The 49,864-nt window shown below is 35.3% G+C and carries 39 protein-coding genes; 5 read left to right on the top strand and 34 right to left on the bottom strand.

Annotated features, from left to right (window positions below):
• Window positions 1-432: 432 nt before the first annotated feature.
• The 21 genes from nagP to mraZ form a co-directional block, all read right to left on the bottom strand.
• Complete coding sequence (gene nagP, locus BM088_RS19575) at window positions 433-1,731, bottom strand: N-acetylglucosamine MFS transporter NagP (protein WP_425439325.1); 1,299 nt, start codon at window positions 1,729-1,731, stop codon at window positions 433-435.
• A gap of 278 nt (window positions 1,732-2,009) precedes the next feature.
• Window positions 2,010-4,685: a family 20 glycosylhydrolase gene (locus BM088_RS19570; protein ID WP_091988651.1), complete on the bottom strand. Its 2,676-nt coding sequence runs from the start codon at window positions 4,683-4,685 to the stop codon at window positions 2,010-2,012.
• 218 nt (window positions 4,686-4,903) lie between these two features.
• Window positions 4,904-6,988: a M13 family metallopeptidase gene (locus BM088_RS19565; protein ID WP_091988648.1), complete on the bottom strand. Its 2,085-nt coding sequence runs from the start codon at window positions 6,986-6,988 to the stop codon at window positions 4,904-4,906.
• A 100-nt stretch (window positions 6,989-7,088) separates the two neighbouring features.
• Window positions 7,089-7,481: an 8-oxo-dGTP diphosphatase MutT gene (gene mutT, locus BM088_RS19560; RefSeq protein WP_091988645.1), complete on the bottom strand. Its 393-nt coding sequence runs from the start codon at window positions 7,479-7,481 to the stop codon at window positions 7,089-7,091.
• A 69-nt stretch (window positions 7,482-7,550) separates the two neighbouring features.
• Window positions 7,551-10,256, bottom strand: a complete 2,706-nt coding sequence (gene secA, locus BM088_RS19555) for a preprotein translocase subunit SecA (protein ID WP_091988643.1) — start codon at window positions 10,254-10,256, stop codon at window positions 7,551-7,553.
• 516 nt (window positions 10,257-10,772) lie between these two features.
• Complete coding sequence (lpxC, locus tag BM088_RS19550) at window positions 10,773-11,684, bottom strand: UDP-3-O-acyl-N-acetylglucosamine deacetylase (protein ID WP_091988657.1); 912 nt, start codon at window positions 11,682-11,684, stop codon at window positions 10,773-10,775.
• Window positions 11,685-11,838: 154 nt separating this feature from the next.
• Window positions 11,839-13,056, bottom strand: coding sequence for a cell division protein FtsZ (gene ftsZ, locus BM088_RS19545; protein ID WP_091988641.1), 1,218 nt, complete (start codon window positions 13,054-13,056; stop codon window positions 11,839-11,841).
• A 24-nt stretch (window positions 13,057-13,080) separates the two neighbouring features.
• Window positions 13,081-14,313, bottom strand: coding sequence for a cell division protein FtsA (ftsA, locus tag BM088_RS19540; RefSeq protein WP_091988638.1), 1,233 nt, complete (start codon window positions 14,311-14,313; stop codon window positions 13,081-13,083).
• On the bottom strand, window positions 14,310-15,104 hold the full coding sequence (locus BM088_RS19535; RefSeq protein WP_091988635.1) for a cell division protein FtsQ/DivIB: 795 nt from the start codon (window positions 15,102-15,104) through the stop codon (window positions 14,310-14,312). The genes ftsA and BM088_RS19535 overlap by 4 nt, the downstream gene beginning before the upstream one ends.
• The gene (locus BM088_RS19530; protein WP_091988632.1) at window positions 15,105-16,031 is read right to left on the bottom strand and encodes a D-alanine--D-alanine ligase; all 927 of its coding nucleotides are present in this window, start codon (window positions 16,029-16,031) and stop codon (window positions 15,105-15,107) included.
• Window positions 16,028-17,437, bottom strand: coding sequence for a UDP-N-acetylmuramate--L-alanine ligase (gene murC, locus BM088_RS19525; protein WP_091988630.1), 1,410 nt, complete (start codon window positions 17,435-17,437; stop codon window positions 16,028-16,030). The genes BM088_RS19530 and murC overlap by 4 nt, the downstream gene beginning before the upstream one ends.
• 43 nt (window positions 17,438-17,480) lie before the next feature.
• Entirely contained in the window at window positions 17,481-18,557 is a 1,077-nt protein-coding gene (murG, locus tag BM088_RS19520; protein WP_091988627.1) for an undecaprenyldiphospho-muramoylpentapeptide beta-N-acetylglucosaminyltransferase, read from the bottom strand.
• Entirely contained in the window at window positions 18,554-19,741 is a 1,188-nt protein-coding gene (gene ftsW / locus BM088_RS19515) for a cell division protein FtsW (RefSeq protein WP_091988625.1), read from the bottom strand. Before ftsW ends, murG begins: the two co-directional genes overlap by 4 nt.
• The gene (gene murD / locus BM088_RS19510) at window positions 19,738-21,087 is read right to left on the bottom strand and encodes a UDP-N-acetylmuramoyl-L-alanine--D-glutamate ligase (RefSeq protein ID WP_091988622.1); all 1,350 of its coding nucleotides are present in this window, start codon (window positions 21,085-21,087) and stop codon (window positions 19,738-19,740) included. Before murD ends, ftsW begins: the two co-directional genes overlap by 4 nt.
• Entirely contained in the window at window positions 21,088-22,170 is a 1,083-nt protein-coding gene (mraY, locus tag BM088_RS19505) for a phospho-N-acetylmuramoyl-pentapeptide-transferase (RefSeq protein ID WP_091988619.1), read from the bottom strand.
• Window positions 22,164-23,636: a UDP-N-acetylmuramoyl-tripeptide--D-alanyl-D-alanine ligase gene (locus tag BM088_RS19500; RefSeq protein ID WP_091988616.1), complete on the bottom strand. Its 1,473-nt coding sequence runs from the start codon at window positions 23,634-23,636 to the stop codon at window positions 22,164-22,166. The genes mraY and BM088_RS19500 overlap by 7 nt, the downstream gene beginning before the upstream one ends.
• A complete protein-coding gene (locus tag BM088_RS19495) occupies window positions 23,636-25,123 on the bottom strand; it encodes a UDP-N-acetylmuramoyl-L-alanyl-D-glutamate--2,6-diaminopimelate ligase (protein WP_091988614.1) in 1,488 nt (495 codons plus the stop codon). The genes BM088_RS19500 and BM088_RS19495 overlap by 1 nt, the downstream gene beginning before the upstream one ends.
• Window positions 25,116-26,936 carry a penicillin-binding transpeptidase domain-containing protein gene (locus BM088_RS19490; RefSeq protein WP_091988611.1) on the bottom strand — a complete coding sequence of 607 codons (1,821 nt, stop codon included), beginning with the start codon at window positions 26,934-26,936 and terminating at the stop codon, window positions 25,116-25,118. Before BM088_RS19490 ends, BM088_RS19495 begins: the two co-directional genes overlap by 8 nt.
• Complete coding sequence (gene ftsL, locus BM088_RS19485) at window positions 26,933-27,274, bottom strand: cell division protein FtsL (RefSeq protein WP_091988610.1); 342 nt, start codon at window positions 27,272-27,274, stop codon at window positions 26,933-26,935. Before ftsL ends, BM088_RS19490 begins: the two co-directional genes overlap by 4 nt.
• Window positions 27,274-28,218, bottom strand: coding sequence for a 16S rRNA (cytosine(1402)-N(4))-methyltransferase RsmH (gene rsmH, locus BM088_RS19480; RefSeq protein ID WP_091988606.1), 945 nt, complete (start codon window positions 28,216-28,218; stop codon window positions 27,274-27,276). Before rsmH ends, ftsL begins: the two co-directional genes overlap by 1 nt.
• 38 nt (window positions 28,219-28,256) lie before the next feature.
• Entirely contained in the window at window positions 28,257-28,715 is a 459-nt protein-coding gene (mraZ, locus tag BM088_RS19475) for a division/cell wall cluster transcriptional repressor MraZ (protein WP_091988603.1), read from the bottom strand.
• A 342-nt stretch (window positions 28,716-29,057) separates the two neighbouring features.
• On the opposite strand from mraZ, the gene BM088_RS19470 reads away from it, so the two are divergent.
• Together BM088_RS19470 and BM088_RS19465 are read left to right on the top strand one after the other, a co-directional pair.
• Complete coding sequence (locus BM088_RS19470) at window positions 29,058-29,639, top strand: YceI family protein (protein ID WP_091988600.1); 582 nt, start codon at window positions 29,058-29,060, stop codon at window positions 29,637-29,639.
• 3 nt (window positions 29,640-29,642) lie between these two features.
• A complete protein-coding gene (locus tag BM088_RS19465) occupies window positions 29,643-30,173 on the top strand; it encodes a DUF1285 domain-containing protein (RefSeq protein WP_091988597.1) in 531 nt (176 codons plus the stop codon).
• 85 nt (window positions 30,174-30,258) lie between these two features.
• Here the strand turns inward: BM088_RS19465 and hemN are convergent, their stop codons facing one another.
• From hemN to BM088_RS19445, 4 genes are all read right to left on the bottom strand, one after another.
• Complete coding sequence (gene hemN / locus BM088_RS19460; RefSeq protein ID WP_091988595.1) at window positions 30,259-31,629, bottom strand: oxygen-independent coproporphyrinogen III oxidase; 1,371 nt, start codon at window positions 31,627-31,629, stop codon at window positions 30,259-30,261.
• Window positions 31,630-31,757: 128 nt separating this feature from the next.
• Window positions 31,758-32,258: a DUF2489 domain-containing protein gene (locus BM088_RS19455; protein ID WP_091988592.1), complete on the bottom strand. Its 501-nt coding sequence runs from the start codon at window positions 32,256-32,258 to the stop codon at window positions 31,758-31,760.
• A complete protein-coding gene (gene yihI / locus BM088_RS19450) occupies window positions 32,258-32,845 on the bottom strand; it encodes a Der GTPase-activating protein YihI (protein WP_091988590.1) in 588 nt (195 codons plus the stop codon). The genes BM088_RS19455 and yihI overlap by 1 nt, the downstream gene beginning before the upstream one ends.
• A 1,063-nt stretch (window positions 32,846-33,908) precedes the next feature.
• Window positions 33,909-34,541 carry a c-type cytochrome gene (locus BM088_RS19445; RefSeq protein WP_091988587.1) on the bottom strand — a complete coding sequence of 211 codons (633 nt, stop codon included), beginning with the start codon at window positions 34,539-34,541 and terminating at the stop codon, window positions 33,909-33,911.
• A gap of 223 nt (window positions 34,542-34,764) precedes the next feature.
• On the opposite strand from BM088_RS19445, the gene yihA reads away from it, so the two are divergent.
• On the top strand, window positions 34,765-35,421 hold the full coding sequence (yihA, locus tag BM088_RS19440) for a ribosome biogenesis GTP-binding protein YihA/YsxC (RefSeq protein WP_091988585.1): 657 nt from the start codon (window positions 34,765-34,767) through the stop codon (window positions 35,419-35,421).
• A 565-nt stretch (window positions 35,422-35,986) separates the two neighbouring features.
• On the opposite strand, the gene rep is transcribed toward yihA, so the two are convergent.
• A complete protein-coding gene (gene rep / locus BM088_RS19435) occupies window positions 35,987-37,999 on the bottom strand; it encodes a DNA helicase Rep (RefSeq protein WP_091988581.1) in 2,013 nt (670 codons plus the stop codon).
• A 191-nt stretch (window positions 38,000-38,190) separates the two neighbouring features.
• Between rep and ubiK the strand changes: the two genes are divergently transcribed.
• Window positions 38,191-38,445, top strand: a complete 255-nt coding sequence (gene ubiK, locus BM088_RS19430) for a ubiquinone biosynthesis accessory factor UbiK (RefSeq protein ID WP_091988578.1) — start codon at window positions 38,191-38,193, stop codon at window positions 38,443-38,445.
• A 44-nt stretch (window positions 38,446-38,489) separates the two neighbouring features.
• Here ubiK and BM088_RS19425 read toward each other — a convergent pair whose 3' ends face one another.
• A complete protein-coding gene (locus BM088_RS19425; RefSeq protein WP_091988575.1) occupies window positions 38,490-39,554 on the bottom strand; it encodes a hypothetical protein in 1,065 nt (354 codons plus the stop codon).
• A 147-nt stretch (window positions 39,555-39,701) separates the two neighbouring features.
• On the opposite strand from BM088_RS19425, the gene BM088_RS19420 reads away from it, so the two are divergent.
• Window positions 39,702-41,663: a methyl-accepting chemotaxis protein gene (locus tag BM088_RS19420; RefSeq protein WP_091988573.1), complete on the top strand. Its 1,962-nt coding sequence runs from the start codon at window positions 39,702-39,704 to the stop codon at window positions 41,661-41,663.
• A 171-nt stretch (window positions 41,664-41,834) separates the two neighbouring features.
• Here the strand turns inward: BM088_RS19420 and can are convergent, their stop codons facing one another.
• From can to ilvM, 7 genes are all read right to left on the bottom strand, one after another.
• Window positions 41,835-42,485, bottom strand: a complete 651-nt coding sequence (gene can / locus BM088_RS19415) for a carbonate dehydratase (RefSeq protein ID WP_091988570.1) — start codon at window positions 42,483-42,485, stop codon at window positions 41,835-41,837.
• A gap of 37 nt (window positions 42,486-42,522) precedes the next feature.
• Entirely contained in the window at window positions 42,523-43,704 is a 1,182-nt protein-coding gene (locus BM088_RS19410; protein WP_091988568.1) for a methyltransferase, read from the bottom strand.
• Between the two features lie 251 nt (window positions 43,705-43,955).
• Window positions 43,956-44,795, bottom strand: coding sequence for a hypothetical protein (locus BM088_RS19405; RefSeq protein ID WP_245763870.1), 840 nt, complete (start codon window positions 44,793-44,795; stop codon window positions 43,956-43,958).
• A 224-nt stretch (window positions 44,796-45,019) separates the two neighbouring features.
• The gene (ilvA, locus tag BM088_RS19400) at window positions 45,020-46,546 is read right to left on the bottom strand and encodes a threonine ammonia-lyase, biosynthetic (RefSeq protein WP_091988564.1); all 1,527 of its coding nucleotides are present in this window, start codon (window positions 46,544-46,546) and stop codon (window positions 45,020-45,022) included.
• Window positions 46,547-46,609: 63 nt separating this feature from the next.
• Window positions 46,610-48,466 carry a dihydroxy-acid dehydratase gene (gene ilvD, locus BM088_RS19395; RefSeq protein WP_091988561.1) on the bottom strand — a complete coding sequence of 619 codons (1,857 nt, stop codon included), beginning with the start codon at window positions 48,464-48,466 and terminating at the stop codon, window positions 46,610-46,612.
• A 103-nt stretch (window positions 48,467-48,569) separates the two neighbouring features.
• Window positions 48,570-49,484 (bottom strand): branched-chain amino acid transaminase, encoded by a 915-nt coding sequence (locus tag BM088_RS19390; RefSeq protein ID WP_091988559.1) that lies wholly within the window; start codon window positions 49,482-49,484, stop codon window positions 48,570-48,572.
• A gap of 28 nt (window positions 49,485-49,512) precedes the next feature.
• Window positions 49,513-49,758, bottom strand: a complete 246-nt coding sequence (ilvM, locus tag BM088_RS19385; RefSeq protein ID WP_091988556.1) for an acetolactate synthase 2 small subunit — start codon at window positions 49,756-49,758, stop codon at window positions 49,513-49,515.
• Window positions 49,759-49,864: the final 106 nt, after the last annotated feature.

Raw genomic sequence — 49,864 nt, 5'->3', positions numbered from 1 at the left:
AGAACTCAATCTGCAAGAGTGCCCACACAGATGATTACTTATTGTTAAAGAACGTTTCAAGCGAAGTAAACGTTGCCGTTAATTGCTTGGGGTGCGAATAATACACCTTAAAAACCTTGAGTCAACACTTAATTTTAATTTTCTTTAGAAGAAGTTTCTTTCTAAAGAATCGTTAAGTTTTACTTGCCTCGCCAACCTAGCTAACTTGCTACACCCCTTTAAGAATGTTGCTTGCCGTCTGTGTCGGTGGAGGCGCAGTATAGAGAGATTAAGATTGAGCGCAAGTGTTTTTATCACTTTTTTTGAATTAATTTAACTTTTTCAATTACTCACAAGTTAAATACAATTTACTCAGGCTCTACTGTGGATAAAATTAAAAATGCCAGCTAATAACTGGCATTTTAAAATTCTAGCTATCAGAATTAAGCTAACTTATTTCCAGCTTTTCATTTTGTGACCTTTAACAGCATAAAATAAGATGAATAAGTAACATGGGAACATCACCATATACCCACCTTGTTGACCTAAATCTGTTGCACCACTTGTTATCCCCCAAAATAAAGGACCAAACGCACCACCAGAAATACCCATAACTAATAAAGCAGAACCTGTGCTTGTTAGTTTACCTAAACCTGATAATGCTAATGGGAATACCGCAGGCCATACAATTGCATTAGCCAAACCTAAACATGCGATTAATAATAATGTATCCGGTAAGGGTGAAAAACCAAAAGGAACAAGAACTACATTAGCAATTGCAAAAGAGTGATTATCACCCATTACAATACCAGCAGTTAAAGCCAAGCCTAATATAGCTGAAACCATTAAAGCTTTTTGCTGCGAGATAAATTTCGGTATTAAAAATATACCTAGAATATAACCTAAAACCATGCACCCCATAGTAAATGAAGTCATGACACCATAACTTTCAACTCCCAGTGATAATGCAAATGCGCCAATTGTATCACCAGCAATAACTTCTGCTGCCACATAGAAAAATAATGCTAATACACCTAATGCTAAACTTGGATGTGATAACGCCTCCTTAACAAGGCCCTGATCACTCGAAGTTTCAGAGTCGACTTCTTTTTCTAATTCAGGTAATGGTGCTTTAGTAACAGCAAAACCTAGTGCACCAATAAAAATAGCCATGCCTAAATAAGGTAGGATCAAACTATTAGCCATTTCATCAATTTTAACTTGAGATAACTCAGTTCCAACTGTATCCGTAAAGTTACTTAAAATTAATGCAGTAAATACCATAGGTGCAACAACACCCGCACCTTTATTCAAAATCCCCATAATAGAAATACGCGCAGCAGCAGACTCTTCTGGTCCTATACGTACTACATATGGATTAACTGCTGTTTGTAATAAAGTTTGACCAGCCCCCATAACCAATTGAGCAAATAAAAATAGTGGAAAGAATTGCGTTTTAGCTGCTGGAATAAATAATAAACCTGCAACCATCATGACACCCATACCAAGCGCCATTCCATTTTTATAGCCGACTTTACGAATCAAAGAAGCCGAAGGTATAGCTGTAAAAGTGACCGCTATATAAAATGAAAATAAAATTAAAGATGCTTGAAATGGTGTTAACTGAAGAATTTGCTTTAAGTAAGGCATTAATGAACCGTTGAGCCAGGTTGCAAACCCTAAGATAAAAAATAATGTAGCAACAATTGCCATGGGCAAAAAATTACTCTTAGAACGACTTTGAATATTCACGCTGGCTTCCATAAGACTTCTTCTTATTAAAATTAAGTGTAATACATGCTTCTACTGAACCTTATATTGCACTTAAAAGAGTTATAATTAAGTTTATTTTTAACGCTATTTGGTATCACAGTAACAGAGTTAACCCCTAGTTTTAACTATTCAATAACAAAAATGACAGCGCTATCATAAAACTTTACGACAATTTAACGAGTTTTGCCAGTGACTTTTACCAAATCTTAAAAACAAAAAAGGACTAAATAGTCCTTTTTATTCTATATTGATAAATATTAATTTATTTGAGTTACTCTGCTTTTGGTAACTTCATTTAAATAACTGCGTAATTTAATTTTTTTATTTGCTTTTACTTTAAATGGTCCAGAATATGGCTGCCAGTTATTACCGTCATCTAAACTAATTTCTAGTTTAAGAAAAGGGATTGACGTATTTGCTTTTAAGATACCTCCTTCAATTACTCCTCCAGGTACAGGTAAATAAGGCTTAATACCAGATTGGAGCATCTTTGGCAGCTCTTTTTGACCTAGAGCAGCTGAAAAATTCAACCAATCTTGCTGACGTTTTGTATTATTTGGTTTATCTCCCTCCCATGATGCTTTATGCCATGCTCGTTCTGCAACAGCCAATACTCTTGGAAATAACATCTGTAGAACCTGATCTTCTGTACGAATAGACTCAGACCAAACTTGACCTTGCATGCCCAAGATATTTTCTGGCTTTTCTAGTTTAGGTAAAGTTCGACCAACAAGAGCTTCTAAATTATCTATTTTTTTACCTGAACGTGTAAAGTCAGCATTGGCATAAACATTATCGGGCATATATCCAAAAGTTTTTTCAGTACTAGTGTACCTTCCAGCCCAGTAATAACCCCTTTCTTCAGGATGCGCTTCATAAGGGTGATCAAAATATAAATGAGTACCGTGCGAAAGCACAACCTGATAATCATTATTTGCTAGACGATAGGCACGATCAGCCACTCCCCACTCCCAAATATTATCCCAAACATTTGCCGTGAATACTTCGTTTGGTAATTCTTTACGGTTAAATGTATTTAGTGTGTCATACATCAAACCATCTTCCCAAGCACCCGGAAATATACCACGCGCATTTAGCATATTAGCAACACGCTTAGTAAAATAGGGCTTTAAGTCCGCCACACCTGAAACACCATTTCCAGGCTTATCAAATAATGCCTGACAAATTGCTGAACCAGTCCAAGACCCTCTACCCACTTCATCACCTCCAAAATGGAGATTTGTTAAACGAACACCCGCCTCTCTATACATTTGTTGTAATTCATAAGTTACTTTATCTATAAATTGGTAACTCGAATCCATACAAACATTAACTGAATTATCTTTATAGTTTTGTACTGTATTATAGAAAGAGGTATCTGCCGGATCACTTAATAAATATGCTTTAGCTTGTAGTTTGCCAATTGTTTTTATTTCAGCATCAGATTTTAATACTCCCGCTTGGTTTAATAACTGTCCAACACTAGGTTTATCATTTTGAGTCATTAATTTACTGTATCTTGCTTCCATTGATTTGATAGCTGCACGTGCATGACCTGGCGATTCAATTTCAGGAATAATTTGAATATGTCTTGCTGCTGCAAATTTTAATAACTCAATAAAATCAGATCGCGTCAAGAATCCATTACCCGAACCTGATTTAAAAGGCCCTGTACCAAGCTGCGTTAATAAACAAGTTTGTTCTTTTAAATCAAAACAACGGTTCGCACCGATTTCTGTTAATTCAGGTAAATCAGGAATTTCTAACCGCCAACCTTCATCATCTGAAAAATGCCAATGCAGTTTATTAAGTTTATATCGGCCCATTTGCTCAACTAACTTGAACATTGCTTCTTTACCATGAAAGTTTCTTGCATTGTCATAATGCATGCCACGCCATTCATATCTTGGGCTATCTTTAATTTCTACTCTAGGTAAAGAAATTTCTTTTTGACGATTAGCTGGAAACAATGCCAGTAATGTTTGCATGCCATAATAAGCTCCGGCATTATCGCTTCCGATAATTTCAATTTTATTATCATCAACTTCTAATTGATAACTTGCAGCTTTACCTTTATTAACTGAATCATCAATTACAATATTGATTATTGGCTGTTTTGAAGCTGGAATATGATTAGGTTCTGCTTGTAATTCTAATTTGTAGTATTTTTTTAAATCAGCTAAAAATACTTTTATTTCAGATGTCGCACCACCGCTATAACGTATTTGCCAGTTATCATTTAATACTGTTTCACCACGATTAAAATCTACATCTTGTGGCATTGGGATCACACGTTTTAACGCATCTGATTCTGATATGTCATTTTTAGCCATTTTAGCGTTATGGGCATAACGATTTTCTGCATTTGCAATCTGAGTTAAATCCATTTCTGGTGAATTAAACTTTTTAACTTGGTTTTCACGAATGATAGGCTTAACAAATTGGCTAAAATCTTCAGTATCTGTATTTGAAAAAATTGCTGGAGTGCCATTATTACTTACCATAAAGGCGCGCGGCATAAAATCTGAGTATGCAGCAATCCAAGCAGCCCCTTTAAAAGTTAAACTTAGATTTTTGCCAGACTTCAAACCTTTAAAATCTTTAGTTGGTATTAAACGGTGTAAATCACCATTAACATGTTCAAACTTTAGGCCTTGATCTTCTTGCTCATCGATTTTTCTAATTGAATGAAAGTATACTTGCCAATCACTACTACCTGCAGGTAAGTCTACATCTGACTTATTATCAAAACTTAAGTTACCTTCAAAGCTATTTGATGCATATTTGAAATTATCGGTAATGCCAAATTTTAATTCGGTATTCTTAGTAAAATTTTCTACTGAACTTTGTGAAAAACCTGCAATTGCGAACATTGGCATAGAACATATTAAACCTATACACATACCTGACAGAATGCTCATATTGAACCGCATTAAAATCTCCTTTATTTATTATTAGATATCAGTATTTAATGAGTTATTAATACCGAGTAACTCAAACTTTATTTAGCATGATTTATAAACTCTTTGGAAATATATACTAACCTAAACAAAATGACAGCGTTATCATTTTATTTTTATGAATTTTTATTTATAAAAAAACCTAGCATAAACTAGGTTTTCATATGATATCTAAAATAACCAACAAAAAATTACCAGATTTTTACTCGTTTCTCAGGTTGTATATACATTTTATCACCCTGTTTTACATCAAATGCTTTATAAAACTCAGGCATATTTGCAAGAATTCCAATAACACGATAATGGCTAGGTGAATGAGGGTCTGTCATTAAACGGTTTCTTAGCTCTTCATCACGATATTTTCTTCGCCAAATTTGTGACCAACCCATAAAAAACCTTTGTTCACCATTATAGCCGTCGATTTTCGATGACTTATGACCATTTAAAGACATTTGATATGCTTTATAAGCAACTGTTAACCCACCTAAGTCACCAATATTTTCACCTAAGGTCAGTTGACCATTAACGTTGGCATCATCAAAAGGTTTAAATTTATCATAAAAACTGACTAAGTTAGCGCCACGTTTTTCAAATTGTTTTAAATCAGATTCACTCCACCAATCTCTTAAGTTACCATCACCATCATATTTAGCACCTTGATCATCAAAACCATGACCTAACTCATGACCAATAACAGCACCTATTGCGCCATAATTGACAGCATCATCAGCATCTAAATTGAAAAATGGTGGTTGTAAAATAGCTGCGGGAAATACAATTTCATTATTGACAGGGTTATAGTATGCATTAACTGTTTGCGGTGTCATATGCCATTCACTACGGTCAACAGGTTTGCCTAATTTATTAGTCATATCAGCATAGGTCCACTGGCTATAACGCACAAAATTACCAACTAAATCATCAGCTTTTATTTCTAATGCGGAATAATCTTTCCATTTATCTGGATAACCAATTTTAGAGGTAAATTTGTTCAATTTTTCTTTTGCTGCAATCTTAGTCTCAGGGCTCATCCACTCCAGATCATTTATCGCAATTTCAAAACCTTTTATAAGGTTTTGAACCATTACATTCATGCGTTGCTTTGCTTCAGGTGGAAAGTTATCTTTAACATAAACTTTACCTAAAACCTCCCCTAAAACTGAATTAGCTGAGTCAACTGCTTTTTTCCAGCGTGGTTTCTGTTCTTTAATACCTTTTAACGTAGTACTATAAAAATCAAAATTTAACTTTTCAAAATCACTACTTAATAACTCGGCATAATCCTGAATATAATGAAACGCTAAATAATCTTGCCAAATCGCAACTTCAGTTTCAGAAAATAGTTTACCAAAAGCTTCAATATAAGTAGGTTGAGAAATAATCACTTGTTCACTATTAATATTTGATTTTTCTAAATAAGCTAAAAAATCAAACTGACCCAACATTTCATTAACTTTTTCAATGTTCAACTTATTATAAGTTTTAGTTGCATCACGATTTTCAACACGAGACCACTGTACTTTTGCAAGCTTTGTTTCAAGTGCTATAATATTTTTTGCTGCTTGTTCAGAGTTTTTAATACCCGCTTTACTCAATAGTTTACTTATATAAGTATTATATTCTGTACGAATTTTTGAAAATTTCTCATCGTCTTTTAAATAATAGTCTCGATCAGGTAGACCCAATCCAGCTTGATAAATATAAACACCATATTCGCTTGAGTTTTTAGCATCATTATCTACATACCAACCCAGTGGAGTTGTGCCACCTTTAATGAGTATGTCAGCCATTAAACTGGTTACAGCTTTATGATCTTTCACTGCTTTAATATTCTTTATTTCTGCCTGTAATGGTTTGATGCCTAAAGCTGAAACTCTTACTTCATCCATATAGCTGTTATAAAAATCAGCTAATTTTTTTTCATCTGAACCGGCTACAGCATTTTTATTAGCAACAGCAGCTTCAATAACCGTTTTCAACGCTTTTTGTGAATTATCGTAAAGTTGACTAAATGAACCGTAATTAGACTTATCGGCTGGTATTTCAGTCTTTTTCAACCAATTACCATTTATATGCTCATAAAAATCATCTTGAGCACGAATTGACTTATCCATATTTTCAAGTGAAATTCCTGAAGATAGAGCGGCTTTAAGTTCTGAAACTTGCTCTTTCACAGGTTTTTCAACTGCGGATGTTTGTTGTTCGCTGCAACCTAAAAGCCCTAACGCAAGTGCTATGCCTATTGCAGTCAAAGAATATTTTTTAAATGATTTCATTTTTAACCCTAAGTTTATTATTTTTATTCCGCTTATTTTTGAACATAGTTAATCAATACAATAAAACTGTTATTTATATCTAAAACTGATGATTAGTAAGTCATAAAGCAAGTAACTTTTCAATAATCACTTTATTAGCTTCTGGAAATTCATAATCAATTAATCTTTTGATATCAACCCATCTAGATTCTTGACCTTCATGACCAACAGCCATGCCTTCAAAGTTTTCAACCAAATGAATGTCTAGGTATACCGACTTATCGGTATAATCATGATGTATCTGATCGAAAGGCTCGCTTGATAATACATTAATATTTATTTCTTCTTTTAATTCTCGTGTTAAAGCTTGTGTAACCGTTTCGTTACTTTCTACTTTTCCACCTGGAAACTCCCATTTTCCACCCTGATGTTGTTCTGCTGAACGTTTACAAATAAAAATTTTGTTATTTTTTTTTATTATACCAACAGCAACATGTACAGTTTTTTTTGTCATTCTATTCTCATAAATTATAAACATTAAAAAAGCGACCTAAGTCGCTTTCTTGTTTTAAATCACTATAAATTAAGATAATTTACCATGACATTGTTTGTATTTTTTCCCCGAATTACATGGGCAAGGATCATTACGACCTACTTTTGGTTCAGCACGTGTTACGGTTGCAGCTTCAGGTGCTTCACCACCAACATGCTCAGCCTCTTGATGTTGATATTGATGTTCAATATTTTCTGAAGCGCGATGTTGTGCTTCTACAGTTTCAACATCTTCTTCAGCACGCACCTGTACTTTACTTAAAATACCAACAACATCTATTTTCAAGTTCTCTAACATTTCTGTAAATAACTCAAAAGATTCTCGTTTATATTCTTGTTTAGGGTTCTTCTGTGCATAACCACGTAAATGAATACCTTGACGTAAGTGATCCATTGCAGCTAAGTGATCTTTCCAATGTTGATCTAAGCTTTGAAGCATAATGGCTTTTTCAAACTGGCGTAATACAGATTCGCCAACCATTTCTTCTTTTTGTTTGTACCCTTGCGAGATTGAATCTTCAATACGTTCTCTCAAAGTTTCTTCAAACAATTTATTATCTTCATCAAGCCAAGTTTGGATTGGTAGTTCAATTAAAAACTCAGCTTGGATACGTTCTTCAAGACCTTTGATATCCCACATTTCAGCAAGAGATTGAGGTGGAATAAATTGATCGATCGTCGCACTCAATACATCACTTCGAATAGCATTAATAGTTTCTGAAATGTCACCTTCTTCTAGAAGTTCATTACGCTGTGCATAAACAACACGGCGTTGATCATTTGCAACATCATCAAATTCAAGTAATTGTTTACGGATATCAAAGTTACGAGCTTCAACTTTACGTTGAGCATTTTCAATCGCTCGGCTCACCCAAGGATGCTCAATCGCCTCACCTTTTTCCATACCGAGTTTACGCATCATATTAGTCATGCGCTCACCCGCAAAGATACGCATCAAGGCATCATCCATTGAAAGATAGAAACGACTTGAACCGGCATCACCCTGGCGGCCAGAACGACCTCGTAGCTGATTATCAATACGACGAGATTCATGACGTTCAGTAGAGATGATATGTAACCCCCCTGCATTTAATACTTCATCATGAGTTATCTGCCAATCAGCTTTTATTTTTGCTATTTGCTCTTCAGTAGGTGAATCTAGTTTAGCGATTTTCGCCTGCCAGTTACCGCCTAAAACAATATCTGTACCACGACCAGCCATGTTTGTTGCTATTGTAACTTTACCAGGTAAACCAGCATCAGCAACAATATCAGCTTCTTGAGCATGAAATTTCGCATTTAATACACTATGCTGAATTTTTTCTTTCTTTAAGAACTGAGATAAATATTCTGAGCTTTCAATTGAAATTGTACCAACTAAAACTGGTTGACCACGTTTTTGACAATCAAGCACATCCGTTAGAATAGCCTGATATTTCTCTTCCTGTGTTAAATAAACTAAATCTGCACGATCATCTCGTACCATAGGTTTATTTGTTGGTGTAACAACTGTATCTAACCCATAAATTTGTTGGAATTCAAATGCTTCAGTATCAGCAGTACCAGTCATACCTGCTAATGTTTCATAAATACGGAAATAATTTTGGAAAGTGATAGAGGCTAATGTTTGGTTTTCATTTTGAATATTAACCCCTTCTTTAGCTTCTACCGCTTGGTGTAAACCTTCAGACCAACGACGACCTTCCATTGTCCGGCCAGTATGCTCATCAACAATAATCACTTCATTATCTTTAACAACGTAATCGACATCTTTTTGATAAAGTTTATTAGCACGTAAACCAGCATAAACATGGCTTAATAAAGTAATATTACCAGCAGAATAAAGAGAATCCCCCTCTTCAATTAATCCGTGATTCTGCAACAATTCTTCAACTTTAATTTGGCCACGCTCAGTTAAATGAATTTGTTTGCCTTTCTCATCAATCGTGTAATCACCATCACCTTCAACACCTTCTTCATCTTCTTTTTCTTGTTGAATAAGTTCAGGTATAAGTTGATTAATTTTCGCGTATAATTCAGAACTATCTTCTGCAGGGCCAGATATAATTAACGGCGTTCTTGCTTCATCAATTAAGATTGAATCTACTTCATCAATTAATGCATAGTTAAGAGGGCGCTGAGCACGTTCTTCTGGTGTAAATGCCATATTATCACGCAGATAATCAAAACCAAATTCGTTATTCGTACCATAAGTAATATCAGCCTGATAAGCAGCTTGCTTTTCTTGTGGTGCTAAACCTGGAATATTACAACCAACACTTAACCCTAAAAATTCAAATAATGGACGATTTGTCTCTGAATCACGTTTAGCTAAATAATCATTAACAGTGATAACGTGAACACCTTTACCTGACAAACCATTTAAATATGCAGGAAGTGTAGCCGTTAGTGTTTTACCTTCACCTGTTCGCATTTCTGCAATGCGACCTTGGTGCAAAATCATGCCACCTATCATTTGCACATCAAAATGACGCATACTAAATACACGTTTAGATGCCTCACGTACTGTTGCGAATGCTTCAGGCAGAATATCGTCAAGCGTTTCACCTTCTTCTAAACGCTTGCGAAATTCAGCTGTTTTAGCTTGTAGTTCTTCGTCAGTTAATGCTTCAAACTTTTCTTCGAATTGACTAATTACTGCGACCGTTTTTTTTAAGTTTTTTATGGTGCGATCATTACGACTACCAAAAAGCTTGGTAAATATTTTAGATATCATGATAAAACCGTTACTACCCTTTGATTTCAATTAATTGACGAACTGTTTACTATATGGAGACTCAGTAAGCTCATTTCAAGTGGCGATTATTTTATACGCCAATATTTATAATGCAGGTATAATAAAAGTAATCGGGCGTTAATACTAATGTTATTTAGAGCTAAAGATGGATACATACTAAAAACTCTTGATAACCATATGGTTGGTAAGCTAAATAAGCCCTCAACTAGCTATAAAAATTCAAAAACTATCACATTATCAAACATTAGTAGGCAAATTTATTGATAGTATTTTGGAATAAAAGTATTCAAGTGAATATTTTTAACATGTTAGTAATGAACTCAATAGCCATAACTCTATCTCTAAATCATATTAAATTTTGATTTAATCAGATTTACGAAAACAAGATTTCCCTAATTATACACATAACAAATTAGCAAAATGCAGTAAAAGCTAACTTTTCTACAGGCACAAAAAAACCGATAATAAATTATCGGTTTTTTTAAATTTTTTATTCTAAACTCGCGCTACTTCTAAGCCTGGAGCTGGCATAGTAACAGTATCTTCAAAACTAGCCCATTCCCAAGCAGACTCAGTTTCCATTAACTTACGCAACAGCTTATTATTAAGATCATGACCTGATTTAAATGCTGTTACTTTTCCGAGTAAGTTATGCCCAGTCATAAATAAGTCACCCACACAATCTAAGATTTTATGTTTAACAAATTCATCCTGATAACGTAAACCATTAGGGTTAAGTACTTTATATTCATCTAATACAACAGCATTATCCATGCTGCCACCTAAAGCTAAGTTGTTAGCATGCAAATATTCAATATCTTGCATAAAACCAAATGTTCTGGCACGACTGATTTGTTCAGTAAAACTCTTTGCCGTGATATCTAAACCAATACGTTGTTCACTATCATTAATAGCAGGATGATCAAAATCAATTTGGAAATCAATATGAAAACCATCATATGGTTCAATTTCAGCCCACTTATCACCATCTTCTATGCGTACTTTTTCAGTTATACGAATAAAACGTTTTGCAACTGAAAGCTCTTCAATGCCACCTTTTTGTAAAAGATAAATAAATGGTAAAGCACTACCATCCATAATTGGCACTTCAGGGCTATCTAATTCAACAACTAAATTATCAATTCCTAACGCTGAAATAGCAGCAACTATATGCTCAGTCGTTGATAAGCGAACACCATCTTTATTAATCAAACATGTACATAGCTGAGTATCACCCACGGCTTCAGGTGTGATTGAAAAATCAACCACAGGCTCAAGGTCTACACGGCGAAATACTATCCCAGTATTTGCACCGGCAGGTCGAAGAGTAATAGAGACCTTTTCGCCCTTATGAAGTCCAACTCCAATGGCGTTAACTACTTGGCTAATCGTACGTTGTTTGATCATAGGCAGTTCACTCATTAATTAATAAATTGGTCGCGGATCTTATCACAGATAAGACCAGCTGACAATTAAGTTGTTTTTTTATTAACCAACTTACATTTTTTACAAGGCACTTTATTTAATTCGCTTGCTTTTAAATCTTAATATAGATTTATTGTTAGTCAGCTTGCTTACGTAAAAATGCCGGTATATCAAAATAATCACCTTGCTCAGATTTCCCTGCATCGTTAGACTCTTTTACTTGAGCTGGTTCTGCAGAAACAGCTGGTGTAGCTGATACTTCTTCTGAGTTTTGATTTGCAAAATTTGGCACAAACACACCCGGATTAGCTGATGTATTTGTTGTTGAAGTAGCAGCAACATCAGAACCTGATGCTTTTTTAAAGCCATTATCAACAATTCCAAACTGAGCTTTTCTTTCACCACCTAAGCCAGTTGCCACAACAGTTACACGTAATTCATCACTCATTTCAGGATCTATTACAGCACCTACAACTACAGTTGCATTTTCAGACGCGAGTGCTTTAACATGGTTACCCACAGTTTCAAATTCTTCAATCGCAATGTCCATGCCTGCTGTGATATTAACTAAAATACCCTTGGCACCTGTTAAATCGACATCTTCCAATAATGGGCTTGAAATAGCCGCTTCAGCCGCTTCTTGTGCACGATCAGGACCACTTGCTGATGCAGTTCCCATCATTGCAGTTCCCATTGCAGACATAACCGTTCTCACATCTGCAAAATCCACATTAATCAAACCAGAGCGTGTGATCAGCTCAGCAATACCTTGTACGGCACCAAAAAGTACATCATTTGCTTTAGCGAAGGCATCTAGCAGTGTAGTGCCTTTTCCTAAAACTTTAAGTAATTTATTGTTAGGAATTGTAATAAGAGAATCAACGATATCAGCTAATTCATTTATACCGTGGTCGGCTGCAGAGGCACGCTTCTTACCTTCAAAATCAAAAGGGCGAGTAACAACTGCAACAGTTAAGATCCCCATTTCTTTAGCCATTTTAGCAACAACAGGAGCAGCTCCAGTACCAGTACCACCGCCCATTCCAGCAGCAATAAACACCATATCAGCACCTTCTAAACCGGTCTTAATTGCTTCTATATCTTCTTCAGCTGATTGACGACCCACTTCTGGGTTAGCGCCTGCACCTAAACCTGAAGTAATTTGCGTTCCTAATTGAATAGTCGTATCTGCCGATGAACGACGTAATGCTTGTGCATCCGTGTTTGCAGCAATAAAACGCACACCTTCAATTTGCTTTTTAACCATATGTTCGACGGCATTACCACCGCCACCACCAACACCTATTACTTTTATAACAGCTTCTTCACTGTGTTGTTCTAAATAATCAAACATTGTTACTCTCCGACTTGAGCAAAATTAAAACTCACCCTGAAACCATTTTTTAACACGGTTCACCCAATTTACATCTGTTTTATCAGATGCTTTTTGGGCATTTGCTGTTTGCATAGTTTGGCTATATTGTAATAAGCCAACAGCTGTTGCAAATGAGGGATCATCTATATAATCCGTCAGCCCAATCATCCCGATAGGACTGCCTATCCTAACAGGCATTTGGAAGATTTCTTCTGCGACTTCCAAAGCACCTGTCATTTTTGCAGTACCGCCAGTTAAGACGATACCTGCAGCAATTTGGTCTTCATAACCAGAGCGGCGAATTTCCATCAATGCCAGCTCAAATAATTCTTTAAACCTGGGTTCAACAACCTCAGATAATGTATGCCGAGACATGGTACGTGATGGACGACCACCCACACTGGGCACTTCAATCGTTTCTTCCGTACTAGCCATAGTGCTACTAGCGCATGCATACTGCACTTTCAATGATTCTGCATGTGAAATTGGCGTACGGAAAATTTTTGCAATATCACCCGTTACTTGGTTACCCGCAACAGGGATCACTGCAGAGTGACGTAAAGCTCCACTGGTAAATATGGTTAAATCCATAGTACCGCCACCAATGTCGATAACTGAAATACCGAGTTCTCTTTCATCTTCGGTCAATACAGCATGGCTTGAAGCCAAAGCGGTATAAGTAAGTTGGTCAACCGTCAAACCACAACGTTCAACACATTTTTCAATATTTTTAGCCATGTCATTTGAACAAGTAATAATATGCGCTTGGGTTTCCATTCGAACACCACTCATGCCCAAAGGATTTTTAATACCTTCTTGCATATCAACACTATATTCTTGCGCAATTGCATGTAGCATTTTTCGCTCAGCGGAGATCGGTACAGATCTCGCAGTATGCATTACATTATCAATGTCATCTAAACTCACTTCCGTATTATTAATAGCAACAACACCATTTTCATTTTGACATTGTATATGCTTCCCTGATATTCCTAAATAAACAGAACTGATCCGACAATCAGCCATCAATTCAGCTTCATCAACCGCTCTTTGTATAGATTCCGAGACTAAATTAAGGTCGTTTACACCACCTTTATCCATACCATGAGAAACCTGGCTACCCACGCCTACTATGCTTAACTTATTATCTGTAGTAATTTCACCCACAGTCACAACAACCTTAGATGTGCCTACATCTAAGCCTATTACTAGATTTCGTTCCGCCGACTTAGTCATGCCTTACTCTTTTTATTATCGTTTTTATACTGTAATTTTTGTAAGTCTGCAGCCTTCCAACTCACTGCAAGCCCGGTATCATACCTTAAATCAACTGAATCTACCTCAGCATCTTTACGTTTGAGCATATATGGGTACAAATCAATAAACCTTTGTACCCTTTGTAGCTTCTCTTTTCGGCCTAAATTAAGATTTATCCCGTTAGATAACCAAAACTGCCAAGCAAACCTTTCAGATAAAGCTAAGCTGATTAATTTAAAATCATTAAGATATAAAAGCTCTGAAAACTCTCTAAAAGTATTGAGTGCTTCTATTTCACTTCCTTGAGGACCAAATAAATTTGGGAGTTTTTTTGTTAACTTTACTTTTGGAGCTTGGAATACAACACCATCTGAATTCAGTAATAAATCATCATTCCAAATAGCAACAGGAACATGCTCAACCACATATACTTTTAATGTATTCGGCCATTGCTTACGTACTGAAACCGTTTCTACCCATGGTAATTCAGTCACTAACTTTTGAATATCATTAACATTTAGATCAAAAAAACGTGATAAGTCAGCTTTGCGTATTGCTTGGATGATTTGTTGTTCTGACGTATGTTTAGGATCGCCTAATACTGTGACGTGTTTAATCTGGGATTGTTGATCATCTTGTAAAAAATGGCTCAAAGAAAAAAACATTTCATATAACGCAATGATTACAAATAAAAAGAACCCCACACCAGCAGCACGCGACCAGTTCACGGTTTTTTGCCAGATAATAAAAGGTTCTAATTTAAGCTTCATTTAAACTGATTCACCTAACGTTTGTTTTAAAATATCAACCACTAGTTGTTCAAATGACAAACCATGTGTTTTTGCAGACATTGGCACTAATGATTTCTCAGTCATTCCAGGTACAGTATTCACTTCTAATAAATAAAATTTACCATCCGAATCTTGCATAAAGTCAACTCGCCCCCAACCTGTCGCACCAACAAGTTCAAAAGCCTCTAAAGACATATCTTGTATATTTGATGTTTGCTCTGGTGTTAATTCCGCAGGACAGAAATACTCGGTGCTATTCACCTGATATTTGGCTTCATAGTCATAAAAACCTCGAGGAGTAACCATTTCAATTACTGGCAATGCTGCTTTTTCTAGCATAGTTACTGTAAATTCTCGCCCTGTTATCCAGTGCTCTAACAATACAACATCATCAAACTGAAAAGCCTTCTCTAATGCATCCGTTAACTCAGTTACTGTGCTGGCTTTTGCCATTCCTATACTTGAACCTTCATGGGAGGGCTTAACCATAACAGCACCAAAATCATCAATAATTTTATTAATATCAAAAGGCTTGTCTTTTTCTATTACAATAAAATTTGCAGTAGGTAAATTTCTAGCCTTAAATAATTCTTTGCAACGCACTTTATCCATCGCTAAAGCAGAACCAAGAACACCACTTCCTGTATAGGGTATACCTAAGTATTCAAGTGCACCTTGTATTGTTCCGTCTTCTCCACCTCTACCATGTAAAGCAATAAAAACACGATCAACTTGCGTATTATTTAAATCAAATAAATTACGTTCTGCAGGATCAAATGCAAAAGCTTGAATTCCAACATTTTTAAAAGCAGACAAAACAGCCTGCCCTGATTTTAAAGAAACAGCTCTTTCAGCCGAGCTTCCCCCCATTAATACCGCAACTTTACCAAACTGCTCAGTATTCATGCACTCACCTGTTTTAATTTTTCGATACTTAATTTCATTTGCGCCAAACTCTTTACTAACTGACCAATGTTACCTGCTCCCTGAGTTAAAACAATATCGCCATCTTGTAAGACACTACTCAATACACCCCCTAACGCTTCAGGTTTATCGATATAAACAGGCTCTTTTCCTCTTTGACGTAAACTACGGCACAAACTTTTACTATCAGCACCGGTAATTGGCTCTTCACCTGCAGAATAAACCTCCAGTAACAATAATAAATCTACATCAGTCAAAACCTTAACAGTTTCTTCGTAGAGGTCTCTTGTTCTTGTATATCTGTGCGGTTGATAAGCCATAACTAAACGTCGCTCTGGCCAGCCAGCTTTAACTGCTTGAATAGTTGCAGCCACTTCAGTTGGATGGTGACCATAATCATCTATTAGCATGACTTTTCCACGCCCAGTTTCAAATTCACCATACTGCTGAAAACGTCGTCCTATACCTTCAAACTTTGATAATGCAGCTATAATAGCTTCATCACTAATACCTTCATCTTTTGCAACTGCAATTGCAGCTGTTGCATTTAAAGCATTATGTTTACCCGGCATATTTAATTTAACAACTAGTTCAGTACCAAAATTATTTATGACTTTAAACTGACTTGTACTCACAGTTTGAACAAACTCTGTTAATCGATAATCTGCTTGCTCTGATTCACCATACGTAATAAATTTACGGCCAAAACGCGGTAATAATTCTGAAACAACAGAGCAATCGATACAAGCGACCGCCACACCATAAAATGGCAAGTTATGGATAAACTCAATATAGGTATCTTTCATATTCTCAAAGCTACCTTGATAAGTATCCATATGGTCAGCTTCAATATTAGTGATCACCGAAACCATGGGCTGTAAATGTAAAAATGACGCATCACTTTCATCTGCTTCAGCTATTAAAAAACGACTTTTCCCTAATCTTGCATTTGTACCAGCACTATTTAATAAACCACCAATCACAAAAGTTGGATCTAAATCAGCTTGGGCAAAAATACTGGCTATTAAGCTTGTAGTTGTTGTCTTACCATGAGTCCCCGCAATTGCGATACCGTGACGAAACCGCATTAATTCAGACAACATTTCAGCTCTGCGAACAATTGGGATACGATTAGACTTAGCTTCAATTATTTCAGGATTTCCCTCATCAATTGCAGTGGAAACCACAACAACACTCGCATTTTTTACATTTTCACTTTGATGACCTATAAAAATGGTTGCACCAGCCTGCTTTAGTCTGTCTGTCATGGCACTTTGCGCTATATCAGAACCCGTAACACAATAACCTTCATTTACTAAAACTTCAGCAATACCACCCATACCAGCACCCCCAACACCAATGAAGTGGATACTATTTACTTTTCTCATCCCAGTCACTTCGCTTATTCTACTCACTTATTTCTCTTCTAATTTATGCAGCATAATCACTATGCTTTTCAATATATTTAGCCACTTGCTCTGTTGCATCTATTTGTGCATAACTTTTTGCTTTACCGGCCATTTTTTTAATTAACTCTGGCTGCTCAACAAAAGGTTTTAAAAGTTTAATCAAACTTTGTTGATTTAAATCCCTTTGTTGAAGTAATAATGCGGCCTGATTTGAAACTAAAAATGCCGCATTAGCTGTTTGATGATCATCTACAGCATGTGGAAATGGTACAAATAAAGCCATTTTTCCAGCTGCTGCAATTTCACTTACAGTTAAAGCACCTGAACGACAAATAACAATATCAGCCCATGCATATGCCGTATCTATATCATCAATAAATTGTTCCACTTTAGCGCTAAGTTCTAATTTTTGATAAGATGCCTTCACTGCGCCTAAATTGCCTTTTCCAGTTTGATGCCAAACTTCTACAGTTTTACTACAATTGAGTTGAGAAAAAACATTGGGTAATTCATCATTTAATACTTTTGCACCTAAAGAGCCACCCACAACTAAAATACGACATGATTCAGTTGAAAATTCATGTTTAATATTTGCAACACTCTCACGTACTGGATTACCAACAACTTGATATTTAATATCTGAAAACGCACCTGGAAAAGCAGCTAAAACTTGATTTGAAAATTTAGCTAATAATTTATTACTCATTCCTGCAACTGCATTTTGCTCATGTACAAGTAATGGTATACCCAATGTTTTCGCTGCAATACCAGCAGGCCCAGTAACATAGCCTCCCATACCTAATAAAACATCAGGTTGCTCCTGTATCATTACAGTCCTTGCCTGAAAAATGGCTTTTAGTATCATCAATGGTGCTTTTAATAGCCTTTTAAGGCCATTCCCTCGCACTCCTTGTACATCAATAAAACGAATATTTAATCCATGTTTAGGCACAACATCCGCTTCCATACGGTCAGAGGTTCCTAACCAAACAACTTGCCAACCTTGTTTCAATAAATATTCCGCAACAGCGATACCTGGAAAAATATGACCACCAGTACCACCTGCTACTATCATTAACTTTTTATATTTTTTATTCATTGTTTTTTACGACCACCCGACGTTGCTTGTCTTGTTGCCATTTTCACTTCAAAATCAATTCTAACCAAAATACCTATGGCTATTGTCATCATCAACATACTCGAACCACCATAAGATATAAAAGGTAAAGTAAGTCCCTTAGTTGGCAATATGCCCGCACTTGCACCTATGTTCACCATAGTTTGAAAAGCAAACCAAATGCCAATCGCAAGCGCTAAATATCCTTCATATTCTTTATTACTTTTAAGGGCTTTTTTTCCTATCAATAAAGCTCGAAAAACTAATACACATAAGACAGCTAAAATACTGATCACACCTATAAAACCAAGTTCCTCAGCAATTACAGAAAATATAAAATCAGTATGAGCTTCTGGTAGATATTCCTGTTTTTGTATGCTATTTCCTAAACCTTGTCCCCACCAACTACCGCGACCATATGCCATGAGAGATTGAACAAGCTGATAGCCATTACCAAATGGATCATCCCAGGGATCCCAAAAAGAAGTTACTCGAGCCCAGCGATATGGTGAAAAAACAATAAGCAAACCGATTAAGCCAGCTCCAGCCATCAATAACATAAAAAATTGCCATAACTGCGCACCCGCTAAAAACAATAAACCGACAGTTGTTACAAACATAACAACCACAGTGCCTAAATCTGGTTGTATTAAAATAAGGCCTGCATAAACGACAAAAACAGCAATAGGTTTAATAAAACCTTTAAAATTTTCTTTTACTTCTGTGCGTTTTCGCACTAAATATCCAGCTAAATAACTAAAGAAAAATAATTTTGCTATTTCAGATACTTGAATATTAAAAGGACCAAACCCTATCCAACGAGTAGAACCATTAACTTCTCGACCTATTATTAAAACGATAACAAGCAATGCAATACCCAATAACAAAAGGTAAGGATTAGCCTTCTTCCACCAAGCCATAGGCAAACTGGTTATAAATGCAAGTAAAAACAAACTTAAAAATAGAAAAACACCATGGCGCATGGTGAAATGAAAAGGGTTATTAAACAAACGCTCACCAACAGGCATAGATGCACTTGTCACCATAACAAAACCCACACCAATTAATAAAACAACACAATAAATAATGATGGGATCGTAAATAGCAGATGCGCCATCTGCTCCTCGACCTAACACTTTATTTTTTATATTCTCTAGCCAATTCATAAACAGGCCTTTTTATTTAATATTAACTGAGTAAAATCATTTCCTCGGGCCATGAAATTTGCATACATATCTAAGCTAGAGCAGGCTGGTGCGAGTAAAACGATATCTCCTGGCAATGCATGCTTATGTGCAAGTTCAACTGCTTGCTCCATAGTTTCAACTTCATTTGAATGATTGAATAGAAGCGATATTTTTCTAGCATCTTTTCCTAAACAAATTAACTGTTTAACATATTGTTCTAAATCTGATTTTAAAACTGAAAGATCAGCTCCCTTAGCATCACCGCCTGCAATTAAAATAATATTTTTGCCAACCTTTGCAGTCACTGTTTCAGCTAAGCTTTTAATTGATGCGATGCAGGCACCTACATTTGTTGCTTTCGAGTCATTAAAATATTTAACATCAGCAATAGTGGTTACTAACTGACATCTATGTTCTAAACCTTTGAAGTTATTAAAAACAGTTTTGAATATATCAATACTTAATTTCCAAGGTGCCAATAGCGCTATTACAGCTAATGCGTTAAGTTGATTATGTTTACCTTCTACCAGTAAATTTGAGGTATCAAACATAGGCTTGTCAATTGCATTAAAATAACTTTTATTTTCTTGTATTGTTAAACAGAAATCAGCATTTTCCACACCAAAACTTAACTTGTTTTTAACTTGATTTGGATAAGTTTTCAGATCATTTTTATTATAAATAGCATATTGACAGTTTTTGTAAATTTGATGTTTTGCTTGTGTATATTCTGCCATACCTAAATAACGATCTAAGTGGTCTTCAGAAATATTAAGAATAGTTGCACTAACAGGTTTTAAACTTGTTGTCGTTTCCAACTGAAAACTTGATAGCTCCAAAACAAATACATCTATATTTTGATTTAACAAGTCTAAAACAGGTGTGCCAATATTACCGCCTAAGCCAGTTCTAAAACCTGCTTTTTCTAATACTTGAGCCGCTAAGGTAACAACACTTGATTTGCCATTAGATCCTGTAACAGCAATAACAGGTTTATCATTAATACGTGCAAATAACTCAATATCACCAATAACATCAGTACCCTCTGAAATTGCAAACGCGACTTCTTGTTCTGCTAATGCAATACCGGGGCTAATAATGATTATATCGGCTTGTGATAAATCCGCATGTGACAATTGACCAAAATAAACCTCAAGTTCCGGCGCATTCATTTGCAGCCAATCTTTACCAGGTGCATTTAGACGACTATCCACTACTTTTGGCTTAATATCATTTTGCAGTAAAAAACGTACTGTACTTAAGCCAGAAATCCCCAGCCCAAGTACAATAATATTTTTATTTTTCAACTGCGCTAAATAAGTCATTTATCTGATCTTCAACGTTGCTAATCCGGCTAAAACCAATACCACAGAAATAATCCAAAAACGCACGATTACCCTAGGCTCTGGCCAACCTTTTAATTCATAATGATGATGTATTGGGGCCATTCTAAAAATTCTCTGGCCGCGTAACTTGTAGGAACCAACCTGTAAAATCACAGAAAGTGCTTCCATCACAAATACACCACCCATTATCACTAAAACTAATTCTTGGCGTACGAGAATTGCAATAATGCCCAAAGCACCACCTAAAGCAAGAGAACCCACATCTCCCATAAAGATTTGTGCAGGATAAGTATTGAACCATAAGAAACCCAGTCCGGCCCCCACAATAGCAGTACATACTATGACCAATTCACTGGCTAATGGGAGGTGCGGAATATTCAAATAACTGGCAAAATTTACATTACCTGTAACGTATGCAATAAATGCAAAAGCAGCAGCGACCAATATTGTTGGAACGATTGCCAAACCATCTAAGCCATCGGTCAAATTAACCGCATTTGAAGTACCTACGATCACAAAGTAGCTCATCACAATAAAAAAGATCCCAAGTTGTGGCATAACTTCTTTGAAAAATGGTAGTAATAGTGCAGTTTCTGCATCTAGTTGCTGAGTAAAAAATAAAAAGCTTGCGGTGATCAAGGCTATCACTGACTGCCAAAAATACTTCCAACGTGCAATTAACCCATTACTATCTTTACGAATCACTTTACGGTAATCATCAACAAACCCTACTGCACCTAAAGAACCAATAACAAATAAAGTCACCCAAACATATTTATTACTTAAATCAGCCCACAGTAAAGTACTTGAAAATATAGAAGCTAAAATTAATAACCCGCCCATAGTGGGAGTCCCTGATTTAGCTAAGTGAGATTCAGGGCCATCATCGCGTACAGTCTGTCCTATCTGCATACGTTGTAGAGCTTTAATTAACTTAGGTCCGAAGTACAAAGAAATAAATAGCGCAGTAAATATGCCTAATATTGACCTAAATGTTAGATAAGAAAAAACATTAAAACCTGTATGATACTGTGTCAGGTATTCGGCTAGCCAAACTAACATAACAAATCCCCTGCATTATTATTTTGAAGAGCTAAGGATGCTTTATTTTTGATAATATCTTGCACTAATAATTCCATAGCCGCACTTCGCGACCCTTTTACTAAAATTGTAATTTTTTCATTGCTGTCTTTTTGATAATCGCAAAGATCACGACTTATTTGAGTCAAAAGCTCTGTTCTTTGTGTAAAATGCCTTGATTTTTGATGTAAGGGATTATTTTTATTAAATGCATTACAAGCAACTTCACTTAATGCGCCTAAAGTATAAAATAAATTGATCCCTTGAGATTGTGCGTATCGGCCTACTTCTTCATGATATTGCAGCTCATTCTCTCCAAGTTCTCCCATATCTCCCAAAGCCAGTACTTTGTAACCATCAATTTGTTTCAGTAAATCGATTCCGGCTTTAACAGATTGCACATTTGCATTATAACTATCATCAATAATTGTAATAACATCCGTTAATTCTATTAAATTAACACGACCTTTTACTTCTTGTATTTGGGATAATCCTGTTGCTATTTGCTCCAAAGGGATATTTAAAGCTAAAGTTAAAGCCGATGCGGTTAATGCATTTTTTATATTATGTTTACCTGGGAGTTTTAATTGCACCAAAGAGGTTTCATTTTTACTACATAAAGTGAATTTTGCACGTCCGAAATGATCAAAAGTGATATTTTCAGCCCATACATCTTTTTTGGAAAGTGTTGAGAATCGTAAAACCTTGTTAGTATTTAAGGTATTAAACCAAAAATCATGATACTCACTATCATAATTCAGCACTGCAATACCTGATGCATCTAAACCGCTAAATATTTCGCCTTTAGCTGTAGCAACACCATCAATATCACCAAAACCTTCTAAATGCGCTGCAGCAACATTACAAATAGTGGCAACATCTGGCTTCACTAAATTACAGGTGTATGCAATTTCATTTAAATGATTTGCGCCTAATTCAATAACTGCATATTCATCATCTTGCTCTAAACGCAATAAGGTTAATGGCACTCCAATTTCGTTATTAAAATTACCTTTGGTAGATAAAACCTTGGCATTTAAACCTAAAATTGACGCCGTCATTTCTTTAACTGTCGTTTTACCAACGCTGCCTGTAATTGCAATTGTTTTCGGAGAGACCTCATCTTTTACAGCACTAGCAAGTAAACCTAATGCTGTTTGTGTATTATCAACGATAAATTGCACTACTTGTGTTTCATCTAACTCAGCTAAAACATCTTTTTCAACAATGACAGCAACGGCACCTTGATTTATGGCTTGATGAACAAACTTATGACCATCAAAGTTAGGACCTTTCAACGCCAAAAACACCTCATTTGAAGTGATAGTGCGCGTATCAGTATTTATATTAGTGACCGCTTTATTTATTATATTTATTATATTTATTTCTTTAGGGGTTATTTTTACCCCTAAGACTTTTGCTATCCAATTTAAATCCATTGGGATCATCAGCAACCACCTTCTAACAGCTGTTTAACCCAAGCTCTATCGCAAAAGTTTATTATTTTATCACCTATGATTTGATAGTCTTCATGACCTTTGCCTGCTATCAAAACCACTTCATTTTGTGTTGCTTGTGAAATAGCCAAAGCAATTGCTTTTGCACGTTCAACTTCAACTTGTACATTTTTTTGATCTGTAAAACCTTTTAAAACATCAGAAATAATATCATCTGGATTTTCTGTTCTGGGATTATCACTTGTTACAATAATTTTATTAGCATACCGCTGTGCCGCCTTTGCCATTAAAGCACGTTTACCTTTGTCTCTGTCTCCCCCACAACCAAAAACACATGTAATGCCACCTGGAACATGGCTCTGCAAAGCCTTTAATGCCAAAGCCAATGCTTCAGGCGTATGAGCGTAGTCAACGATGCAAGTCGGTTTATTATGTAGGCTATAGAATGGCTGCATCCGACCTGCAATTGGTTCTAAGTGATTAGCAGCCTCAAACACTTGTTTTATAGGATAACCTAACCCTAAAACGACAGAGAGTGCGGCGGCCAAATTATATAAATTAAACTCCCCAAAAATAGGACAGTTAATTTCATAACCTAAATTACCTTGATCCCAACTAGTGATAAATTTTGCTTTAACTCCTTCACTTGTACACTCTACTGAGTTAAATAAAACATACTTATTATTAGTTAAGGCATTCTGTCCATAACCAAATAAGATTCTATTTTTAAAATCATATTTATTAAGCCACTGCGTTGTGATTGGATCATCTAAATTAAAGACATTTAAAACGGGAGAATGTTCAGTAAATAATTGTAATTTTGCATTGGCATATTGCGCCATATCACCATGATAATCTAAGTGATCTCGAGATAGATTACTAAAAACCGCTGCTTTAAATTTACATTCATCAACACGACCTTGAGTCAACCCATGAGAGGAAACCTCCATCGCAACCAAATCAGTATTTTTTTGCTTTAAATTTGATAACATTTGCTGTAATGCAATTGTAGAAGGCGTGGTATTATCCAAGGGAGTTAAAGCATCAGGTTGGCCCCAGCCTAAAGTACCTATGACCGCCGACTTAATTTCACAGGAAGAAACTAAGCTAGCAATCATGCTTGTAATGGTCGATTTACCGTTAGTACCTGTTACACCAATAAGCTGTAGTTGCTCACTTGGTTTACCATAAAAATGTGCACTTAATTTAGCTAGTTTTTGATTAAGCTTATTTATTTTAATAATTTTAGATAAATGATTAATATTTTTATCAATTAAACACTCACTGTCGGCTAATACTAATACTGCACCTTTATTCAGCGCTGATGCTATAAATTTTCCACCATCAAGCTCAAAACCTTTAATTGCAATAAAAACATCACCAGAATTAACAAGCCTACTATCTAAAACCAAATCATTTACAGTGATTGAAGGTGAAACCACCCCTATTTCAGCCAAACTAGTTTTAATATCAACCATGATCAGCTCCTATTTTAGTCATCGCCACTGTATTTAAATCAGGAGCAACATTTAAAATACGTAATGCGCCAGACATAATTTCTGAAAATGCAGGTCCAGTTGTTGTAGCACCGTAATATTCATCGCCACTAGGCTCATTTACCATAACAACAATAGATAAACGCGGATCAGATACTGGGCCTACACCTGCAAAATAGTTGACATATTCATCACCATAGCCACCTGCAATGGCTTTTTTTGACGTTCCTGTTTTAGCTGCAACACGGTAACCATCTAATTTAACATTCGGAGCAGTACCACCTTTTTCAAAGACACTTTCCATCATTTCAAGCACTGCATGTACATTTTTTTGCGCCATAATGCGTTCACCATGCATAGGCTCATCTTGCTTTAAAATTGTTAAAGGGCGAGATATTCCACCCGAACCTAAAGTGGCATAAAAACGCGCTAATTGCGCGGTACTAATAGCAAGGGCATAACCAAAAGATAAAGTTGCAATTTCAAAGTCCGACCAGCGGCGCCTAGGAGTAAATAAACCACTGGTTTCACCTATCATATTAGTACCAGTATCTTCACCAAATCCTACTTTTTCATATAAACCAACAACAAAATCTTTAGGTACTTCTTTTGTAATTTTGGCAACGCCCATATTACTTGATTTTTGGATTATTTGTCTTAATGTCATCTTGCCATTATTACGTGGGTCTCTGACCATACTGCCACCCATTCTCATATAGCCTGGGCTCGTATTTACTATTTCATTGTCGTTAATTGTGCCATATTCTAATCCAGCTAAAATGGCTAACGGCTTAACCGTTGATCCGGGTTCAAATAAATCGGTAATAGCACGGTTTCTACGCTTGTGCGGCATTGCATTAGATAAATTATTTGGATTGAACGAAGGACTATTAACCATAGCGAGTATCTCACCCGTTTTAACATCTACAACCATAGCTGAACCGGATGTCGCTTTATAAGATAAAACAGCCGACTTTAAAGCTTTATAAGCAATGGCTTGAATGCGTTGATCTATACTTAAATTAATTGATTCGGGCTCTACTCGCTCTCTTTCATCTAAAATTTCAACTTCTCGACCCTGGGCATCTTTGCGATAAGTTCTTCGCCCATCAGTTCCAGTTAAAGCTTTATTAAATAACTTTTCCATGCCCTCAATGCCTTTACCATCAATATCGGTAAAACCTAATACATGCGCTGTTACTTCTCCCGCAGGATAGTATCTTTTCGATTCATCTATTAAATAAATCCCGGGTAATTTTAAGCGTTTAATATAGTCTGCAACTGCTGGGGTAATTTGACGTTGTAAATAAATAAAACGTTTTGTTGGATCGCCAACCAAGCGCCGATCAATTTTATTTTGTTTAACTCTTAATACATCCGCTAACTCTTGCCAACGAATATCTTGCTGATAATGCTCTTTCACTCGTTTCGCTAATAACAATTCATTTTTTGCCAGTAGCTTCGCATTTTCACCTTGCTTTTTAGCTTGCTTTAATACTTTTGCAACCAAACCTTCATTTAAGGCTTTAGGATCAACATATACGCTTACGACAGGGACACTTACAGCCAGCTCTTTACCTGAACGGTCAAATATCATGCCCCTTTGAACATGTAATTTTTTTACTCTTAAAGTTCTTTTATTACTTTCATTTATTGCCAAATCAGGTTTAATAATCTGAATATAAGCAGCCCGAGCAGCTAAACCAATAAAAACTGCTGATATGCAAAAACAGACGATAATAAATCGACCACGATGAAAATTAGATTTTATTTTTTTTCTTTGCACATTTCTCATGGCAAAATCACTACCTGTTCATCTTTGCTTTGTGGTCGTTTCATTTGCAATTTAGTTTTAGCTATCTCTTCGATACGTACATGCTGAGCATAAAACTCCTGCTCAACGAGTAAATATCGCCATTGCAAATCCAAATCATCCCTTTGTTGTAAAAGTTGATCTTGTAAGATCAGTTCCTGTCTTGAAGCATGGGTTACCTGCACAACAGCCAGTGCAGTGATAAATATAAGAAAAAGCAGTAAAAAAACTATTTTCTCTTTAAAAAACCCTTTAAATATTTCAGCAAAAAGATTGGGTTGCCTAGTGTTTTTTTTTATAACACTACTTTTGATATCCATTACAATTTTTGAGCAACCCTAAGTACTGAACTTCTTGCCCTGCTATTAAGTACGAGCTCCATTTCGCTCGGTTTTATTGCTTTACCAACTGCTTTTAACGTTAAATCTTGTTTAAGCTGAGCATCCGTCAGAGGTAAACCTCTAGGTAAAGATTTTCCCTTACTTTGCCTCTTAATAAATTGTTTAACGATACGGTCTTCCAAAGAATGAAACGAAATAACCACTAAACGACCACCTGGTTTCAATACATCCAGTGATTCATTTAATGCAGTTTCAATTTCTTCTAATTCACTATTTATATAAATTCGGATCGCTTGAAAGGTACGTGTTGCAGGATGTTTATGCTTATCTTTTACAGGTACAGCTTCATCTATTAATTTCGCTAATTGTGCCGTGCTTGTAATAGGAGTTTCATCCCGAGTTTCTAAAATTTTATGCGCAATACGGCGACCAAACTTTTCTTCACCATATTTTTTAATCACAAAAACAATATCTTCTAATTCAGCTTCCGCTAACCACTGTGCAGCACTTCGCCCTTTAGTTGGGTCCATTCGCATATCTAATGGCCCATCTTTCATGAAACTAAAACCGCGCTCAGCATCATCTAACTGAGGGGAAGATACACCTATATCTAATAATATTCCGTCAACTTTACCTAATAAACCAGCTTGTTCAGCCACCAGTTTAATTTCTGAAAATGTATTATGTGCGATAGAAAAACGTTTATCATCTTTATACTGTAATGCTGAAGCTATTGCTTGAGGATCGCGGTCAATCGCTTGTAAGCAGCCTTTTTCGCCTAAACTTTTTAATATTTGACCTGAATGGCCGCCACGGCCAAACGTACCATCAATATAAATTCCATCAGGTTTAATTGCTAATGCTTCAATTGTTTCTTCAAGCAAAACTGATATATGCTCTTTTTTTTCTGTCGTTTTTTCCACGTTTTTATTAGTTCCTATAAGCACTTTTTATTTATCAGTTAAAAAGAAAAATCTTTTAAACCATCTGAGAGTTCAAAATCTCCCATCTGTTCTTGTTCTATGTCTTGTTTCATTTGGTCATGCCAAACTTGCTCATCCCACAACTCAAATTTATTCAGTTGGCCAACAAGCATGATTTTTTTACTTAATCCTGCGTGTTCTCTTAAAGGTGATGACAACAAAATACGACCGTTTTTATCTATCTGACAATCCATTGCATTACCAAGTAAAACTCTTTGAACCCGACGCTCATTCAAGTTCATATTTGAAAGTTTCAATAAACGCGCCTCTATTACTTGCCATTCAGATAACGAATAAAGCAATAAACACCTTTGCTGTAGGTCTACTGTACATACCATTTGACCATCATTATCAGCATGCAGCAAAGCACGGTACTTGGTTGGAATTGCCAAGCGCCCCTTGCTATCTAAACTGACAGAATGTGCCCCACGGAACATAAATCAAACCTTTTTTCTTAGTGTTTCACCCTAAAAAACCACTTTTACCCACAATTTACCACGAATGAAGATTTTAGGACTTGACAAGCACTTTTGTCAAGCAAACTTACTAGTTAAATATTCCCGCTAGCCCATAAAAAATAAGGCTTAAAACAAAGCAATTGAATTTAAGGGGGAAATCTCGCAAAGTCGAAAAAACAAAGCATAAAATAATAAAAATTCATTCAATGCTGATTTTATATACATAATTTTATTAATTTTGTTTTTTTAAGGGTATTTTCACTTGAATAAAATTGGCTATACTTACGGCTAGATTTAATCATTTTTAATTATAGGTATGTCATGCTTAAACATTCTCTTATTGCAGCAGTGCTTTGTTTCTCTAGTGCAAATACTTTTGCAAACTGGCAATTAGATAACAATTTATCTCGAGTAAATTTTGTATCTGTTAAAAAAAACACACTCGGTGAGGGTCATTATTTTAAAAAACTCACAGGAAAAATTGATGATTTAGGCCAATTCAAATTAACGATTAACCTTGGTAGTGTCGAAACTTTGATCCCTATTCGTAACGAACGAATGCAAAAGTTTTTATTTAACACAGAAGTCTTCCCCACATTAGATTTAACAGCAGATTTATCAAGCCAACTCAAAAATTTAAAAAAAGGCCAAAGCCATATAATTAAAACTCAAGCTGATTTAGCATTAAATGGAATAAATAAATTAATAAAACTCGAAGTATTAGCAACACAACTCGCGAATGGTGATATAAGTGTTTCTTCTTTTATGCCTGTAATCATTAAACCTAGTGATTTCAATTTAACTTCTGGTATAGATAAACTTCAAGAGTTAGCAAAACTGCCATCAATCACACACTCTGTGCCCGTTTCTTTTGTATTAACACTTAAAAAGATCACTCAATAGTTTATGAATTTGGATCAGCTTAGCCAATTATTAGAAGATGCTATACCACCTCTAGATAGCTGGGACCCTGATTTTTGCGGTGATATGCCAATTGAAATTAAAAAAGATGGATCTTGGCATTATATGAATAGTCCAATAAATAGAACTACTATGGTCAGGTTATTTTCCCGTGTTTTGATTTTTGAGTCAGGAGCTTATTATTTAAAAACGCCTATCGAAAAAGTAAAAATTGAAGTAGAGGATGCACCTTTTGTAATTACGGATTGGAATTGGCAAGAAAGCGAAAAAGATAATATTTTATGTTGTATAGACAACTTAGGCCGTAAACATCTATTAGGTAAAAATCATCCATTAGTTTTAAAGTGTGATCCACTGGCAAAAACAAAAGATATAAAACGACCCTATTTAACATTAAATTTTGGTTTAACCGCTAAAATTAGCCGAAATGTATATTATCAATGGGCTGAATTTGCACAAGAAATTAATAGTAAATTTTTTATTTATTCAGCGGGGGAAAAATTTCAGCTAGGTTAAAAAACCGTCTACATATCAAAACTGCTTCAAAGTGCTATTTTTCACTTTAAAGCAGTGTTAATTTGTGGCAACTAAGCCTCAAAAATCATATTACACGAGAAAATCGCTGCAATTTAGCTTGGCTTTGTAAATGTGCATCAAAACTCATACAAATAATGCGAATAAACAATAAACCTTTAGCAGTGACCTTAATATGATTAAAGTTAACCTCTAACATTTTATCATCAACTAGACCCTTCAAGGATGTTAATGACTCCTGAAAATAAATTTTAAAATCTATATTAAACTGTTTACTCACCGCATTCATATCAAGCTCAAAATGACATATGAGCTGTCGTATTACCGCTGCTCTAATCACATCATCTTGCGTTAAAGTTAAGCCTTTACATACAGGAACAGACCCTAAATCTACCGCTTTATAGTATTCTTTCACATCTTTCGGATTCTGAAAGATACTGCGGCCAACTTGAGAGATACTAGACACACCTAAGCCTAATAAATCACAGTCTCCATGAGTTGTATACCCCTGAAAGTTACGATGTAATATGCCTTTTTGTTGCGCGATAGCTAGTGAATCATCTTTTTTAGCAAAGTGATCCATACCGATTAAAATATATCCCGCATCATTCATTTGCTTGATAGTATTTTTAAACATTTGCAGTTTTTGTACTGCTGTTGGTAATTGATCATCTTTGATCTTACGTTGCGCTGAAAATAAGTCTGGAATATGTGCATAGTTAAAAACTGAAACACGATCAGGGGATAAAGCAATTAAACGATCTATTGTTTTTGCAAAGCTTTCTTCCGTTTGCAATGGCAAGCCATAAATCATATCTGTATTAACGGATTTAAAACCTAATTCTCTAGCTTCAATGACTAAGTCAGCAACGTTATCAGCGCACTGCTCACGATTAACCGCTTTTTGTACTTCATCATCAAAATCTTGAATACCAAATGACACACGGTTAAAACCTAAATTTCTGAGTTGCTTTAACATGCCATCAGCTAATGATCTTGGATCTATTTCAATGCCTTTTTCTGCATTTGACTCAAAATTAAAGTTTTTCTCTAAGATAGCGATCAAACGTGTCATTTGTTCAACAGTTAAAAACGTCGGTGTACCACCACCTAAATGCATTTGTTCCACAGTATATGATTGATATAACTGTGACTGAGATGCCGCTTCTTTTTCTAAATAATCAAGGTAGAGATCTGCTTTATGCTGATGACGTGTAATTATCTTATTACAGCCACAGTAGTAACAAAGCTGCTTACAAAATGGAATATGGATATAAAGAGACAATTTATTATTATCAGTTGTCTTAACAGCTTTGACGACTTCAGATTCTGTATAACCTTCTTCAAATGACAATGCTGTTGGATATGATGTATATCTCGGGCCTGAGATATTATATTTTTTTATGAGGGAATCATCCCATTCAATTAAGTTTTTCACGACGCAGATCTCTTAATTAGATTGTCGTAAGAGTATACTTTGAAGATGTGAGAGACGGTTTGATCTGGAACAAATGACACAGGAGTAAAATAAAAAAACCCCAGAAGATATCTAGGGTTCTGAACGATTTATAAAGTAATCGTTTTAGCGTTTGGATCTGCCTTAAATTGCAAGACTATTTTATCAAGATCTTTCTGAATTTCATCTTCGAGATCTTTTTCTGCTTTCCAGCGCGCAGAATCCATTTTATAGATTTCTTTTTTAGAATATTTTTTACGAGCAGCATGTGTAGGCATTTCTTTTACCACATCATACATCTTCAAAATACCTGGGTACTCTAATTCAATATTATTTTCACTTTCAAAAACATATTGAGACAGTAATACCCATACTCTTAAACAACCTTCTGAGTACTCACATTGCTTTTCTTTCATCGCTTTAGCAATTAAGTTAATGCTATCAGCAAGCTTGGTATTCTTTTGTTCTTGTTGTATCTGTCGTTTGGTATTATGCGCAAGAATTTGATCTTTTTGCTGCTTCACTTGCCTAAGTAAAGTGCCAGCATAAAATGCCAAGCCAGCAATAAATAATGCACCAAAAATAAAAGCAATTAACCAAAAAGTGCTCACTATTCCTCCTCATCCATCCATTCATTGGCTAAATCATTTGATAAATACTGATCTATCTTACTTTCTTCTGGTGCATCAAACTCATCTTCATCATCATCTAAACCAAGCAACTCACATAAAGCCTGATGGCGTTCTACTTTTACATTAAAGTATTTAGCATCTTTGCCTGTTAATAACTCACCTGATTCATGACGGTCGATTAAATCTAATAATCTCTGATCATTTTCTAACTGTTCTAATTCTTGTTCTGGAGATAAAGATACAATAGGTGCTTTTTTAAGCTCGGCAGCAGGTTTTAAATCACGATTCATTACTGGCTCAGGTTTAGTTGTAACCTTTGGTTTATTTCCTGGAGTTAAATCGATAGGTTTTTTACTTCCCATGCCTTTTGGTTTTTTAACATTCTGATTTATATTACTGTTACCAACGTTTTCATCAATCGCATTACGAGTACCAGGCTTATTACCTTTTAACTTTTTAGGACGATGATTCTTAAGCGCTCTTTCTTCTTGCAACTTTTCTTTACTTAAACGCATTTTACCAGTGCTTTGACTTGGTCCTTTACGTGATTTTTTCTCTCTACTCATTTCTCTATCGATCAATCTAATCTGAATTAAACGTATTTTATCTTAAATCGCAGGCTTTTTCAGCAAAATCGCATTAGAGAAATAAAATGGCAGGAAAAGATGATAATCTTTTGTCAAAATTCAAAGGATTGATGGCGAATATTCATTTTAATTAGATAAATAAAAAGGCAGTAGATTGCTCTACTGCCTGTCAATTAGAGTGTCTGTTCAACCTGGACACTTCTCCCTTCGACCTTTAGATATAAATCTTCAGTCTTATTATTTTTATTTACTTTCCATATTGTTTTTATTATTAAACTTCCATGAATTTCTTATTATTATTTTTATCGGCCATCCTGACGCTATTATTTTTAGTCCTTAGTCTGAACTTTAATCTCTTAATGGATTTATTGATTCAGTTTTTACTTTACCGAACTTTCATCTCTTATTGGAATCTTTATTCAGTTATTTTCTTTCTCTCTGAACTTTCATCTCTTAATGGAATCTTTATTCAGGTTTTACTCTTCTGAACTTTAATCTCTTAATGGATTTATTGATTCAGTTTTTACTTTACCGAACTTTCATCTCTTATTGGAATCTTTATTCAGTTTTTACTCTTCTGAACTTTCATCTCTTATTGGAATCTTTATTCAGGTTTATTACTTTTCTGAACTTTAATCTCTATGGACTTATTCATTCAGCTTTTCCCCATTGCACACAAAATTTATCGCTGTATTTTCCCTATAAACTTGCTTCCGTATTGTTTTATTATGTTTTGCGACAGGGGTTAATTTACTTGTTAATAAATATTTTACAACTTATTTATACAAAATTAATTAATTTTTTTATTAACTTTACATTGATAACTTTTAATAACATAGACTTAAGTCTAATAAAAAATTTATAATAAGACTTTTCTTACAGATAAATATGGTCAATTACCTACACGCAATGTGAGAAATATCTCACGTTACGATTGAGTGATGATTCCTTTAATTTAAAACATTTATAAATGTATCCATCAATAAACAAAATTAATATATAAAAAAAGCAGCTCTCGCTGCTTTTTTTTATATATTTAAGTCTAGTGAAGACCACCTAAATATTTTGATAAAATATCAATATCTTTATCAGTTAATTTTTTAGCTATATCTGTCATCATGCCATTTTGATCATTATGACGACTACCATCACGAAACTTTTCAAGTTGTGCTTTTATGTATTCAGGATGCTGAAAGGATATTTTAGGGAAACCAGCGAGTGAAGTGCCATTACCTCTAGGTCCATGACATGCTGAACAGGCTGGAATTGCACGCTCTGCATCACCGGCTTTATATAACTTAGTGCCAAGTGCGACGACTTCTTCTGGCGTACTGCCTTCACTCATATTAAGAGAGGCAAAGTATGCAGATAAATCTTTCATATCTTGATCACTAAGCGCCATCGTCATACCGCTCATCACTGGATCCATACGTCCTTCTTTACCACCAGAAGTCATACCTAATTTTAAGTCTTTAAGTTGTTTATATAAATACTCAGCGCTTTGCCCTGCTAATTTAGGATATAAATTAACTGGTGCATTGCCTTCGGCGCCGTGACATGCTGCACATACGGCAGATTTCGCTTTACCAGCAGTTGCATCGCCATCAAATGCTGTTGCGTTGTTTGCAGCCAATGCACCAAACAACATAGTTAAAGATAGAGCTATTTTTTTCATGCTGAATTCTCTGTTTCCGACCCTGTAAACTACAATGTGGATATAAAGCCACCTATAATAAGTCAACTATTCTACACCATATTATGTTTTCTGACAGTTTTTAACCCTGTAAAATCAATAAAAATATAATAAAAACGGATAAATGATAACTAAACTCAACATTCATGCCATCTTGGTATAAAATAACAAGCTTAGCTTAACCTTGTATCATAAAGGAGCCACAGTGCTTAAATCTCGTATAAAATACAGCGCCGCCACTTTTACCACCAGCGCCCCCGATCTTTCTAAACTCCCGCCTGATACAGGTATAGAAGTTGCATTTGCTGGTCGTTCAAACGCAGGGAAGTCAAGCGCTTTAAACACACTTACAGATCAAAAATTAGCAAGAACAAGTAAAACACCTGGTCGAACCCAACTAATTAACTCTTTTGATTTAACTGATAATAAACGCCTTATCGATTTACCTGGCTATGGTTATGCCAAAGTGCCAATAGAAATGAAGAAAAAATGGCAAAAGTCTTTAGGTCAATATTTACAAAATAGAGACAGCTTGAAAGGCATTGTAATTTTAATGGATATCCGTCATCCATTAAAAGAATTAGACATGGATTTAATTACTTGGGCAGTAGATAGCGAAATCCCTATTTTAGCTTTATTAACTAAATGCGATAAATTAAAGCAAGGACCACGTAAAAGCGAAGTATTAAAAGTACGTAAAGAATTATCTAGCTTAAATGCTGATATCACAGTTCACGCTTTTTCTTCTTTAAAAGGCACTGGGTTACCAGAATTAGCGAAGAAACTAGATAATTGGTATTTAGGTGAAGTAATTCATGAAAAACCAGATGAAAAGCAAATGACGGAAGATAATCAAAAGTAAAAAAGACCGGCTTATCTAGTAAGCCGGGTATAGCAATCTGGGGAGAAGCTATTAATACGGTGCATCCCTAAGAATGCATCATCAACAGGATGTCTTCGCATATGAAGACGGCGCGCACTGTAACAAAGGGATTTAAATAAATAAAGCGCCTAAGTAAACAAATGTAACAATGACAAAAAAAATTGAAATATATTTACCTCACAGTAACAATTTTTTAAATTACCTTACTATTAATCCAATTTCATCTCGAAGTTTATTACAATAATTTAAATATTTTTTTAAACACTATTATTCATTTTCATAACTATGTTTAAATCTAAACAAACTACAGTTTAATAAAAAGAAACCTTGGAGAACATGAGTTTCATCAGGTTGTAAAAGTTGCTGATGCCATGTTAGCTTATGGTGTAATTTAGCAAACTGATATGAGTGATAAATAGCTTAAAGTCTCTTTAAACGGTATATCATTTAAGTTTAAAAATTAAACTCAACTTTTGATACACCCATAAAACTTCAAAGTGACTAGATTTAAGTAGTCTAAAACCAACCTCTTTTTGAGAGATTTTTATTTTTTAAGCATAGCCCTTAAGCCTGCTACTTTAGATTGCCCTTTTGCCATACGTTCTGATTGAGTACTGGGCTGCTTACGAGACTCATATTCTAAATCATCTTGTGGTAACTCTTGTACAAACCGACTTAACTCAGTGGTAGATGTTTCACCATATTGACGACGTGTTTTAGCATAAGTAAATACCAGTTCCTGCTGTGCCCGGGTAATGCCAACATAAGCTAATCGCCTTTCTTCTTCAATGTTATCTTCATCTATACTCATCTGATGTGGTAACAAGCCCTCTTCCATACCTACCATGAACACATAAGGGTATTCTAAGCCTTTAGATGCATGTAAAGTGAGTAGCTGTACAGCATCACTGTCTTCTTCATCTTCGTTTCGCTCTAGCATATCTCTTAAGGTTAATTTTGTAACCACCTCAGCTAAGGTCATAGGTGGGTTTTCATCATTGCCGACTATCATATCTGTGATCCATTTATAGAGCTCAGATACATTTTTCATTCTCATCTCCGCAGCTTTACCACTAGGTGATGACTCATATAAATAATCTTCATAGTCTATTTGATGGATCATTGTTTTAACTGCCTCTAAAGTATCTCCTCTAACAGCATTATCCGACAGCTCAACAACCCAGCGCGCAAACCCTTGCAAAGCATTAAAACCTCGTCCCGCGAGCCTATTTGTAAGCTCAGAATCAAAACACGCTTCAAATAAACTGATATGCTTTTCATTTGCTAAAGTACCTAGCTTTTCTAAAGTTACAGTGCCAATTTCACGCCTAGGTGTATTTACGATACGCAAAAAAGCATTATCATCATCCTGATTAACCAAAAGCCTTAAATAAGCCATAATATCTTTGATTTCAGAACGCGCAAAAAATGACATACCACCACTAATTTTATAAGGAATACGGTTAGCCATTAAACTTTTTTCAAATATTCTTGCCTGATGATTACCCCGATACAAAATAGCGTAATCTTTATAATTTGTTCGCTTCATAAACTTATGAGAAATAATTTCAGCAACAACTCTTTCAGCTTCATGCTCTTCATCTCGTGTACCTATAACTTTAATTATTTCACCATTAGCTAATTCACTAAATAATTTTTTATCAAAAACATGGGGGTTATTATCAATTAAAATATTAGCCGCTTTTAAAATACGCTGATAACTACGATAATTTTGTTCAAGCTTTACTAACCTAAGAGTTGGAAAATCTTTACTTAACAAAACTAAGTTTTGTGGTTTTGCACCACGCCATGAATAAATAGATTGATCATCATCTCCTACCACAGTAAAGCGCGAACGCTCGCCTACTAAGTGCTTAACTAATTGATATTGACTGGTATTGGTATCTTGATATTCATCAACTAACAAATAACGAAAACGATTCTGCCAACGTAATGTTACTTCAGGAAATTTAGCCAGTAGCAATGTTGGGATCATAATCAAATCATCAAAATCAAGCGCATTGTAGGCACGTAGCTGAATTTGATAACGCTCATAAAGTTGTGCAAAAAGTACTTTTTGTGGCTCTCTTGCTTCACTAATGGCTTGTTTAGGTATTATCAATTCATTTTTCCAATTAGAGATCTGCATTTTTAACAAATTTAATTGGTCTTTATCTTTTTTTAATTCTTTTTCAGTTAAATCATTTAGTAACTGACCTGTGTCTTGATCATCTAATAATGAAAACCCGGGCTTAAAGCCTAAAGTTTTAATTTCTTTTTTAATGATTTCCAAACCTAATGTATGAAATGTTGAAATCCAAATCCCTTTAGACTCTTGCTTACCTAATGATTGCTTTAACCTCTCTCTCATTTCTTTAGCTGCTTTATTGGTAAAAGTAACGGCAGCAATATTCCTTGCTTTGTAATCACATTTTTGAATCAAATAACCAATTTTGTTAATAATTACACGTGTTTTCCCTGAGCCTGCACCAGCTAAAACCAAGCAAGGTCCACTAATATATTTAACCGCTTCATCTTGCTTTGGATTCATTTTCATTGTGAATAAAATTCCTGAACTATTATTTAAAAAGAAGTAAAAAAGATATAAAAAAATAAGAAGCGAGATTTTATCAAATTAACTATTAAATTACTGCCACCATAAGTACCATATAATGAAATAACCCCAATATGCGACATATTGACAATTAAGGGGGGATGTTCAAATTTAATATATGAAGGACAAATAAAATGATAGACCCTAAAAAAATTGAAGAAATAGCCAAACAAATAAGTCAAAGCATGCCTCAAGGTGTTAAAAACATAGCTGAAACTGTCGAAAATAAAACTAAACAAGTTTTGCAAAATAAATTGTCGCAGATGGACTTTGTATCACGTGAAGAATTTGATATTCAAACACAAGTTCTTATTCGTACGCGTGAAAAATTAACGGCATTAGAAGAAAAAGTAACACAATTAGAAGCGTTGCTAAGTGAAAATAAATAGCAATTAAAAAGGGCTAAAAATCTAATGATTTAGCCCTTTACTTGTTAAAAATAAAAATCAATCGTTAAATACCATGCATTAAAGTCACCTTCATGGATCATCATATCTCTGTCTATCCAACCATCTTGTGCCAAATACTCCAAATATATCCAGCCAGGTCCATAATCATAACTAATACCTGGGGCATAAGCTGTAATCGTATCTGCTGCGTTATTTACTGTATCGGGTTTTGCCCACGTCGCATCAAATATAAAACTCCATTCATTCATTTGATAATTAAACTCAAAACCATAACGGGTATTTTCTATTGTTTTAGAGATATTTTCTTGCAAAATATAAGCTTCAGGTAAATCTCTTTCGCCATCAATATATTCAGCTTTGACATGAAAACGTTCAAACTTACCATGATAATAAACACTCCAAGCCTGGTGGTCACCAGTCAGTTCATTATCTGAGAAAATTAAATCTTGTAACTTACCACTTTGACCCGAAAAGCCTAATACTTGATTTTCATATATAGGAATTTTTATATCCGCAACAAAAGTTTTAACTTTACGATATGTCGTACTACTGCCCCAATGTTTATTATCATCTGTGCTATCAGTTGAAGTTTCGCCCCAGTCATCGGCATGAAAATATGCCAGTTGATAATCAAACAATTGTGTTTTGGCCATCAGCTTTAGACCTACATCCATTTGGTCACCATAAGCTGCCTGAAATATATCTCCAGGCCAAAAGTTGGCAGTTTTCCATGCAAATGGGACCTGAGACTTGCCTATTATAAATTTAAAATCTTCAGAGAAATCAAAACCTACCCAAGCTTTATGTAAAGTATAATTATCACCTGAAGCATTATTATCTGGGTCAGTAAACGAGCCTTTACCTACTCTAAATTCAGCTGAGTATGACCAATTTCCTTTACCTTTTTTAGCTTCCCCGTCAATATATAAAATAAGCGCTTCATCTGTAATATCTCCTAGTGTATTTTTATCTCTTTCATTATCTTCAATATAACTATAATTAAACCAGACACCACCTGATATAGCGGGTGAAGCAAAACAATTTTCACTTAATATAAATAAAAGAAACAAAATTAAACATTTAGCCATTTTAAGTTCCTCAAGCAACTATTTAGAGCAAGTGTAGTAATAGCTTTCAAATAGGTCTAATAATTAAAAAATTATTAGACCTAAGTTGCTGATTTATTGCCTTGTATCTATATTTAAAGTTTATAAATATTTCTGCTGAGTATTATTATGACTATTTCTCAAAAGTTAATAGCAGCTTTTATTACTACGATTTCCTTACCTTTATTAGTCATTTCAATGTTAATGATAAGCCAAACTAGAGATCAAGCTTATAAGAACATGCAAGATGCCAATATTAGAGAGGTCTCACAAATAGATAATGCTATTAATTTATTTTTTACGGAAATAGAAAAAAATGTGAATTATTTATCGCAACACAAATTTGTGACTCAAGGCGCCACAGGTATAAAAAATTACTTAAATAATTCAACATCTGTCAGCATGACACCAACTAAAAACGACCCTATAGAAGCCAATATATTCCAACTCTTCACTGACTTTGGACAATCACACCAAGGTATTTCTTATATTTATATGGGCAATTCAACTGGTGGTTATACTCAATGGCCTACTGGCAGCGTCAGCGCAAATTACGATCCAAGAACTCGACCTTGGTTTCAAACTGGTATGCAAGCTAATGGTAAAATTGTAAGAACAAAAGCATATTATTGGGAGCCAGATGATGCCGTGATTGTATCGACAGTCAAAGCACTAAAATCAAATGATGGTGACATTTTTGGCACAACAGGTATGGATGTAAGCCTCAAAGGATTAACCGAAATGGTTACTCAAATAAAGCTAGGTGAAACAGGTTATTTAATGTTAATTGAAGACACGGGCACTATATTAGTAGACCCTAAACATACAAAAAATAATTTTAAGGCCTTTGATACTGTAGACAATGGGTTATATAAGCCGTTAGCCCAAATAAATACCGGCCAAATCGAAATAGAAATTGATGATGAAACCTATCTCGCAAATGTATATACATCTAAAAAATTAGGCTGGAAATTTGTTGGTTTATTAAAAACAAGCGAAGTACTCGCTTCTGCAAATAAAATGACGATGAGCATAATAATAATAGGCTTTATATTAGTCGCTTTGTTTTCATTTGGTGCTATTTATTTAGCCCGTTTAATTTCAGGGCCTATTATTGAAGTTACTGATGGTCTTGAACTTATCTCACAAGGTGGGGGGGATTTAACACAAAGATTAATAATACGTACAAAAGATGAAACAGGAAAACTCGCAAACAGCTTTAATTTATTTTTAACCTCTATTTCAAACTTAGTCAAAGATATCAATGATACCTCACTAGATGTTAATAATTCTGCAGATCAATCTTCTAATTTGTCTCAAACATTGCATGATTCAATTCAATTACAACAACAAGCTCTTGAGCAAGCCGCAACAGCTGTCAATGAAATGGCTGCAACAGCAAATGAAGTCGCTTCCAGTTGCGCTAATGCAGCAGACTCTGCAAATAATTCAAAGCAGGCAGCTGAGGATGGTCAAAAAGTTATTGAAAAGTCAGTTTCCAGCGTCAGCTCCCTTAGTGAAACAATTAGAAGTGCAGCCGTTGATATACAGCATTTGGATGTTGAGAGCCAAAACATAACTTCTATTTTAGATGTGATCAGAGGTATCGCAGAACAAACCAATCTTCTTGCACTCAATGCCGCTATTGAGGCAGCTAGAGCTGGCGAACAAGGTCGAGGGTTTTCAGTTGTTGCTGATGAAGTCAGAGCACTCTCACAACGTACCTCAGAGTCAACAGAAGAAATATCAGTGCAATTAGACAAACTGCGAAATATGACTCAAAGTGTTTCAAAAGAAATGAACGACAGTTTAGAAAAATCCGATAAAACGGTTGAGCTCACAACAGCAGCTAAAGACGCATTTTCAAGTATTACCGATTCAGTAGATATGATAAGCAATATGAATACACAAATAGCAACGGCTGCTGAAGAACAGCAACATGTTGCAGAAGATATAAGCAGAAACGTTATTGAAATAAAAAATGTTGCTGATGAAGTTGCTGAAGTAGCAACTAGTGCCAATGATAATGCAGATCATTTATCAGGACTATCATCAAATCTAACGGCTTTAGTCGGTAAATTTAAAACTTAATGAGACTGTAATTAATATTTTATATAAAGCGTTAAGCTTAAATTCAGTTAACTCAATGCATACTGGCAACATCTTCTAGAAGCTTACTAGAAATCATATTCCCTTAAGCATTTGTTGTTAATGCACTCTAAGCCAACCTCCCCCGGGTTGGCTTTTTTTATTATTAATAACCTATCGTTCAAATACTTCTTGAGTCGCTTGCTGGTAAATACTTAAAAGTTCTTTACTATTAGTTGTACATGAATTTAAATCGCTTAAATGCCCATCTTTTAAACCATATATCCAACCATGAACCGATAAATCTTGTCCATTATCCCAGGCATTTTGCACTATCGATGTTTGACTTACATTTTTAACTTGCTCTATGACATTTAATTCACATAAAGTGTCTAATCGTTCCTCATAGTTTTCAATAGCATTTAACTTTTCAAAATGTTTTTCTTTTACATCAACAACATGCCTTAACCAATTATCAATTAAACCTAACCTTGCCCCATCTAAGGCTGCTTTAACACCACCACAGGCGTAATGGCCTACAATCATAATATGTTTTACTTTTAAAACTTCTACTGCATATTGCATAACAGACAAACAGTTATGATCTGTGTGAACGACAACATTTGCAACATTGCGATGAACAAATAACTCACCTGGCAATAAACCAACAATTTCATTAGCCGGAACGCGCGAATCAGAGCAACCGATCCATAAATACTCTGGATTTTGCTGCATAGATAAAACTTTAAAAAACTCAGGATTATCTTTAGTTGTTTGACATGCCCAATGTCGATTATTATCAAATAAATTTTTTAAACTTTTCATTTTATCCTTCTTTTATACTTTAATGCACAATATCTAGTTAATACTCTTTTTGTGCTCGGATTAATAAATTTCTTGGTGTCACTTGTTTATCGCAAAATTCATTTACAGTAACGTGATATCCATGTTGCTGCAGATATAAAACTCGATCTAAAATCAACCAAATCTCTATTGGTTTTCGAAACAGGTGACGAACTAATTCTATTTTTTCTGTTATTTTTTTTCTTGTTTTACCTTTTTGATAATAACTTTCAAAATTAATATTTTCAGGTAAGTTTAAAGATTTTTTTTCAGCAGCCCAAATACAAAAAGCTTCAAAATTCGTAGAAAACATGCTTTTACTTACAGAAGGTACACTCACATATGTATCTTTACCAGTTACATCACGCATCAATTGATCAAAGCCCAAGCGCCACTCTACCTCAATATTACGTTTTTGCGTGATCCGATCAGCTGCAGTTACCGTTTCTTGTAGCGCTAATTTTAAATCATAATTAGATAAATTAAGCTTACTTGTTAAAGCAATATCACTCATTGCTTGATAAGTTTCGGAGTTTTGCATCAGATGATAACAACATGGAGATAGAGATAACTTTTGAGTATGGGATGAAACCGCTTGTCGCATTAAAGTTTGATGTAATTGACCGCAAGCATGTAAAGCAACAGCGTGCTGTGTTTGTTTAATATGCTCAGCTAAATCATCTTTTAAAACATCAGCCTGTGTAAAATTAATGTTCATCTCATATTTTTTAGCAAGCTCAACGCCTTGCTCACATAAATGGGGTTGTATTTCTATACTATGAACTTTTTTAGCACCTTTAAAAGCAAGCATACGGCCTAAATGCCCTTTACCTGCACACCATTCAAGTACAGGCAGCTCTGTTTCATCAACAGCAGCTACAAATGATTTTAATTGGGCCAGTTTTCGACCTTTAATACCAGCCTCTAACCAAAATGGAAAATCAACCTCCTTTGTCACCATCGAGAATGTAGAAGTTAACTTCTTTAATTGAGGCAATTCAGGAATAACATCAGTGAAATAATCATAAGCTAAATCAGGATTTTTTTCTAACATGAGTAGTGTGTCAGAGGTGAGATCATTTAATTTATCATTCAATTGTGGCCATGGAAGATCATTTTGAGTAAAAGCAAGTAATTGCCAATAATGTCGGGTATTAACCAAAATTTGATCAAGTTGTTGAAAATGTGTGAGGTAATTCATATTGCGATATCACTAAAAACGATGCCTAATTATAACAGTGATAACAAGCAGAAGATCATTCGAAAGGAATTAAAGATTTCATAAATGTAAGGTAAATATTCAGCAAAATAACAGTTAAAATCATCCTGACATTGCCCAGAATAAAAGCTAACAAAACAGCCAGTCAATATTTATATGCTCGTAAACAAGCATAAATTTAATAAAGGTAAACCTAAGTTCACCTTTATTAAATTATTCCCTCCTAAAATCAGTTAACCATTTGATAACTGTTTTAGTTCTTTAATCATTCTCTCGTCACCCATTACATTTTGAAGGATCATTTTTACTTTTGGATCCGTTGCATTTTCATAAAGTAACAATAAATTTAGAGCTATCTGTTTTTGTTTTATTGGATTTGACTCTGATTGGAAATACTGCGACATTAATCCCTCTGCAGCAAGATTTTTTACATAATCATTGGGTTCCTGCTCAAGCATTTTGACAAACGATTTAGATAATCTTTCATCTATGATTGGTGTTCTTGAAACTAGCTCAATAGCTTGAAAGCGGAGGTTTTTATCTTCCATATTATGTGTCATATCTAAGATTGCCTCAACGGCTTGATAGTCATATTGCTCCAAGCCATTTTTATTGAGTATAAACATGTTCATCTGTAACTGGCTCATCGCCGCCAAACGCTCAGCAGCTGATAGGCTATCATTTAATACTTTCTGCTTTAAGTCATTGCTAATTTGGTTTGCATACTCAAAGTCTGTTTTAATTCGTAATTCATAGTCTTTAGGGAGATCTTCATAAAACCCATTGATTGGATTTTCAGCCTTAAAGTCCGCTATTTCTTGTTGTTTTCGCTTTTCAATAAGTGAAAATATCAAAGATTCAAACTCTTGCGAATTCTGTTCTGATAATTGAGTTGGGGTGTGTATCGCAAAGGTATTTATACGTTCTTCTAACTTTGATATCCGGCCAAGTAGCTTACTCACCTTTTCATCATTATTAATTTCTGTGGCTTTAAGGTAACCAATAGATTGCTTATTCTGGCTATCAATTTGAGTTATGTTAACTTGGTTAGGTGCTATATTTTCATTACTCATTAAGAGCCTTGTTTGAATGAAATTAAACCCAGAAAACAATAGTGCCAATACCGAACAAAAAAGAGAAATATTGAGCTTTAGAGAGGACATAGTTTACATTTACCTTTTATGAAAATTCGCAATTGTACTGTCTTTCAAATAAATAACTGTAAGAAGTTGTTCATCACTCAGAGATTCAAAAACTCACGCTAAAATTAGCATGAGTTTTTAATTTAAAGAAAGGTTTAAACTTTATCTCCTGCTGCTAAAAACCTTTGATAGCACGGATTATCTGTTTCTTCTTGGTAAACATAAGCAAGCTTATCTAGATGTCCTTTAAACTCAGGCATATCTTTTTTAGATACTTCAAAAGCGGCCAATACATTACCAATCGCAGAACCATGATTACGATAATGAAATAAACTAATATTCCAATTAGCACCTAAAGTATCTAAAAAACGCTCTAATGCGCCTGGATGCTCGGGGAACTCAAACCTGAATAACCGTTCAGTTAATGGACTACAAGGTTTCCCACCAACCATATAACGTATATGTAATTTTGCGAGTTCATTATCAGATAAATCTATAAAGTTATATTCTTTTGCTGATAATTGAGATTTAAGTTGTTCAAGTTCATACTGACCATTCCTTAAGCCAATACCGACATAAATTTCAGCATTTTGAGTATTAGCATAACGATAATTAAACTCTGTGATAGTTCTACCATCTAGTGCTTGGCAAAACTTTTTAAAACTGCCTTTTTCTTCACCTATTGTTACAGCCAAGAGCGCTTCATTCTTTTCACCTAGTGCAGTTCGCTCAGCAACATAACGTAACCGGTCAAAGTTTAAATTAGCACCCGAGAGCACAGCGGCTAAATTATGACCTTTAACACCAGTATCCTGACACCATTTTTTAAGACCCGCTAACGCAACGCCACCTGAAGGCTCAGCAACAGCACGTGTAGATACAAAAATATCTTGCATCGCGGCACAGATTTCATCACTTGATACGGTAATCACTTTATCGCAAAACTGTTGAGCTAGCCTGAATGTTTCAGTGCCAATAATTTTAACTGCAACACCATCGGCAAAGCTGCCCACACGCTCAAGTTCAACTGGCTTTCCCGCTTTAAATGCAGCTTCTAAGCAAGCACTTTCTTGAAATTCCACACCTATAACCTGAATTTCAGGATTAAGTGATTTGATATAAACAGCCATGCCAGCGAGTAAACCGCCACCGCCAACAGGGATAAATACAGCATCTAAGTTAGGTAATTGCTGCATGAGTTCACGGGCAATTGTACCTTGACCAACGATAACATCAGGATCATCAAATGGCGGCACAAATATCGCATTTTCTTTTATCGCTAATGCTTTTGCATAAGCATTAGCGACATCAAAATTATGACCATGTAAAATAACCTCTCCACCTAAATTTTTTACAGCATTTACTTTAATTTCAGGTGTAGTATCAGGCATAACAATCGTTGCAGTATGACCTAAATGACTTGCACTTAGTGCAACGCCTTGTGCATGATTACCAGCAGAAGCCGTCACTACTTTTGAATTAGCAGGTAATTTTTTTAGCTTATGAAAAGCACCACGTAGTTTAAATGAATAGACAGGTTGCTGATCTTCACGTTTAAGCCAAATTTTGTTTTCTAACTTTTTTTCAAGGCTGGTAACTGGACTGACATCGGTTAACTTAGCTAATGGTGCCATATTGGCTTGGATGATAGCTCTGAAATAATCTAATTCTTTACTGACCATTTTACTTTCCTACTATTTGAGCGGCCTTAGCCACTCAAATCTAAATTATTTATCTCAAGAGCACTAAAGAAGTTCGTCTAATTTAGCGATATCTCTTACAGCACCTTTATCGGCACTTGTTACCAATAATGCATATGCTTTTAATGCAGGGCTTACAACACGGTTTCTATCAACAGGCTTGTATGCATCTTTGCCTCTGGCATCTTGTTTTTCACGGCGAGCATCTAGCTCAGCATCAGAAATATCAATTGAAATACCGCGGTTAGGGATATCTATAATAATTGAATCGCCATCTTCAACTAATGCAATTGCGCCACCAGCAGCAGCTTCAGGTGAAGCATGACCAATTGATAAACCTGATGTACCACCAGAAAAACGTCCATCAGTGATCAATGCACATTTTTCAGCTAAGCCCATAGATTTCAAATAACTTGTTGGGTAAAGCATTTCTTGCATACCCGGCCCACCTTTAGGACCTTCATAGCGAATAACAACAACATCCCCCGCTTTGACTTCTTCATTTAAAATGCCATCAACAGCATCATCTTGTGATTCATATACTTTGGCAGGACCAGTAAATGTCAACATGTCATCAACTACACCAGCACTTTTAACAATACAGCCATCAACAGCAATATTTCCGTAAAGTGCACATAAACCACCGTCTTGTCTGAATGCATGCTCCACACTGCGAACACAGCCATTTTCACGGTCTATATCAAGTTCTGGCCAACGACACTCTTGACTCATGCCTTTGGTTGTACGAATACCTGCAGGACCTGCTTTATAAAACTTTTGCGCTTTTACATTATCTGGGTTGGTTGCATCCCACTTATTGATTAAATCGCCAATGCTACCACCAGCAACATGCTCACAAGATAAATCAAGTAAACCTGCTTTACCTAACTCATTTAAAATTCCCATAATACCACCTGCGCGATGCACATCTTCAATATGGTATTCAGGTGTTGCAGGTGCAACTTTACATAAATAAGGTGTTTTAAGAGAAAGCGCATTGATATGTGTCATATCAAAATCAACACCCGCTTCTTGAGCTGCAGCTAATAAATGTAATACAGTATTTGAAGACCCCCCCATCGCAATATCAAGTGTCATAGCGTTTTCAAATGCTGCGCGACTGGCAATATTACGTGGTAATACAGCTTCATTGTCTTTTTGATAATACTCACGACATAAATCTACGATACGAGCAGATGCATCTAAGTATAACTGTTTACGATCTTTATGAGTCGCTAAAGTAGTACCATTACCAGGTAATGCTAAGCCTAAACCTTCTAATAAACAGTTCATTGAATTTGCAGTAAACATACCAGAACAAGAACCACATGTAGGACATGCTGAGCGTTCTACTTGTTCAGACTGTTCATCACTGACAGTTGGATCTGCAGCTTGCACCATGGCATCAACTAAATCTAATTTCACATCGATTGATGCAAGCTTAGTTTTACCGGCTTCCATAGGTCCACCAGATACAAAAATTACTGGGATATTCAATCTAAATGCAGCAAGCATCATACCTGGGGTGATTTTGTCACAGTTTGAAATACATACCATGGCATCAGCACAATGGGCATTTACCATGTATTCAACAGAGTCTGCAATCAGATCTCTTGAAGGTAATGAATACAACATGCCACTATGGCCCATAGCTATACCGTCATCTATCGCGATAGTATTAAACTCTTTTGGTACACCACCCGACTCAGTAATTGCATCAGCAACTAGCTCACTTAATTGATTTAAATGTACGTGGCCTGGTACAAATTGGGTAAATGAATTTACAACCGCAATAATTGGTTTGCCAAAATCTTTATCTGTCATACCTGTCGCACGCCATAATGCTCTAGCACCTGCACGTTTACGACCTTCTGTTGTAGTTGCACTTCTTAATTTAGCCATCATTTACCTCAATTTATTTCTGCAGCTGTCTCGCTACATTTCCTCATTCCCAGATTATACTTTATTCACCACGCAGTGGTTTTTATAAAGATACGTAGTAAATTTATTCGTTTATATACTCTAGCCAACCATGCTTATCTTCAGACTTACCCTTCACTAAATCAAAATAAGCTTGTTGTAATTCTTTTGTAATAGGGCCTCGCTTACCGTTACCTACTTTAATACGGTCAACGCTACCTACAGGGACAACTTCGGCAGCAGTACCCGTCATGAAAAATTCATCCGCTAAATAGAGTGCTTCTCGAGCAATTGATTCTTCTCGTACTTCATAACCACGCTCTTGTGCTAATGTCATCAAAGTATCACGTGTTAAACCTGGTAAAATACATGCCGTTGTTGGTGGCGTATAAAGAATGCCTTTTTTGATTACAAATAAATTTTCGCCGGCACCTTCACTTAAATTACCATTAGTATCAAGTGCAATACCTTCAACATAGCCATTACGCTTAGCTTCACCTGAGATCAGCTGAGAAGATAAGTAATTACCACCCGCTTTAGCTGCTGTCGGCATAGTATTAGGCGCTAATCGATTCCAAGATGAAATACAGACATCTACGCCATTTTCTAAGCTTTCATCACCTAAATATGCGCCCCACTGCATTGCAGCAACAGATACTTCTGCAAGATGCGATTTAGGGTTTAAACCTAAACCTACATTGCCTAAATAAGCAAAAGGTCGTAAATATGCATTTGTTAAACCGTTTTCTTTTACGGCGTCTTTACACGCTTGTGTGATTTCTTCTAGTGTATAAGGAATTTCCATACGATAAATTTTGGCTGAGTCATATAAACGTTGAATATGGTCAGTTAAACGGAAAATAGCAGGGCCTTTAGGTGTATCATATGCTCTAACCCCCTCAAAAACTGAACTACCGTAATGTAAAGCATGGCTAAGCACACTTGTTGTAGCTTGTTCAGCTGGAACCATTTTACCGTTAAACCAAATTAAATCTGACATGACAAATACCTTTTATATTTTTAATTTATTAAATTGCTTGCTGGTGATGTTGTTCAGCTAATTCAACTTGATGAACATCAATTAACTTTGCAAGTTGCAATGTAAGTAAGTGAATAGGACGATCACTATCTACAGTCATATTTACAAAATATTTATCGTCAATTGCTTCTAATTGTAGCTGTAATAAAGAAAAACCACGATGGCGTACAACACGTAAAAAGCGCTCTACAGCGATACTTTGATTTTTTACTTCAACCTTTAATTGATGTTTCATTTTTTCACCTTTGTAACCATTTGATCGCTTGCTGCACCTAGTGGTATTGATATGCCAATACGTACAATCAATCTATTTAACTACTTATTTCTTAACTTCTGTAACC

The sequence above is a fragment of the Pseudoalteromonas denitrificans DSM 6059 genome (assembly GCF_900112265.1).
GTDB classification, from domain to species: domain Bacteria; phylum Pseudomonadota; class Gammaproteobacteria; order Enterobacterales; family Alteromonadaceae; genus Pseudoalteromonas; species Pseudoalteromonas denitrificans.
The sequence above is the reverse complement of the archived record's forward strand: the minus strand, read 5'-3'. Positions and strand labels throughout refer to the sequence as shown.

Coding starts and splice junctions, on each gene's coding strand:
- murC (WP_091988630.1), bottom strand. CDS start 17,437: ATGAGAAAAGTAAATAGTATCCACTTCATTGGTGTTGGGGGTGCTGGT.
- murD (WP_091988622.1), bottom strand. CDS start 21,087: ATGACTTATTTAGCGCAGTTGAAAAATAAAAATATTATTGTACTTGGG.
- BM088_RS19565 (WP_091988648.1), bottom strand. CDS start 6,988: ATGAAATCATTTAAAAAATATTCTTTGACTGCAATAGGCATAGCACTT.
- mutT (WP_091988645.1), bottom strand. CDS start 7,481: ATGACAAAAAAAACTGTACATGTTGCTGTTGGTATAATAAAAAAAAAT.
- BM088_RS19530 (WP_091988632.1), bottom strand. CDS start 16,031: ATGAATACTGAGCAGTTTGGTAAAGTTGCGGTATTAATGGGGGGAAGC.
- can (WP_091988570.1), bottom strand. CDS start 42,485: ATGAAAAGTTTAAAAAATTTATTTGATAATAATCGACATTGGGCATGT.
- rep (WP_091988581.1), bottom strand. CDS start 37,999: ATGAAAATGAATCCAAAGCAAGATGAAGCGGTTAAATATATTAGTGGA.
- secA (WP_091988643.1), bottom strand. CDS start 10,256: ATGATATCTAAAATATTTACCAAGCTTTTTGGTAGTCGTAATGATCGC.
- ilvM (WP_091988556.1), bottom strand. CDS start 49,758: ATGAAACATCAATTAAAGGTTGAAGTAAAAAATCAAAGTATCGCTGTA.
- yihI (WP_091988590.1), bottom strand. CDS start 32,845: ATGAGTAGAGAGAAAAAATCACGTAAAGGACCAAGTCAAAGCACTGGT.
- BM088_RS19500 (WP_091988616.1), bottom strand. CDS start 23,636: ATGATCCCAATGGATTTAAATTGGATAGCAAAAGTCTTAGGGGTAAAA.
- BM088_RS19405 (WP_245763870.1), bottom strand. CDS start 44,795: ATGAGTAATGAAAATATAGCACCTAACCAAGTTAACATAACTCAAATT.
- lpxC (WP_091988657.1), bottom strand. CDS start 11,684: ATGATCAAACAACGTACGATTAGCCAAGTAGTTAACGCCATTGGAGTT.
- mraY (WP_091988619.1), bottom strand. CDS start 22,170: ATGTTAGTTTGGCTAGCCGAATACCTGACACAGTATCATACAGGTTTT.
- BM088_RS19470 (WP_091988600.1), top strand. CDS start 29,058: ATGCTTAAACATTCTCTTATTGCAGCAGTGCTTTGTTTCTCTAGTGCA.
- ilvD (WP_091988561.1), bottom strand. CDS start 48,466: ATGGCTAAATTAAGAAGTGCAACTACAACAGAAGGTCGTAAACGTGCA.
- BM088_RS19425 (WP_091988575.1), bottom strand. CDS start 39,554: ATGGCTAAATGTTTAATTTTGTTTCTTTTATTTATATTAAGTGAAAAT.
- BM088_RS19420 (WP_091988573.1), top strand. CDS start 39,702: ATGACTATTTCTCAAAAGTTAATAGCAGCTTTTATTACTACGATTTCC.
- BM088_RS19410 (WP_091988568.1), bottom strand. CDS start 43,704: ATGAATTACCTCACACATTTTCAACAACTTGATCAAATTTTGGTTAAT.
- BM088_RS19495 (WP_091988614.1), bottom strand. CDS start 25,123: ATGGTTGATATTAAAACTAGTTTGGCTGAAATAGGGGTGGTTTCACCT.
- ftsW (WP_091988625.1), bottom strand. CDS start 19,741: ATGAATTGGCTAGAGAATATAAAAAATAAAGTGTTAGGTCGAGGAGCA.
- BM088_RS19465 (WP_091988597.1), top strand. CDS start 29,643: ATGAATTTGGATCAGCTTAGCCAATTATTAGAAGATGCTATACCACCT.
- ilvA (WP_091988564.1), bottom strand. CDS start 46,546: ATGGTCAGTAAAGAATTAGATTATTTCAGAGCTATCATCCAAGCCAAT.
- ubiK (WP_091988578.1), top strand. CDS start 38,191: ATGATAGACCCTAAAAAAATTGAAGAAATAGCCAAACAAATAAGTCAA.
- murG (WP_091988627.1), bottom strand. CDS start 18,557: ATGAATAAAAAATATAAAAAGTTAATGATAGTAGCAGGTGGTACTGGT.
- BM088_RS19490 (WP_091988611.1), bottom strand. CDS start 26,936: ATGAGAAATGTGCAAAGAAAAAAAATAAAATCTAATTTTCATCGTGGT.
- BM088_RS19445 (WP_091988587.1), bottom strand. CDS start 34,541: ATGAAAAAAATAGCTCTATCTTTAACTATGTTGTTTGGTGCATTGGCT.
- BM088_RS19390 (WP_091988559.1), bottom strand. CDS start 49,484: ATGTCAGATTTAATTTGGTTTAACGGTAAAATGGTTCCAGCTGAACAA.
- ftsZ (WP_091988641.1), bottom strand. CDS start 13,056: ATGTTTGATTATTTAGAACAACACAGTGAAGAAGCTGTTATAAAAGTA.
- BM088_RS19535 (WP_091988635.1), bottom strand. CDS start 15,104: ATGAAGCTTAAATTAGAACCTTTTATTATCTGGCAAAAAACCGTGAAC.
- mraZ (WP_091988603.1), bottom strand. CDS start 28,715: ATGTTCCGTGGGGCACATTCTGTCAGTTTAGATAGCAAGGGGCGCTTG.
- ftsA (WP_091988638.1), bottom strand. CDS start 14,313: ATGACTAAGTCGGCGGAACGAAATCTAGTAATAGGCTTAGATGTAGGC.
- ftsL (WP_091988610.1), bottom strand. CDS start 27,274: ATGGATATCAAAAGTAGTGTTATAAAAAAAAACACTAGGCAACCCAAT.
- BM088_RS19570 (WP_091988651.1), bottom strand. CDS start 4,685: ATGCGGTTCAATATGAGCATTCTGTCAGGTATGTGTATAGGTTTAATA.